Source organism: Pirellulales bacterium (assembly GCA_035546535.1).
Taxonomy (GTDB): Bacteria; Planctomycetota; Planctomycetia; order Pirellulales; family JACPPG01; genus JACPPG01.
Genome location: DASZWQ010000050.1, coordinates 1 through 57,671 on the forward strand (window position 1 = coordinate 1; position 57,671 = coordinate 57,671).

Annotated in this window: 51 protein-coding genes (1 of these 51 running past the window's edge); 28 read left to right on the forward strand and 23 right to left on the reverse strand. The window is 63.8% G+C overall.

Annotated features, from left to right (window positions below):
- On the reverse strand, positions 1 to 1,511 hold a 1,511-nt coding region (locus VHD36_05925; GenBank protein HVU86837.1), incomplete at its 3' end, for a formylmethanofuran dehydrogenase subunit A.
- 215 nt (positions 1,512 to 1,726) lie between these two features.
- Between VHD36_05925 and VHD36_05930 the strand changes: the two genes are divergently transcribed.
- Entirely contained in the window at positions 1,727 to 2,230 is a 504-nt protein-coding gene (locus tag VHD36_05930; protein ID HVU86838.1) for a DinB family protein, read from the forward strand.
- Between the two features lie 14 nt (positions 2,231 to 2,244).
- Here the strand turns inward: VHD36_05930 and VHD36_05935 are convergent, their stop codons facing one another.
- The 7 genes from VHD36_05935 to VHD36_05965 form a co-directional block, all read right to left on the reverse strand.
- Positions 2,245 to 3,480: a hypothetical protein gene (locus VHD36_05935; protein HVU86839.1), complete on the reverse strand. Its 1,236-nt coding sequence runs from the start codon at positions 3,478 to 3,480 to the stop codon at positions 2,245 to 2,247.
- A 3-nt stretch (positions 3,481 to 3,483) separates the two neighbouring features.
- Positions 3,484 to 4,629, reverse strand: coding sequence for a hypothetical protein (locus VHD36_05940; protein ID HVU86840.1), 1,146 nt, complete (start codon positions 4,627 to 4,629; stop codon positions 3,484 to 3,486).
- Positions 4,630 to 4,633: 4 nt separating this feature from the next.
- Positions 4,634 to 5,155 (reverse strand): sigma-70 family RNA polymerase sigma factor, encoded by a 522-nt coding sequence (locus VHD36_05945; protein HVU86841.1) that lies wholly within the window; start codon positions 5,153 to 5,155, stop codon positions 4,634 to 4,636.
- 224 nt (positions 5,156 to 5,379) lie between these two features.
- A complete protein-coding gene (locus VHD36_05950) occupies positions 5,380 to 6,681 on the reverse strand; it encodes an iron chelate uptake ABC transporter family permease subunit (GenBank protein HVU86842.1) in 1,302 nt (433 codons plus the stop codon).
- Complete coding sequence (locus VHD36_05955) at positions 6,674 to 8,101, reverse strand: iron chelate uptake ABC transporter family permease subunit (GenBank protein ID HVU86843.1); 1,428 nt, start codon at positions 8,099 to 8,101, stop codon at positions 6,674 to 6,676. The genes VHD36_05950 and VHD36_05955 overlap by 8 nt, the downstream gene beginning before the upstream one ends.
- Positions 8,098 to 8,937 carry a metal ABC transporter ATP-binding protein gene (locus VHD36_05960; protein HVU86844.1) on the reverse strand — a complete coding sequence of 280 codons (840 nt, stop codon included), beginning with the start codon at positions 8,935 to 8,937 and terminating at the stop codon, positions 8,098 to 8,100. The genes VHD36_05955 and VHD36_05960 overlap by 4 nt, the downstream gene beginning before the upstream one ends.
- Positions 8,934 to 10,094 (reverse strand): zinc ABC transporter substrate-binding protein, encoded by a 1,161-nt coding sequence (locus tag VHD36_05965; protein HVU86845.1) that lies wholly within the window; start codon positions 10,092 to 10,094, stop codon positions 8,934 to 8,936. The genes VHD36_05960 and VHD36_05965 overlap by 4 nt, the downstream gene beginning before the upstream one ends.
- Positions 10,095 to 10,223: 129 nt before the next feature.
- Here VHD36_05965 and VHD36_05970 point away from each other — a divergent pair, with 129 nt between their 5' ends.
- The 8 genes from VHD36_05970 (at position 10,224) to VHD36_06005 (ending at position 20,951) form a co-directional block, all read left to right on the forward strand.
- On the forward strand, positions 10,224 to 10,790 hold the full coding sequence (locus VHD36_05970; protein ID HVU86846.1) for an N-acetyltransferase: 567 nt from the start codon (positions 10,224 to 10,226) through the stop codon (positions 10,788 to 10,790).
- Between the two features lie 226 nt (positions 10,791 to 11,016).
- Positions 11,017 to 12,261 carry a pitrilysin family protein gene (locus VHD36_05975; protein HVU86847.1) on the forward strand — a complete coding sequence of 415 codons (1,245 nt, stop codon included), beginning with the start codon at positions 11,017 to 11,019 and terminating at the stop codon, positions 12,259 to 12,261.
- Positions 12,248 to 13,486, forward strand: coding sequence for a pitrilysin family protein (locus tag VHD36_05980; protein HVU86848.1), 1,239 nt, complete (start codon positions 12,248 to 12,250; stop codon positions 13,484 to 13,486). Before VHD36_05975 ends, VHD36_05980 begins: the two co-directional genes overlap by 14 nt.
- A gap of 48 nt (positions 13,487 to 13,534) precedes the next feature.
- Entirely contained in the window at positions 13,535 to 14,467 is a 933-nt protein-coding gene (locus tag VHD36_05985) for a glucosamine-6-phosphate isomerase (protein HVU86849.1), read from the forward strand.
- 25 nt (positions 14,468 to 14,492) lie between these two features.
- A complete protein-coding gene (locus VHD36_05990; protein ID HVU86850.1) occupies positions 14,493 to 15,281 on the forward strand; it encodes an SDR family oxidoreductase in 789 nt (262 codons plus the stop codon).
- Between the two features lie 93 nt (positions 15,282 to 15,374).
- Positions 15,375 to 16,151, forward strand: a complete 777-nt coding sequence (locus tag VHD36_05995; GenBank protein ID HVU86851.1) for a PIG-L deacetylase family protein — start codon at positions 15,375 to 15,377, stop codon at positions 16,149 to 16,151.
- 414 nt (positions 16,152 to 16,565) lie between these two features.
- Positions 16,566 to 19,445 carry a DUF1553 domain-containing protein gene (locus tag VHD36_06000; GenBank protein ID HVU86852.1) on the forward strand — a complete coding sequence of 960 codons (2,880 nt, stop codon included), beginning with the start codon at positions 16,566 to 16,568 and terminating at the stop codon, positions 19,443 to 19,445.
- 99 nt (positions 19,446 to 19,544) lie between these two features.
- Positions 19,545 to 20,951 (forward strand): DUF1501 domain-containing protein, encoded by a 1,407-nt coding sequence (locus VHD36_06005; protein HVU86853.1) that lies wholly within the window; start codon positions 19,545 to 19,547, stop codon positions 20,949 to 20,951.
- A gap of 109 nt (positions 20,952 to 21,060) precedes the next feature.
- Here the strand turns inward: VHD36_06005 and VHD36_06010 are convergent, their stop codons facing one another.
- Complete coding sequence (locus tag VHD36_06010) at positions 21,061 to 21,324, reverse strand: hypothetical protein (GenBank protein HVU86854.1); 264 nt, start codon at positions 21,322 to 21,324, stop codon at positions 21,061 to 21,063.
- A gap of 856 nt (positions 21,325 to 22,180) precedes the next feature.
- Here VHD36_06010 and VHD36_06015 point away from each other — a divergent pair.
- Positions 22,181 to 22,993, forward strand: coding sequence for a PEP-CTERM sorting domain-containing protein (locus VHD36_06015; GenBank protein HVU86855.1), 813 nt, complete (start codon positions 22,181 to 22,183; stop codon positions 22,991 to 22,993).
- A gap of 328 nt (positions 22,994 to 23,321) precedes the next feature.
- A complete protein-coding gene (locus VHD36_06020) occupies positions 23,322 to 23,648 on the forward strand; it encodes a hypothetical protein (protein ID HVU86856.1) in 327 nt (108 codons plus the stop codon).
- A gap of 75 nt (positions 23,649 to 23,723) precedes the next feature.
- On the opposite strand, the gene VHD36_06025 is transcribed toward VHD36_06020, so the two are convergent.
- From VHD36_06025 to VHD36_06055, 7 genes are all read right to left on the reverse strand, one after another.
- Entirely contained in the window at positions 23,724 to 24,278 is a 555-nt protein-coding gene (locus VHD36_06025) for a hypothetical protein (GenBank protein HVU86857.1), read from the reverse strand.
- A gap of 384 nt (positions 24,279 to 24,662) precedes the next feature.
- Positions 24,663 to 26,615 (reverse strand): cytochrome b N-terminal domain-containing protein, encoded by a 1,953-nt coding sequence (locus tag VHD36_06030; protein HVU86858.1) that lies wholly within the window; start codon positions 26,613 to 26,615, stop codon positions 24,663 to 24,665.
- A complete protein-coding gene (locus VHD36_06035; GenBank protein HVU86859.1) occupies positions 26,612 to 27,184 on the reverse strand; it encodes a ubiquinol-cytochrome c reductase iron-sulfur subunit in 573 nt (190 codons plus the stop codon). The genes VHD36_06030 and VHD36_06035 overlap by 4 nt, the downstream gene beginning before the upstream one ends.
- Positions 27,185 to 27,391: 207 nt before the next feature.
- Complete coding sequence (locus VHD36_06040) at positions 27,392 to 28,375, reverse strand: DHH family phosphoesterase (protein HVU86860.1); 984 nt, start codon at positions 28,373 to 28,375, stop codon at positions 27,392 to 27,394.
- Positions 28,376 to 28,431: 56 nt separating this feature from the next.
- The gene (locus VHD36_06045; protein ID HVU86861.1) at positions 28,432 to 29,364 is read right to left on the reverse strand and encodes a bifunctional riboflavin kinase/FAD synthetase; all 933 of its coding nucleotides are present in this window, start codon (positions 29,362 to 29,364) and stop codon (positions 28,432 to 28,434) included.
- Positions 29,365 to 29,482: 118 nt separating this feature from the next.
- Positions 29,483 to 30,319, reverse strand: coding sequence for a Cof-type HAD-IIB family hydrolase (locus VHD36_06050; protein HVU86862.1), 837 nt, complete (start codon positions 30,317 to 30,319; stop codon positions 29,483 to 29,485).
- Positions 30,320 to 30,360: 41 nt separating this feature from the next.
- A complete protein-coding gene (locus tag VHD36_06055; protein HVU86863.1) occupies positions 30,361 to 32,238 on the reverse strand; it encodes a TIGR03960 family B12-binding radical SAM protein in 1,878 nt (625 codons plus the stop codon).
- Positions 32,239 to 32,401: 163 nt separating this feature from the next.
- On the opposite strand from VHD36_06055, the gene VHD36_06060 reads away from it, so the two are divergent.
- On the forward strand, positions 32,402 to 33,640 hold the full coding sequence (locus VHD36_06060) for a protein-L-isoaspartate(D-aspartate) O-methyltransferase (protein HVU86864.1): 1,239 nt from the start codon (positions 32,402 to 32,404) through the stop codon (positions 33,638 to 33,640).
- A 22-nt stretch (positions 33,641 to 33,662) separates the two neighbouring features.
- On the opposite strand, the gene VHD36_06065 is transcribed toward VHD36_06060, so the two are convergent.
- Complete coding sequence (locus VHD36_06065) at positions 33,663 to 34,892, reverse strand: FtsW/RodA/SpoVE family cell cycle protein (GenBank protein HVU86865.1); 1,230 nt, start codon at positions 34,890 to 34,892, stop codon at positions 33,663 to 33,665.
- Between the two features lie 242 nt (positions 34,893 to 35,134).
- Here VHD36_06065 and VHD36_06070 point away from each other — a divergent pair, with 242 nt between their 5' ends.
- The 9 genes from VHD36_06070 to VHD36_06110 all read left to right on the forward strand — a co-directional run bounded on the left by VHD36_06070 (position 35,135) and on the right by VHD36_06110 (position 45,318).
- Complete coding sequence (locus VHD36_06070; protein ID HVU86866.1) at positions 35,135 to 36,166, forward strand: TIGR03000 domain-containing protein; 1,032 nt, start codon at positions 35,135 to 35,137, stop codon at positions 36,164 to 36,166.
- A 267-nt stretch (positions 36,167 to 36,433) separates the two neighbouring features.
- Positions 36,434 to 37,060, forward strand: a complete 627-nt coding sequence (locus VHD36_06075; protein HVU86867.1) for a hypothetical protein — start codon at positions 36,434 to 36,436, stop codon at positions 37,058 to 37,060.
- The gene (locus VHD36_06080; protein HVU86868.1) at positions 37,057 to 38,097 is read left to right on the forward strand and encodes an HTTM domain-containing protein; all 1,041 of its coding nucleotides are present in this window, start codon (positions 37,057 to 37,059) and stop codon (positions 38,095 to 38,097) included. Before VHD36_06075 ends, VHD36_06080 begins: the two co-directional genes overlap by 4 nt.
- 245 nt (positions 38,098 to 38,342) lie before the next feature.
- Complete coding sequence (locus VHD36_06085; GenBank protein ID HVU86869.1) at positions 38,343 to 39,377, forward strand: aspartate-semialdehyde dehydrogenase; 1,035 nt, start codon at positions 38,343 to 38,345, stop codon at positions 39,375 to 39,377.
- Between the two features lie 56 nt (positions 39,378 to 39,433).
- Positions 39,434 to 40,204: a tRNA pseudouridine(38-40) synthase TruA gene (truA, locus tag VHD36_06090; protein HVU86870.1), complete on the forward strand. Its 771-nt coding sequence runs from the start codon at positions 39,434 to 39,436 to the stop codon at positions 40,202 to 40,204.
- Between the two features lie 152 nt (positions 40,205 to 40,356).
- Positions 40,357 to 41,535: a glycosyltransferase family 4 protein gene (locus VHD36_06095; GenBank protein HVU86871.1), complete on the forward strand. Its 1,179-nt coding sequence runs from the start codon at positions 40,357 to 40,359 to the stop codon at positions 41,533 to 41,535.
- A gap of 146 nt (positions 41,536 to 41,681) precedes the next feature.
- Positions 41,682 to 42,563, forward strand: coding sequence for a serine/threonine-protein kinase (locus tag VHD36_06100; GenBank protein HVU86872.1), 882 nt, complete (start codon positions 41,682 to 41,684; stop codon positions 42,561 to 42,563).
- 172 nt (positions 42,564 to 42,735) lie between these two features.
- The gene (locus VHD36_06105) at positions 42,736 to 43,740 is read left to right on the forward strand and encodes an acetyl-CoA carboxylase carboxyltransferase subunit alpha (GenBank protein ID HVU86873.1); all 1,005 of its coding nucleotides are present in this window, start codon (positions 42,736 to 42,738) and stop codon (positions 43,738 to 43,740) included.
- Between the two features lie 876 nt (positions 43,741 to 44,616).
- A complete protein-coding gene (locus tag VHD36_06110) occupies positions 44,617 to 45,318 on the forward strand; it encodes a metal-dependent hydrolase (protein HVU86874.1) in 702 nt (233 codons plus the stop codon).
- A 128-nt stretch (positions 45,319 to 45,446) separates the two neighbouring features.
- Here VHD36_06110 and dtd read toward each other — a convergent pair whose 3' ends face one another.
- Positions 45,447 to 45,887, reverse strand: coding sequence for a D-aminoacyl-tRNA deacylase (gene dtd, locus VHD36_06115; GenBank protein ID HVU86875.1), 441 nt, complete (start codon positions 45,885 to 45,887; stop codon positions 45,447 to 45,449).
- Between the two features lie 297 nt (positions 45,888 to 46,184).
- Here dtd and VHD36_06120 point away from each other — a divergent pair, with 297 nt between their 5' ends.
- Positions 46,185 to 47,162, forward strand: a complete 978-nt coding sequence (locus VHD36_06120; GenBank protein ID HVU86876.1) for a ZIP family metal transporter — start codon at positions 46,185 to 46,187, stop codon at positions 47,160 to 47,162.
- A 77-nt stretch (positions 47,163 to 47,239) separates the two neighbouring features.
- Here VHD36_06120 and VHD36_06125 read toward each other — a convergent pair whose 3' ends face one another.
- From VHD36_06125 to VHD36_06135, 3 genes are all read right to left on the reverse strand, one after another.
- Entirely contained in the window at positions 47,240 to 47,803 is a 564-nt protein-coding gene (locus tag VHD36_06125; GenBank protein ID HVU86877.1) for a hypothetical protein, read from the reverse strand.
- Positions 47,804 to 47,924: 121 nt separating this feature from the next.
- A complete protein-coding gene (locus VHD36_06130; GenBank protein HVU86878.1) occupies positions 47,925 to 48,758 on the reverse strand; it encodes an ABC transporter ATP-binding protein in 834 nt (277 codons plus the stop codon).
- Positions 48,715 to 49,413: an energy-coupling factor transporter transmembrane component T gene (locus tag VHD36_06135; protein HVU86879.1), complete on the reverse strand. Its 699-nt coding sequence runs from the start codon at positions 49,411 to 49,413 to the stop codon at positions 48,715 to 48,717. Before VHD36_06135 ends, VHD36_06130 begins: the two co-directional genes overlap by 44 nt.
- Positions 49,414 to 49,567: 154 nt before the next feature.
- On the opposite strand from VHD36_06135, the gene pdxA reads away from it, so the two are divergent.
- Entirely contained in the window at positions 49,568 to 50,620 is a 1,053-nt protein-coding gene (pdxA, locus tag VHD36_06140) for a 4-hydroxythreonine-4-phosphate dehydrogenase PdxA (protein ID HVU86880.1), read from the forward strand.
- Positions 50,621 to 50,687: 67 nt separating this feature from the next.
- The gene (locus tag VHD36_06145) at positions 50,688 to 51,356 is read left to right on the forward strand and encodes a histidine phosphatase family protein (GenBank protein HVU86881.1); all 669 of its coding nucleotides are present in this window, start codon (positions 50,688 to 50,690) and stop codon (positions 51,354 to 51,356) included.
- A 158-nt stretch (positions 51,357 to 51,514) separates the two neighbouring features.
- Here VHD36_06145 and VHD36_06150 read toward each other — a convergent pair whose 3' ends face one another.
- Positions 51,515 to 52,477 carry a hypothetical protein gene (locus tag VHD36_06150; protein ID HVU86882.1) on the reverse strand — a complete coding sequence of 321 codons (963 nt, stop codon included), beginning with the start codon at positions 52,475 to 52,477 and terminating at the stop codon, positions 51,515 to 51,517.
- Positions 52,478 to 52,759: 282 nt separating this feature from the next.
- On the opposite strand from VHD36_06150, the gene VHD36_06155 reads away from it, so the two are divergent.
- The 4 genes from VHD36_06155 to VHD36_06170 all read left to right on the forward strand — a co-directional run bounded on the left by VHD36_06155 (position 52,760) and on the right by VHD36_06170 (position 57,481).
- Positions 52,760 to 53,887 (forward strand): hypothetical protein, encoded by a 1,128-nt coding sequence (locus VHD36_06155; GenBank protein ID HVU86883.1) that lies wholly within the window; start codon positions 52,760 to 52,762, stop codon positions 53,885 to 53,887.
- Between the two features lie 176 nt (positions 53,888 to 54,063).
- A complete protein-coding gene (locus VHD36_06160; protein HVU86884.1) occupies positions 54,064 to 54,879 on the forward strand; it encodes a hypothetical protein in 816 nt (271 codons plus the stop codon).
- Positions 54,876 to 56,069 (forward strand): hypothetical protein, encoded by a 1,194-nt coding sequence (locus tag VHD36_06165; protein HVU86885.1) that lies wholly within the window; start codon positions 54,876 to 54,878, stop codon positions 56,067 to 56,069. Before VHD36_06160 ends, VHD36_06165 begins: the two co-directional genes overlap by 4 nt.
- Before the next feature lie 308 nt (positions 56,070 to 56,377).
- Entirely contained in the window at positions 56,378 to 57,481 is a 1,104-nt protein-coding gene (locus VHD36_06170; protein ID HVU86886.1) for an aminotransferase class I/II-fold pyridoxal phosphate-dependent enzyme, read from the forward strand.
- Between the two features lie 132 nt (positions 57,482 to 57,613).
- Here VHD36_06170 and clpX read toward each other — a convergent pair whose 3' ends face one another.
- Positions 57,614 to 57,671 carry the end of an ATP-dependent Clp protease ATP-binding subunit ClpX gene (gene clpX, locus VHD36_06175; protein HVU86887.1) on the reverse strand. Its footprint extends 1,232 nt past the window's final position, so 58 of the gene's 1,290 nt are visible here — the last part of the coding sequence; its start codon lies off the right edge, out of view; the stop codon is at positions 57,614 to 57,616.

Below are 57,671 nucleotides of genomic sequence, written 5' to 3' on the forward strand. Positions count from 1 at the left end.
TTGCCTTCGACCGGATCGCGCACGTCCCCCTCTTCGACCACGACGCGACCGGCGTGGATCACGTAGCGCGGCAGTTCGAACATCGTTTCGCGGTTGTCGTCGGGCGTGTAGATCGTGACATCGGCGTCGGCCCCCACGCCCAGGTGCCCCTTGTTGGTAAGGCCGAGAATCCGTGCCGGGCCGGCCCGCGTGATGATGCAGATTTCGCTTAGCGTGTACTCGCGATCGAGGTCCGCCAGCACGGTGCGCTCGCGCACGCTCGGGTGTGCCTGGCGGATCATGTCGCCCCGGTAGGTGCGGTCCATCAGCAACCGGATGATCTGCGGATAAGCGAGGAACGACGCGCCGTTGGGATGATCGGTGCTCATCACCACGCGCCACGGATCGTCGACCAGCAGGTACCATTCCAGGCCGATCGCCCATTGCAGGGCGTTGATCAGGCTCTTGTTCTTGTATTCGATCGGCGCGATGCCGCAGCCGGCCTCCATCTCGGTATCACTGCTGAACCACTTCGACTTGTACACCTTGCTCAGGAAGTAGCCCAGCGGCCCGTCGCCGGTCATGCTCGTGGTCTTGCCGAACAAAACCTGTCCGACGTCGATCGTCAGGTTGCTGTGCTGGTTCACGTAGTCGGCGAGCTGCACGACTTTCGAATTGAAAGTGTTCTCGTCCCCTTCGCCGCCGCCGTAGCTGTGGAACTGGATATGCGTCATGTGGCCGCGATGCCCTTCCAAGAGGCGCATCGTTTCCAGCGTGGTGGTCCAGTTGCCCGGCAGCCCCAGGTTGTTGGCATGAATGTGGACCGGATGCGGCAGGCGCAATTCGTCGACGGCCTGGGCGACGGTCTGCACGATTTGCCGCGGCGTGACGTCGTAGGGCGCAACGACATCGTCGAGCGCGCTCACATTGCCCGAGGCACGGCTCTTCCAGACTTCGACGCCGCCGGGGTTCACCAGCTTCGCGGCGTATCCCTTGGCCGACGACAAGAGCCAGGCGATGAATGCCTTGGCGCGTTCGTGCTCGCCCCGCTGGATGGCGCGCATGATGTAGTGATTGTTCCCCATCAAGACGTAGAAGCCCTTGTCCAAACAGGGCGTGTCGGCAAATTCTTCGTGCGCGTGCCGGGCCGAGAGGGCGGGGATCGCGGCGTCGAACGCCGTGGTGTAGCCGAGCACCGCGTACTTGTAGCCCGTGGCAAACGTGCTCGGCACGCTCCCCATCGTGCCGCTGCGGGTAAGCGCTGTGCGGCGCACCGGCTCGGCCGTGCGTTTCTCCTCGGGCCGCAGCTTGCGGGCCATGTTCACCTTCGGCCCGGCAATGTGGCAGTGCATGTCGATGCCGCCCGGCATCACGACCAGCCCACGTGCGTCGATCACGCGCGCGGGCCGGACCGCGGGATCGGTCGGCGCGGCCACGATGCGCCCATTGTCGATCCACAGGTCGCGGACCTGGCCGTCGATCTTGTTGGCGGGGTCATAAACCGTGCCGCCCGAGATTTTTAAGAGTGACATGCAGGAATTCGGTTACATTCGATGCGCTGGGCCGGCGAACCATCGATCCGCTGCCGCGTCCAGGCGTTCCGTCACCTTCGCCCGCTCGGATCGATTGGTCAAGGGGAGTGGCAGGAAGGGGCGCGCGAACCGGCGACCGTGAAGCCGCGTCTTTCCGCGCAAGCGCCAACACGGCGCGAGATTCGTCCGGCCAGAAACTTGCGAGGACTACTTATATGTCAGCACGCGATATCGCCTGGGGAGAAATCGACGCGGCACGCCGCTATTCGCTCGGGCTTTTGGAAAGCGTTCACGAGCGCGACTGGTTCCGGCAGCCGACCGAAGGCATCACGCACATTGCCTGGCAGATGGGGCACCTGGCCGCGGCCCAGTATTCGTTGTGCCTGCTGCGACTGCGTGGCGCCCAGGATACCGACGCACAGATTCTGCCCCCGAAGTTCACCGAACTTTTCTTGCGCGGCACGGCACCTGTTCCCGACCCGGCGAAATACCCGGCGCCGGCCGAAATCCTGGAAACGCTGGGCCGAGTCCAGGCGGCCGTCGAAACAGAACTGGCACGACATGCGGACGCCGACCTTGAACAACCGCAACGCGGCAAACCGCATCCGCTCTTTACGACAACACTCGGCGGACTCTTCTGGTGCGCCCGGCACGAAATGCTGCACGCCGGCCAGGTGGGTCTGCTCAAGCGACTGCTCGGCTACGCCCCCAAATGGTAATCCGGGTTTGACGGCTAGCGCCGCCGCTCGGCCGCGCGCGGCTCCTCGTTGTCGGCCGTGATCTCGAGGATCAAGTACAACTGCTGGTCCCCTTCGGCCATGCCGACGTCGAGGCTCATTCCGCCCACGAGCACGAGTTTGCCCAATGGCAAGTTCAAGCTGGTGGCCAATTGCTGGGCCCCCGATTGAATGCGATCGATCTGCACCGCCGGGTCTTTCGTGTCGTTCGGCCCGGTCAGCTTGATGGCATCCGTTTTTTCGTCCGATTGCGTGACGGCGCTGTGCAGGTCCACGAGCACCATGTCCTGGTCGGGCAGAATCAGCGGCGTCAATTGCAAGAGGGCACCGAAATGCGGCGTCAGGATCGTGGCCTGGTAGCCCGGGCTCGTACCGACGACCGGAATGGCGCCTTGCACCTTGGTGTCCAAGCGACCCGAAATCACGTGAACCGTCTGGCCATTGATGCACGTGACACGGCCGCTGGCATGCCGCGCCCCGGGCGGCAGCGCTGTCAGCCGTTCGCGCGAGATTTCACCGCCGCGAGATACTTGCTTATCGGCTGCACCGGTGAGCGCGGCCAGTTGCTCGCCGTTCACAAGCACCCAGTGCGCTTCGACCGACACCTGGCGCAGGGTGCCGATCTCGCGCCGCAAATCCTTGAAGAACGTTTCGATCTTGGCGTGTACCGGCAGCGTCTGGCTGATGGCGAGCGCTCCGCCGATGGGCGAAATCGAGCCCGAGCCGCCTTGTTCGTCCCAACTCTCAGGATCGATCAGGCTGGTGATGGTGTTCATCAACGGGCCCCAGGAAATACGCTGCGAGATCGACGGGCGCGGTGGCGTACCGCCCAGTCCGCCTCCCAACCCACCGACCTGGCCGAGAATGTGATCGGGGACGCGAAACATCCCGCCCCCCATGCCGCCGCCCCCTCCGCCTCCGGCCGCGGGGGCAGCCCCGCCGCCCCCCCCCATGCCACCCATGCCGCCGCCCATTCCTCCCATGCCACCGCGGAAGCCTGTTGGGTTGACGCCGGGTGCTGATTTGCCCATGCCCGGCAAAAAGGTCCCTTCGTACGGGTAGTTGGGCACCGGCACGACCAGGTCGATGACGCGATAAACTTTCACGACCAGCGGCAGCTCTTCGTCATTGTCTTCGTCGGCAGCCGCGGCTTGCTGCGAGAGGGCCGCGAGAATCGCTGCGGTGATCGTCAATAAAGCCAGCCAGGTCTTCCTTCGTGTAAAGCGCGTCATAGCTCACCTCGTATGTGCGTTGGTTACGTGTTGCAGTTCGAATTCGGCGGCGCGAACGCTCGCCATCAGGTAAAGATCCCCACGAGCCTCTTGCAGGACGGCGGCCGCCTGGGCCGAGGGATTCAGAAGTAGCGCGACAAGGGCTGGTTGCCGCTGCCCTGCGTCTCCCAGTGCGGCGGCAAGCGCCGCGATGACTTCGGGATTGGTCGAGTTCGCTAGCGCCAGCGCCGCGGCGTTCCGCACCTCAGCTTGCGGCGAGCGTAGAAACGCGAGCAGTGCAGCGCTGGGTTGCGGCCCGACGGTTTCGAGCGCCGCCAGCGCCTCGGCTCGACTCTGCGGCAGCGCGACAAACGTCAGGAACGCGCCGACCGACTCTTCGGTTCCACGGACAAGCAGCTCCCTTAAAAGCCGGCGCCGCAGCTCGCGGTGCGGTTGCCGCACGAGCATATCGACGATGTTGGCGACTTCCCCGGTCCGCACGACCGACTCAACGGCTTTGCCTGCGGGCGATGCAGCTAGCGCCACGGCTTGTGATCGGCGCGCAAGCGCCGCCGTACGGGCCACCAATTGTTCGCCCCGGCGCCGGGCGGCCGTCCGAAACTGCTCGTAATAACGAAAGCCGGAGACGATCAGATTGCCGGCGCGCTGGGCGATTGAATCCGCAGAGAGTGGCAGATTCGCAAGCGGCCCGTTCGACGACTTGTCAGCGGCGATATGAGCCGCCGACGCGCGTTTGCTCTTCGCCGCAACCTTTCGCGGCCGCACATGTCCCTCGGCATAGCTGGCCAGAATCACGCGCTCGTACAGCGTGGGATCGCGCACCAGGGGCGCCGCCGAAGGTTCCTTTCTCTCCTGTTTGACCACCGCCGGCGGCTTAGGGCGCACGACGGCAATTTCCGGAGCCACGGTTGCGGTCATCGAGCCGCGTTCGGTACGCCACAGAGCCGTCACTCCCGCGATTGCGAGCACGGCCGCCGCCACCGCCGCGCCGGCAAGGACGAACTGCCGACGCCGGCGAGCGCGACTCAAGCCACGCCAGTGGTCGCGCAGTCGGGCCAACTGCTCGGGGGCAGGCTCGGGCCAGCGGGCCTCGGCCAGCAGCCGATCGAGCGCCGCGTCCTGCTTGTCGTGAGAGTGACGTTCGTTCATCGGATCACTTTTCGGCAAAGCCCAGGTAAGCAGCGAGCCGGCTCCGCAGCCGCGCCCGCGCCGCCGACAAGGTTGCGTGAACGTTCTGCTCGGTGATGTCGAGCAGCCCGGCGGTTTCCACGATCGACAATCCTTCGAAGGCCGTAAGCACCATCACTTCGCGCTGCCGTAGCGGCAGCCGGGAAACTTCGGCCGCCACGCGATCGGCCAACTCGTTCGTTGCCGCGGCGGTCGGCGGGCTCACGGACCGGGGGTCGGGTGTTTCCTCGGCCTCGTCGATCGAGGCGATCGAGAACGTTCGGTTGCTGCGTAGTCGATCGCGAAACACGTTGATCAACACTCGATAGAACCAGGTGCGAAACGTCGCGCTACCGCGAAAGGTCTGCCAGCTGCGCGCGATACGGAGCAAGGCGTCCTGCACGAGATCTTCGGCCGCGTCGCGGTCTCCGGTCATCCGTGTGGCGAACCGCAAGGCTGCCGGCAGATGCTCGAGGACCAGTCGATCAAGCTCAGCGAAGTCCGCCACGAGTCGCCTCTGGTTGCTCCCTCGTGCCTTTGCGGAACTCGTCTACCATTTAGACGCAGAAACGGTCCCCACTCTCAAAGGCAAAAGCCAGAATAGTCGGAAAATATGCCGCCGGGCCGGGGACGGCGGCGATTTCGCAGTCGCAAGGACGAAGGCCGAAGCCTGGCCCCAGGGTGCAAGGGAGAGCCGAGGCCGCCATGGGGATAAATCCCGCGGACTTACCTTCACCCGCCGGGGATTTCGCGGCCGTGCGGGTCCTTCTGAGCATCGCTCAGGTCGGCCACGATCTGCTCTTGCAGCCGACTGTCGATAAAATGTTCCATTCGTTCGGCCGGGTCGTGGACGTGATCGGCCGCCAGTCCCAAATGCTCGACCAGATACGCTTCCCAGAGGCGGTGCGAGCGGACGAGCTCCGCGGCCCGGCGGCGGCCCTGATCGGTCAGTTGCAAGCCTACGGCCGAGCGCTGCAATTCGCCGCGCCGCAACAGCGACCACAGCCCGACGTTGGCCAGTACCCCGGCGCCCACGGCCTGCGTCGCTTCGCGCGGGCCCAGCCGGCGCTCGATGCGCAATTCTTCGAGGCGATAGAGCATGGCCAGCAAATCTTCGCGCACGATGCGGAGCGAAATCTGGGCGTTGCGCAGCATGGCGCTCAGGATGCCATAGCGCGGCGACACGAGCGCCGCCAAAGCGTAGCAGGCGCCGGCCACTACCGCCATGGGACCCGCGGCGGCAACGTTCCAGGCCACCGACAAGGCGTACCCCAGCACGGCCGCCACGACTCCGACGAGGGCGGCCAACAGCATCATGTTCCGCAACCGGTCGGTCAACAGCTGCGCCGTGGCGCCGGGAACGATCAACATGGCGATCACCAGGATCGAACCAACCTGCTCGAACGAAGCCACGGTCGTCAGCGCGACAAGCGCCATCAGCAAGTAAAACAGCCGATCGGCATTGATCCCCATCGTCGTCGCAAGCGCCGGGTCGAAGGCGCTGATTTTCAGCTCCTTCCATAAGGCGATGATCACGGCAACGTTCAATAACAAAACAGGAAGGATCGATACCAGCGCCCGCGGCACGTCGTAACCCCACAAGGGAACGGTGTAAAACTCCACCAAGTCGATCTGGCCGTACAGCACGCAATCGGGATCGAGATCGACGCCTTGCCCATAGCGCTTGATGAGGATCACGCCCAGGGCGAACAAGGAAGTGAAAACGACGCCGATCGAAGCATCGGCCGACACGCCCCCTTGGCGATGAATGGTCTGGGTCAAAAATGTCGTCAGCAGCCCGACGGCCAGGGCGCCGGCGAACATGAAGACGATGTTCATGCTGCCCGCCGCAACGAAGGCCACGACCAGTCCCGGCAGCACGGCATGCGACAGGGCATCGCCCAATAGGCTCATGCGCCGCAGCACCAGGTAACAGCCCAACAGGGCGCAAGCCACGTTGGTCATCGTGGCAATGCCGATCACGAGAATCGCGTCCTGCACGCCGGCGTCGAGCGAGTAGAACCAGCTAGCCACGGGTCGCCTCCCTGCCGGCGGCGCCGGGGTCGGCCGCGGCCGGTATCTCGTGAGGCGAATGCGGCACCACCGTTTCCGACGGTGGCAATTGACCGGCCGCCGCGAGCTGGGCTTCGAGCCGGGCGACAATCTCGGGCGTGAGGAAATGCTCGATCGAGTCCGCGTCGCGGTCGACGTGATCGGGCGCGATATCGGCGCCCGAGATCAGATAGAGCTCCCACAGGCGGTGCGTCCGCACGAGTTGCTCGGCGCTGACCAGACCCGCGGCCGTAAATCGCGCTCCTGCGGGTGTTACTTCTGCCAGACCCGCACGCGCCGCCCAGCGGGCCAGCCGGCGCACATTCGTCGCGGTCCAACTGCGATCGTCAACCAATTGCTGCCAAGCGACCGTCGTCCGTTCAGGCAATTGCGGCTCGGCAAGTTCGTAGAGCGACCGCAAAAGATTTTCGCGCTCGATGCGCCGCCGCACGCTCCATATTCTCACAACGCGGGCAATCACACCCCGCTGTGGGGCGAAGAGCATCGAAATGAAAAACAAAAATGTGCCGCAAAGCACGATCACCGGCCCGGTCGGCAGATTGCGCGTATTGTGACCAAAGGCTAACGGGTCGAAACCCAATACTTCTTCGATCGTGCCGGCCGAGATCATCGTTCCAAGAATGCCTGAGCCCGCGCCGATCAGGCCAGCGATCACCAGCATCGTGCCCAAGCGGTTCGTCCAGAAGCGCGCGGCGGCGCCAGGGATAATGAGCATCGCCGCCATCAGCACCACGCCCACGCTCGGCAGTCCCACGACGGTCACCAGCGCCAGCGTTCCCATCATCGTCATATCGATGGCCAGTGTCGGCCAACCCTGCGCGCGGGCAAAGCCTGGGTCGAAGCTGAAGACCTGGAACTCTTTGTAGAGCAATGTGACCAGCACCAGGCAGGCCCCGGCCACGATGGCGATGAAGCGCACATCCTCGCGCGTCATGCCGGCCGCCTGGCCATAGATGTAAGTTTGCAGTCCTGCTTTGCTGCTGGCCGTCGGTAGATTTTGAATAAGACTCGCGAGCACGACGCCCGCGCCGAAGAACGTGCTGAGCACGATGCCGATCGCGGCATCTTCCTTGGTGCGCGTGTAGCGGCACAACAGCGTGACGCAGGCAACGCCGGCCAGCCCGGTCACGAAGGCGCCGGCGAGCATGGCGGTAAATTGCCAGCCGCCGGCAATGGCTTCTGCCCCAAACCATCGCGCGGCGAGCGGCCGATAGCCGAGCACCAGGAACGCCAGGCACAAGCCCGGCAGCGCCGCGTGGGCCATCAAATCGCCGACGAGCGCGCGACGGCGGAGCACTGCGAAGCTGCCGACGATCGCGGCCACGGCGCCCAAGAGCGACGTGCCGAGCATCACCAGCAGAGTATTCGAGAGCGCGATCACCGCGGCCCTTCTCCCAGCCGCACGGCCTCGGCAACCTCGTCGAGAATGGTCAGGCGGCCACCGTACGTCTGCTGCAGGTTTTGTTTCGTAAAGGTCGTCGCCGTGGGTCCGGCCGCGACGAGCCGCAGGTTCAGCAGAATCACGAAGTCGAAATAGTTGCGCACCGTTTGCAACTCGTGATGCACGACGAACACCGTCTTGCCGCTGTTGCGCAGTGATTGCAGCAGGGCCACGATGGCTTGCTCGGTCGCCGCATCGACGCCGGCAAACGGCTCGTCCATGAAATAAATCTGCGCATCTTGCGCAAGCGCCCGCGCCAGAAAGATTCGCTGCTGTTGCCCGCCGGAGAGTTGCTGAATCTGGCGATGGGCAAATTCGGCCATGCCGACCTTTTCCAGGCATGCCGTGGCGAGGGAGCGCTCGGCCGCGCCCGGTCGGCGGAACCAGCCCAGCCGGCCGTAGGTTCCCATCATCACCACGTCGAGCGCGGTGACGGGAAAATCCCAATCCACCGTCTCGCGCTGCGGCACATAGCCGACCAGGTGGCGCTGCTCGGCGTACGGCCGGCCGTAGATCTGCACCTTGCCGCTGGCCAACGGAATGAGTCCCAACACCGCCTTGATGAAAGTGCTTTTGCCGGCCCCGTTGGGCCCGATGATGCCGATCAAGTGTCCCTCGGGCGCGACCAGGTCGATATCCCACAGCACCGGCTTGCGGTGGTAGGCCACGGTCATGTCGTGGACCTCGAGGGGCGGCGCCGCCGAGCGTGGTCGTTCGGCGGCAGGCGTATCTTCTGCAGGCGCCGCGGTCGGCTTGTCGTCGGCCATTCGTTTCATCGCAGCGCCCCCACGATCTGCTCGACGTTGTAATCGATCATGCCGACGTAGGTCGCCGCCGGCGAGTCGGCGGGGCCCAATGCGTCGGAATAGAGTTCGCCGCCCAGGCGCAGCTCGTGCCCCGCGGCCTCGCAACCTTGAATCAGGCTGCGGATGTTCTTCGAAGGCACGCTCGTTTCGATGAAGACGGCTTTCACGTGTCGAGCCACCAGCAAGCGGACCAGGTCGTTGATAGCTCCCAGATCGGCTTCGTCGGCCGTGCTGATTCCTTGCAGTCCGTGAACCTCAATGTCGTACGCTCGGCCGAAGTATCCGAACGCATCGTGCGCCGTGACCAGCACGCGTTGCTCGACAGGAATCTCGGCGATGCGGTTGCGCGTGGCAGCGTCGAGCGCGCGCAGCTCGGCGATGTAAGTGTCGGCCTGGCGGCGATAATCCTCGGCGTGGCCGGGATCAACCTCGATCAATTTCCGCGCGGCGTAGTCGGCGCAGTCGGCCCACAAGCCCACGTCGAACCACACGTGGGGATCGTAGTTGGCGGCGAACTCCGGGGCTTGCCGCAAGCGGTCGGGCGAATGCGCGCGAATCTCGTCGGTAACGGCGAACGTCGGCTTACGCTCGGCCAATCGCTCGAGCACGTCCGCCAGACGTCCCTCGAGGTGGAGACCGTTATAGAAAATCGCCTTCGCGCTCTTCAGCAGTCGGATGTCGCCGGGCGTAGCCTTATACAAATGCGGATCGACGCCCGGCCCCATGAGCGCTCGCACCTCGACGTGCTGGCCACCGATATGTTCGAGCATGTCGCCGACCTGCCCGGTCGTACAGACAATTCGAATACGATCGGTAGGTGCGACGATTTCCCCCACCCCCTCACAGCCGACGGCGAAGATCGGCAAGAGCCAAAGCACGAACTGAGCCAGGCCTTGGGGACATCGGGTTAGTGCGGAGATTGTCGTCATAGGCAGGGGCGGTCTTTTCCGCTCGGAAATTATGCGTTGTTGCAGGCAATTATTCAATGCCAAGAAATTATGTTTTTGATTGCTCAAAATCCGACCTGCCGTAGTGCAGGCGGAACTTGCGGCAGCGCCCAAGGCCGGCGATCGTGAGTTTCCGTCGCAAGGCATGGGCTGATCGGCAATGCTTGCCCAGGCCTCCATCAATCGCGCCTGCAACGACTTGCGAGAATTTGACCGGTCCCGAATCGAGGGATACGATTGCCAGTGCGGGCAGTTGCTGGCCACTGGTGAGGGTCTTGCCGTAGGAAGGGCACGTCGGGGGCTTGCCGCATGTTAGGTCTCACGTATTTCAAGCGTTACCGCATGGAGATCGACCTCGACCAGGGTCTCCCTGCGCCCGAGGTCCCCCTGGGATACCGCCTGGTACCGTGGCGATCCGACTTGCAATCGGCCCATGCCGAGGCCAAGTACCTCAGCTTTCGCAACGGCATCGATGCCAACGTCTTTCCGTGCCTCGGCGAGCATGAGGGGTGCCAGCGCCTGATGCGGGAAATCAGTCTGAAGGACGGTTTCTTGCCTGGCGCCACCTGGTTGGCCGCCACCGACGGCTTTGATCAGCCACTCGAGTATTGCGGCACCATCCAGGGGATTCGCGACCGCTCGGGGCTGGGAGCGATTCAGAATCTGGGCACCACGCCGGAGCATCGCGGCCAAGGTTTGGGCCGGGCCCTGATGCTGGCGGCCCTGGCGGGTTTCCGGGCGGCCGGCTTGCGGCGCGCCTATTTGGAAGTAACCGCCCAGAACGATAGTGCCATTCGCTTGTATCGCCACATCGGCTTTCACAAGGCGCGCACGGTATATAAGGCCGTCGAAAGCGCGTCGCCCGCGCTGCGCTAAGCCGGCGGCTGTTCTTCGCGATTGTCGTCTCTACGATTGAACATCGCGCACACTAGCGCGACTTGTGCATCGTGCCGCGGGTCCTGCCACGTCGGTTGCCATCCTGCACAAGCGCGGCTAGGCTCTATCGTTCTTATATGGTCGGATGCCCTACGGAGTGGGGACGCCGCCGGCCGATTGCAGCATCGCCCCCGTCGCAAAGCGTCGCCCCTGGGAGAAATGTCGCGTGAGCGACCCGATTCTTACACATTCGTTCAAAAATGGCCTGGTCCTGCTGGGCGAGCCGATGGAGGGGGTCGAGTCGGCTGCCTTCACCATTCGCGTCCCCGCCGGTACCGCCTACGAACCGGAATCGCTGGCCGGGCTGAGCACGCTGTCCTGCGAGCTTGCCTTGCGCGGCGCCGGGGAACGTGACAGCCGGCAGTTCGTCACCGATCTCGACAACCTGGGAATCGAGCGCGACGCCAATGTTTCCGACGCGCACACCAGCTTCAGCGGCGCGACGCTCGCGCGCAATTTGTTTCCAGCGCTGACGATCTACGCCGACGTTTTGCGCCGCCCGAGATTGCCGGCCGATCAGTTGTCGGCGGCTCGGGCTGTGGTACTGCACGAGTTGAGCGGCATCGAGGACGATCCGGCGCAGAAAGTCATTCTCGAGTTGCGCCGCCGCCACTTTCCCTCGCCTTGGGGGCGCCCCAGCCAAGGGCGCGAGGAATCGGTCAAAGCCGTCACGCTCGACGATGTACGTCGATATGTGGCCGGCAGCTTCCGCCCGAACGGCGCGATCGTGAGCGTGGCCGGAAACTTCGATTGGAACGCGGTCCGCGACCTGGTCGCGAAGCTCTACGAAGACTGGGCGCCCCAGCCGGCCAGCGAACCGACGTTGGGTAAGCCGGGCAAGCGCTGGGAACACATCGAGCAAGAGTCCAATCAAACGCAGATCGGTATCGCCTACAGCAGCGTGCCCTATCGCGATCCTGATTATTTTCAGGCCTGGGGTTCGGTCGGCGTGCTGTCGGGAGGAATGAGCTGCCGGCTGTTTACCGAGGTGCGCGAGAAGCGCGGGCTGTGCTACAGCGTCTACGCCTCGCATCAAACGTTGCGTGATCGCGCCGCCGTGCTGTGCTACGCGGGCACGAGTTCGGAGCGGGCCCAGGAAACGCTGGATGTCACGCTCGGCGAACTGGTGCGATTGAGCAAGGGGATCGAAAGCGAAGAACTCGGCCGCTTGAAGGCGCGCATCAAGAGCGGCCTGGTGATGCAGCAGGAATCGACTTCCGCCCGCAGCGCCGCGATTGCCCGCGATTGGTACTACCTGGGGCGCGTGCGGACGCTGGACGAGGTGGCGGCGCTCGTGGACGGGCTGTCGCGCGAAAGCATCAACGCCTTCCTGGCCGAACATCCACCCCGGGATTTCACGATTGTCACGCTGGGACCAAAGCCCTTGGAGGTGCCCGTTGGAATTTCGTGAGCATGTGCTGCCCAATGGCCTGGAGGTGGTGGCGGAATGCAATCCGCGGGCGCATTCGATGGCGTTGGGCTTCTTCGTGAAGACCGGCGCGCGCGACGAATCGAGCGCCGTGGCGGGGGTCAGTCATTTTCTCGAGCACATGCTGTTCAAAGGGACGGCGCGCCGCACGGCCGACGATGTAAACCGTGAATTCGACGAAATGGGGGCGCACTACAACGCCTTCACCAGCGAAGAAAAAACCGTTTACTACGCCGCCGTTTTGCCCGAGTACCAGGCGCAGGCACTGGACTTGCTCGCCGACATCATGCGGCCGGCCTTGCGCGAAGCCGACTTCACGACCGAAAAACAGGTGATCCTGGAAGAAATCCAGATGTATCAGGATCAGCCTCCTTTCGGCATGGACGACCGCTGCAAAGCGATCCATTTCGGCAACCATCCTCTGGGACATAGCGTGCTGGGGACGCTGGAAAGCGTCGGCCAACTGCCGGTGGACGCGATGCGCGAGTACTTCAAGCGCCGCTACTGCCCGACAAACATTGCGCTCGTGGCGTCGGGGCAGGTCGATTTCGACGCTCTGGTCAAGCTGGCTGAGCAACACTGCGGTGCCTGGGAGAGGGCGGACGCCGAGCGGAAGATCGAGCCCGCTAGCGCACGTTGCGCTTTCGAGTGCGTGGTCAAAGACGGTGTGACGCAGCAATACGCCATCCAATTGGCCAATGGCCCCAGCGCTACGCAGAACGAGCGCTTCGCCGCCAAGCTGCTGGCCACGATCCTGGGCGACGACTCGGGCAGCCGGCTGTTTTGGGCGCTGGTCGACCCTGGGCTGGCCGAGCACGCCAGCATCGGCCATTACGATTATCTCGGCACCGGAATGTTCATGACCTATCTCAGCTGCGATCCGGAGGCCGCGGCGAGCAACTTGCAGAAAGTGCTCGATATTTATCGCGCCGTTGAATCGCAGGGAATCACCGATCAAGAGCTCGATCAGGCCAAGAGCAAGATCAACTCGCGCGTCGTTCTGAGCAGCGAACGGCCGCGCGGACGACTGTTCAACGTCGGCGCCAACTGGGTGCATCGCCGCGAATATCGGTCGGTGAAAGACGACCTGGCCGCCGTCGACGCCGTCACTCCGGCCGACATCGCGGCCGTGCTGAAGCAATATCCGCTCACCAAAAGCACCACCGTCACCGTAGGCCCCGCCGCCAATGTCGCGCAGCCCAAGTAGCGCGAGAACGACGAATCCGATGGCGGCCAACGATTGCAGGAAGGCAACATGCCGGCACGCCCGTTGAGCAAGATCAGTCCTGACTGGTGGGACTATACGACGCTCGATCGCGAGATCCTGGATGACGCCGCGCGCCTCACACCCGAAGACATGCTGGCGCTCGCGCGGCCCGGCTTTGACGTGCGCTTTTATGACACGCTGGAAGATTTTTACCTGGCCGAGGCGCTGGAATACATCACCAGTTGGCGGGCGGCCACGCCGGAATCGCCGGCGGGCATTTGCGGACCGATCGGTCCCACGGAGCAGTTGCCGCTGGTCGCCCGGCTGGTGAACGAGCTCGAGCTGAACTTGCGCCACGCCCATTTCTGGGGCATGGACGAATGGGTCGTCGACGGCCGCGCGGCGTCGCTCGAATTTCCGCTCTCGTTCGCCCGGGCTGATCTCGAGTTGTGCTTCAATCGCATTCGGCCTGACTTGCGGATGCCGTCGGCCAATATTCATTTTCCCAACGAGAACCTGGCGGCCTACGTGGCCAGTTATTCGCAAGCGCGCTGCCTGGTGATGCAGGGAGGGCAGGGGGAAGTCAAGCATTGGGCGTTCAATGACCCGCCGCGCCGCGTGGCTCCCTATCACGATCAGCCCCCCGCGCCCGAAGAATACCGACGCCTTTCGACGCGCGTGGTCGAACTGCATCCGATGACGATTATTCAAAACGCCCGCACCTCGGGCGGCGGTGTGGTAACCAACGTGCCGACGCACGCGATCACGGTCGGTCCGGCCGAGACGTGGCGTGCCGAAAAGGTTTCGATCTGGCACGCCGGCTGCCATGACAATCCGTTCGGACAGCGGCTGACGACCTTGATGATTTCGAAGCGATTGCCCGACGCCGCGGTGCCCATGTCGCTGTTGGCCGACCATCCGCAGGTGCAGTTCAATTTCTACCGCCCTGGCATCGGCACCTGCGATGCCGAAATGCATTGACACTTCCGCGTTAAGGGGCCGACCCATGAACGTGTCGGGCAAAGTCGCGATTGTCACCGGGGCAGGGGGGAGCGGTTCCGGGCGCGCGTACGCTCGCCGGCTGGCCCGCGAAGGTGCGTCGGTTGTCGTGTGCGACGTCGATGAGGCGGGCGGGCGCGAGACGGTTCGCCTGATCGAATCCGACGGAGGTCGCGCGTTGTTTTGCCGCGCCGATATTGGTCGCCGTGACGAGGTGCGCGAGCTCGTCGACTTTACGGTTCGAGAATTCGGCGGCGTGGATATCTTGATCAACAATGCGTCGCCGGCATACCATCCGAATGAACCGCTGGACTGGTGGTTCGAGCCGGTCGAGATCGACCTGTTGGGCGCCATGGCCGCGATGAAATTCGCTATTCCCGCCATGCGCAAGCGCGGCGGCGGAGCGATCGTCAACATCGGCTCGACGTCGGCCGTGGGTCACGGCCGAAAGCATGCCAAATCGCCCGCCTATGACGTGGCCAAGGCAGGGCTTGCGCGTTTGACGACCACGCTGGCCTGGCTGCGGGAAACGGACAACATCCGTGTCAATTGCCTGGTGCCCGATTGGATCGCCGTGCCCGAGGTGCTGGAGTATTGGAACGCGCTCACGCCTGACGAGCGCCGCGCGCAGGACGTGCCCGAGGTTTTAACGACGCTCGACGAAGTGGCCGACGCCATGCTGGAACTGGTGACGAACGAAACGCTGGCCGGGCGAATCATGATCTGGTGGAGCGGCCAACCGCGGCAACTGATCGCGGCCGATGATCGAGGCTATGCTGCGGTCGAGGATTTCTAGACTCCATAACTTCCACGCCTTGTGTTTTCTCCTCTCCCTGCTCTTCGTGTCCCCGTGGTGCATACCTCTTACTAACGTGCCAACAAGCTCGCCATGCCTCCACGTGTTTTTGCGATCGCCGCGCATCCGGATGACATCGAGTTCGTGATGGCCGGCACCCTTTTGCAGTTGCGCGAAGCCGGCTACGAGCTGCACTACATGAACGTCGCCAACGGTTGTTGCGGGTCGAGCGTGACCGACGCCGCGACGACGGCCCGCATCCGCCGCGACGAGGCGCGCGCGGCCTGCCGGCTGCTCGGCGCGACGTTTCACGAAAGCCTGACGAACGATTTGGAGATCTTCTACGATCGGCCGACGCTCGCCCGCCTGGCGGCGATCGTACGCGAAGTGGCGCCCGAGATCGTGCTGACGCATTCACCGAGCGACTACATGGAGGACCACACCAACACGTGCCGGCTGGCCGTGACGGCGGCCTTTGCCCGCGGCATGCCGAATTTCGCAGTTGCTCCACCGACCGCGGCTATCGAACAGCCGGTGACGGTTTATCACGCACAGCCGCACGGCAATTGCGATGCGCTCGGGCAGCCGGTGCGGCCCGGCATCTTTGTCGATATCGGTGCGCAGCTCGAAACCAAGGCCGCGCTCTTGGCCGCACATGCGAGCCAGAAGCAATGGCTCGACGAAAGCCAAGGGCTGGATTCGTACATCGTCTCGATGCGCGATCTGTGCCGTGAAGTCGGCCGCATGTCAGGCCGCTTCGAATACGCCGAAGGTTGGCGGCGGCATAGCCATCTAGGTTTCTGCGCAGCCGATGCCGATCCGCTGGTGAAGGCGCTTAAGCCGGAGCGGGTGGCCCTCGCGCGACGGTAGTTCGGCGATGGGGCCTGTGCTACGCCAGGAGAACTGCAAAGTCGGTAGCCGGGGTTGTGACCCCGGAAGCGGCACGTGAAATCCAGGCCTCACAGAGGCCGGCTACAGAAGATACGCGCGCAGAATCTCAACTTTGCAGGTCTCTGTGTGCTTCGCCCGAAACTTTGACACGTCCCCCCGCAAGGCATTAAAATCCAGGCATGCGTTTTTAGGCCGCCGGTTCGCCGGCCGGTGGCCGCTTGAGTGCAACGGACAAGGCTTGGTGCGCTGAGCACACGAAGTTTTGTCCGTCCGGCCCTCAAAAGCGCCCCACCTGCGACCGGCCCCCGCCCGAAGAGGATGTTCTTCCGCCTGCCACACCTGAAGCGGAAGAAACGCCATCGAGCCTGAAAGTCTGACAAGGAACGGACGTTCATGCGGCTTGCCCGCGCGCTTACTCTTGCTCTTCTCGTGATCGCGCTAGCGACCGCGGTGTTGCGCGCCGAAGAAGCCGCCGTGAACGCGGCGAATCCGACGCCCAGTGCGGCCGATGCCGAGCGGTTCTTCGAGACCGAAGTCCGCCCGATGCTCGTGGCCCGCTGCCTGGAATGCCACGGCCCCGACAAGCAAGAAGCCGGCCTGCGGCTCGACTCGCGCGAGGCGCTGCTTAAGGGGAGCGATGCCGCGGTGGTGGTTGTGCCGGGCGAGCCGGACAAGAGCCCCTTGATTCACGCGGTGCGCTACGAAGGCAACGTGCAGATGCCGCCGGCCGGCAAACTGGCTGACCATGAACTGGCCATGCTCACCACCTGGGTGAAGCTGGGCGTTCCCTGGGGCGCCGCAGCGCCGGCGGCCACGGCCGAGACGATGCAAGAGCGCACCGTCCGCGCGAAGGCAACGCATTGGGCTTACCAACCGATTGCGCATCCCGAAGTTCCTTCGGCGAACGATCCGGCATGGAACAATAACCCGATCGATCGCTTTGTTTTTGCCGAGCTTGCACGGCAGGGGCTAGCCCCCTCTCCCACGGCCGATCGCCGTACACTGCTGCGCCGCCTGTCGTTCGATCTGACCGGTCTGCCGCCGACGGTCGCCGAGGTCGAAGAGTTCGTCAACGACACCGCGCCGGACGCCGTGGCCAAGGTCGTCGATCGGTTGCTCGCTTCGCCGGCGTACGGCCAGCGCTGGGGCCGGCATTGGCTCGATCTGGCCCGCTATTCCGACACCAAGGGCTATGTCTTCACCGAAGATCGCCGCTATCCGTACGCGTACACGTATCGCGACTACGTGATCCGCGCGCTGAACGAGGATCGCCCGTACGATCAGTTCCTCATGCAGCAACTGGCGGCCGACCAATTGAACGTCGCCGATCGTCGCGACCTGGCCGCGATGGGCTTTTTGACCGTCGGCCGACGATTCAGCAACAATACGCACGACATCATCGACGACCGGATCGACGTCGTGACGCGCGGCCTGATGGGCTTGACCGTCACTTGTGCGCGCTGCCACGACCACAAGTACGATCCGGTGCCGACCGACGACTATTACTCGCTGTACGGCGTGATGGCCAGCAGCATCGAGCCCGGCGAGCCCCCATTGATCGGCGACCCGCAAGATGGCGAGGCGTATCAAAAGTTCGTCACCGAGCTGGCCAATCGTGAAAAGGCTCTGAATGATTTTCGCGACACGAAATATCGCGGGCTGCTCGACGACCTGCGCGCCCGCGTCAAGGACTACCTGTGCCAGGTCGTGATGGACACGATGAAGGATTCGCTGCCCGACGACGCGGACCTTTCTTTCAATCCCGACGAGTTGCGCCCGGCCGTGGTGCGGCGCTGGAAACAGTATCTGGAGCGCACGGCGCGCGACCCGGAGCCGATCTTCGGCCTGTGGCACGAATTCGCGGCTGTTCCGCGCGACATGTTCGACGAGCGGGCTCGCGCAATCGTCGAACGCTTGCGAGGCGGCGACGATGCGGCGCGGCCGGTGAACCGCCTGGTGCGCGAAGAGTTCGTCAAACGACCGCCGCCCGATTCGATGCTCGACGTCGCCCGGACGTATGGCGACGTGCTGGCCGAAGTGGAAAAGCAGTGGCGCGCGGCGCAAACGCCGGCTGTGGCGGCATCGGGCGACGCGTCCAAGCCGCCCGAGCGTTTGCCGGATGACGCGGCCGAGCAGTTGCGACAGACGCTCTACGCGCACGGCGCGCCTGCCGCGGTTCCGGCCGACGAAGCACGCCGCGTGTTCGATCGAGCGACGCAAAACGAATTGAACAAGCTGCGCAAGAGCGTCGACGAGCTGAAGATCAACTCGCCGGCCGCCCCGCCCCGGGCGATGGTGCTCAACGAGCAGCCGACACCGCACAATCCGCATGTCTTTTTGCGCGGCGACCCGGCCCACCCCGACCGTGAAGTACCGCGCCGCTTCGTGCAGTTCCTGGCGGCCGAGCCGGGGAAGCCGTTTGCCCAGGGGGGCGGTCGGTTGGAAATGGCCCAGGCCATCACGAGCGCCGACAACCCGCTGACGGCGCGGGTGATGGTCAATCGTGTATGGATGCACCATTTCGGTAGCGCGCTGGTCCGTACGCCCGGCGATTTCGGGTTACGAAGCGAGCCGCCGACGCATCCGCAACTGCTCGACTATTTGGCCCGCTGGTTTATCGACGAAGGGTGGTCCCTGAAGCGACTGCACCGCTTGATCGTGCTGTCGAACACGTACGCGCAGTCGAGCGACGATCGGCCGGAATGTCGTGCGGTTGATCCAGAGAATCGCTGGCTGTGGCGCGCCAACCGGCGCCGGCTGGACTTCGAGGCCATGCGCGATTCGCTTCTCGCCGCGGCCGGCCGGCTGGATACCGCGCTCGACGGACGATCGATCGACATTTGGGCGCAGCCCTACAGCACACGTCGCTCGGTGTATGCCTTTGTCGATCGCCAGGACCTGCCAGGCATCTTCCGGATGTTTGATTTCGCCAGCCCCGACGTGAGCACGCCGCAGCGTCCCACGACTACGGTGCCGCAACAGGCGCTGTTCGGCATGAACGCGCCGTTTGTGTTGGAACAAGCGCGACACCTGGCGGCTCGCCCCGAGGTGGCGGCGGCAACCGACCCGGCCGCGAAGGTGCAGGCGCTTTATCAAGCGGCACTGGGGCGATGGGCCGAAGCGGACGAGGTGCAATTGGGCGTCCAGTTTTTGGCGCACGTACAACCGGCCGCGACGGCGGGCGCCCCGGTCGATCAGGCGGCGCGACTCTCGCCCTGGGAACAGTACGCCCAGGCGCTGCTTTTGTCGAACGAGTTCATGTTTGTGGATTGAGGGACGGGGATGTCGCACGCGCAAGATAACCGCCGACAGGATAGGCGAAACGATCGTACCGCGATCGCCGCCGGCCAATCCGCATTGTCGCGCCGCGAGATGCTTCGCCGCTCGGGGCTGGGGCTGGGCATGCTGGGCCTGGCTGGATTGTTGGACCCGGCGTCCACGAGTGCGGCCACCGCGGAGCCGAACACCGGCCTGGCCAGTCCGATGGCCGTTCGTGCGCCGCACTTCGCCGCCAAGGCGAAGCACGTCATCCACATTTTCGCCAACGGCGGCCCTTCGCACGTCGATACGTTCGATCCCAAGCCGTCGCTGGCCAGGCATGCCGGCCAGATGTTGCCGATGGAGAACCTGCGGACCGAGCGCAAGACCGGCGCCGCGTTCCCCTCGCCGTTCAAATTCGCGAAGTATGGTCAAAGCGGGATCGAAGTCAGCGAGCTGTTTTCGCACGTGGCCGAACACGTCGACGATATGGCGATCATTCGCTCGATGCACGCCGACGTGCCGAATCACGAGCCATCGCTGATGCTGATGAACTGCGGCGAATCGCGGCTCACGCGCCCCAGCTTCGGATCGTGGACCACGTATGGCCTGGGCACCGAAAACCAGAATCTGCCCGGCTTCATTGCCATGTGCCCCGGCGGATATCCGATCAAGGACGCCGAGAACTGGCAATCGGCCTTCTTGCCTGGTGCCTTCCAGGGGACGTACATCAACACCCAGCACACCGAGCTGGAGAAGCTGGTCGAGAACGTACGTAACACGGCGATCTCGCGCGAAGACCAGCGCCGCCAGCTCGACCTGGTTCAGGAGTTGAACCGCCGCCACCTGGCCCGCCGCGCCGGCGACGAAGCGCTCGAATCGCGGATTCATTCGCTCGAGCTGGCCTACCGCATGCAGGTCGAAGCGGCTGACGCCTTCGACGTGACGCGCGAGCCGCAGCACATTCTCGAAGCGTACGGCGAAGGCGTGCAGGCCCGACAACTGCTGATTGCCCGCCGGCTGGTCGAGCGCGGCGTGCGCTTCGTGCAATGCTGGCACGGAGCCGGCCAGCCCTGGGATAACCACGACGATATCGAGGTCAACCACCGCAAGCTCGCCGGCCAGTGCGACCAGGCGATCGGAGCGCTATTGCGCGATCTGAAGCAGCGCGGGCTGCTCGGCGAGACGCTGGTCGTGTGGGGTGGCGAATTCGGCCGCACGCCCACCGTCGAATTGCCGCAGGCTGGCGCCAATGCAGGCAAGATCAATGGTCGCGACCATAACCATTACGGCTTCACGATGTGGCTCGCCGGCGGTGGCGTGAAAGGCGGGCAGGTGTACGGCGCCACGGACGAATTCGGCTTTCAAGCCGTCGAAAACAAGGTACACGTGCACGACCTGCACGCGACGCTCTTGCACCTGTTGGGATTCGACCACAAGCGGCTGACCTACCGCTACGCCGGCCGCGACTTCCGTCTCACGGACGTACACGGCCAGGTCGTCAACGCCCTGATCGCGTAAGCCAGGAAACTGCAAAGTCTGTGGCCGGGGTCTAGGATTCCCGGAAGCGGTACGGTGAAATCCCGGCCTCACAGAGGCCGGCCACAGAAGGTCCCTCGCCAAGCGCACGCTACTTGCGCTTGTATTCCTTGTACGAGAGCGACTTGTTTTCGTCCCGATCCAGATTCTTGAAGTCGCGCCGGGCTCGCTCTTTGGCTTCGCCCGTTTTCTTGCCGACATACTCCTGTTCGGACAACCTCTTGTCGCTATTGCGGTCGAGCCGGGAGAATTCCTCGTCGTACTGCGTTTTCGTCCTGGCCTGCGCTTCCACGGCAGAACCAATGCCGACCAGCAGCATCGACAGGACCAGGATCCAAGAGAGCACAGACTTCATGATCGTGTTGTCCTCGTTGTTTCGGCATGATCGCCGGGCCATGGCTGGGTTGCTTCCAGACTAACAAGGGCCACACGCCGACACAAATCGCATGGCGCGGTTATTCCTATTTTATGCCGTATTAGGCCGGGCAGTCATCGTTTGGTCCCCTCTCGCCACGTCATGATTCCGCAGACCCCGGCGCACGCGAACATGAAACCGAAGATGAGACCAAGGGGCCAGTGTACGCTCGCGACACAAGCAGCACTTCCGGCAAACGCGAGGACGCCGAGCACGAAGGACGCCTTGGCCGCCCGAGGAGAAGGGATTTGCCGACACTGCTGCTTTTTTAAATCAAAGTGTGTCATTAGGGTGAAGCGGGTTGATCTTGGATTCTCCGAATCGAACGCATTAAGGATACCGGGACGAATCGGTCTGTCGAATTTCCGACGCTAAAACCACTGGGGATTATCGGCGCCCCCGTGAATCGACGGCAATCCATCGCCGGCGCAACTGGCCCGTGAGCCACTGAAGGTCCGGGCGCGGCCCAATCCGCCCGAGGGCGCTCATGGATTTCTAGCGCGGTTTTTATCCGCCGCACACGAGCCGCTAACGTTCGCTGGCTACGATCCGGCCAAGTTAAGTGGCCCGTGCCCTCTGAAGCTGCACGCCAATGATCCGTAGCACGGACACCTAGGTGTCCGAACTTCTAACGCCCCTGTCGGCCGTTGTCGGCATTTAGTTGCAGGGAGTCTCGCGTTTTACGGATTCGACTGTTGCGCTGGTTCTTCGCGCGTTCGTGCGGCGACTCCGTCCACCCGTCCGCGCGGTTTTCGCATGTTTACGACTCTTTCGGACTCTCACCTGGAGAAAGCAAATGAAACGAACTGTGGAATTCAAAGCCGTGTTGGTCGCCCTGGTCGCTGTCTGCGTTTTGGCAGGGCGGGCCGCTGCTTCGACCATTTCGGATATCCCCGGCGGTGCCGCTGCCAGCGCCCCCTTTACCCTGAATAACGTGGAAGTCGTCGGCATCCTCGACTACAGCACCTCGTTCAACAACGCCACCATCATCCTGCGGGACGGAACCGGTTCGATCATCGATTTCCGCGTCCCCTTCGCTGTCTACAACCCCACGCTGGGCGACGTCATCAACCTGACGGCGAACAACACTCCCTTTCAGGACGGTCCTGAGCTGGCCGGCAGCTCGATGACCGGGGTCAGCCTTGTCTCGCAGGGCAATCCTCTCAATATCCCCGTCGTGACGATTCCGCAGGTCAACGCCGCATCGGGCACCACGGGCAGCTTGACGTCGACAGGCGAGGCGGTGGTGACGCTGCATAACGTTCACTTCGCGGCCGGAACGCCCGCGACGCTCGCGCAAAACACCAGCTACACGCTGACCGATGGTACGAATACGGCGATCTTGTTTGCCAACAAGAGCTACGGCAACGTGGGCGCCACGCCGTCGACCACCAACGGCCTGGCCCAGCTCAACGCTTTGGGGGGTGGCAACGCGCCGGCCCTGGATATCACCGGCTACGTCAGCAACTTCTTCGGCACATCGGAGTTCTATCCGCTTTCCGCCACCCCCTCGGTGCCCGAGCCGGCGACGTTTGCACTGGCGGGCTTCGGACTGGCGGCGCTGCTGGTCGCGGGCCGCAAGCGCTTGATCGATCGCAATCGCCAGTAATTCCGGCTGCCTGCCAGCGCGAGAGCGCTCGATTTTCACCGAGGCGCAATGAGAGTCGCGAAGGGCCCTGTCGCCGTAATCACGGCGGCGGGGTCGCTTCGTTTCGTGGATGGCCCCCCGCTCCTTAACCTCGATCGCGCGTCAATTGCTGGCAGCAAGCGCCGGGGCTTGAATGCCGATATCCACCGCGCAAACCACCTTCTTCGCCGGCTCGCTTACGCAAAGGTAATGATGCACGGTGAAACATTCCCGGCGCTTTTTCGCTGACAGACGTATAAGATCTGAGTGGAGCGGCAAATCCTCACCTTAAGAAGGGGAAGGTTCGATCATGTGTCGATCTCTGGTTCGTTCTGTAGCAGCCGCTCTCATGGTCACGGCTTCGGTCGTTGGTCAGGCTTTTGCCGATGGCCCGACGGCGAGCGCTTCCGCACCACAACCGACAACGGTTCAGCGTCCTACGACGACGCCGGTTGCTGCCCGTGCGGTGAATCGCGCCCCGCGACGCGGACGCACGAACTACCGCTACTCCAACAATAACAACACGGGCCGAACCGGACGTCGCTGGAGTTACAACTACAGCGGTGTCGGCTTTCCGCGCATGGAAGGCGGATTGACCGCAGCGGCCAACCGCACGACTTGGGGCCGCAATCCCTAGTCGTAGCGCGCGGTTAGTTCTGGAGCTTGCTAAACGGCTAATGAGGGCTTTGACGGTGCCGGTGCGCGCCTTCCCTTAGCCGCACGGCAGATTCAGCCGGTGCGAGAGCAAATCGAGTCGCGATTTCAACTCGGCCATAAGTTGCCGCTCGTCACCCGGCGGCGGCACCTCATCGGCCGTGGTGGGTGCGAGTTCCGCGGCCAGCGCTTCGAGATCGACCAACCGCTTTTGGAAGCGATAGAGCTTGCTGGCCGTTTCGCGCTTTCCCTTCCACGCCAGGTCCAACTGCATCATCATTCCCAACAACAGTGCGACCTGGCCCAGCAGGGTGATCGGCAGGCCGGTGCTCTGCCAGGCGGAGCGTCCAAGAAATACGCCCGCACACAACAGGACGATTCCCGTGGCCAGCGCAGCGGCCCCCGTGGCGACGATCAGCCAGGCGGCGCGCGAGCGTCCCCGGCGAGCGGCGGTCGCCGGATCGCCGACCGGCGGCGCTGTCGATGGTTCGACCTGGTCATGCGCGGGAGCGCCGGCCGATTCGGCCACTTCGGTCGAGAAGCGGGCCCCCGACAGGATGCGATCGACGTGACGAAGCTGCTCTTCCAGCTCCCACGTGTCAAACGTGGACAAAGGCGCGCGGATCGTCACCGTGGGGGCATCGCAAACAAAGGCGGATGTCTCTCGTCGCGGCTCATCGCGCCGGCTGGCATGCGATACCGTGACCCGCGCCGCGCGAGAACGGGCAAGCGCGGTCGGCCCCTGCAAGCCGCGTGCGCCATGCGCCACCGTCGCGCCGCACCGCACGCAGCGCGGCTCGTCATCGGCCCCTTCGCAAACGGCCGGAACCTCTTGTCGGCAGCTTTTACACCACACGGCACAACCACCACGCGTCAGGAATCACGGCACCGCGCCGCTAGTCATTGCGTCGGCCACGAGCCGCGCGAGACTTTACCTGCCGTGTAGGTTGTAGCGATTGCGCGGACCGCAAAGCGCGAGATGGGTGTTAAGCAAGCGCTATTCGGCCGAAGCGGTCGCGCTTTCGGACGCATCGGCCGCGCCCGCCGCCGGCACGAACCATTCGCCGCGCAACCAATCGGCGAGGAGCGACAATTCCTCGGCCGTCAAGCGATGCTGCGTAGGATCGTCCCCCGCGGCAAATTCCGGCATGCGGTCGTTCTTGTCGCCGTAGAAGCGCTCGTGCCCGGGGTTGCTGATCATACCGATCAACCATTCGCGCGAACCAAAGCCGGTCAGGTCGGGCGCGGCGCCCAGATCGCCCGCGTCGTGGAAATGATGGCAGTTCGTGCAACCCGCGGTTTCCTTGATCAGCGCGGCGCCGGCCGTGATCGTGGCGGCGTCCTTGGCGTCGACCGTGGCTTGCGCGGGCAGCTTTGACTCGGCCGAAAGCGCGACGACGACGTCGTGCCGCTGGGTGTCGGAGAGCGCTTTGAACTCATCCCCCTGCACGAAGCCGACCATGTCGCCTTCCTTGTGCGCGGTATGGCCGAAATACCGATCCGAGGCAATCTTGTCCGGGTCCAAAAGGCCCGCGATCCAAGCGCGGCTGGCGAAGCCGAACAGGTCCGGCGCGGTAGATTTCTCGATTTGCTGGCTCTCACGCGCCGGATCAACATGCGTGTGACAGGCGGCACAATGCTGTTCGAATAGCTCCGGCCCGCGCGTCTTCGCGTCGCTGCGCAACAAGGAGAGCGCGCCGGTCGGCGGAATCTCGAGCCCGCGCGCCAGTTCCACGGCGCGGCGCGAGGCGGCTTCGGCGTGCTCGACCGCCTCGAGATAATCGCGTGACAAAGTCCAGCGCTCGTGCGCCTTCTCGTTGTCCGGACTTGGCTCGGCGATCCACCGCGACTGCCGGTCCGCCCACATGGCCTGGCCGGTCAAGATCGTGACGCCGATCAGCAAGCAAAGAAGCAGCCCAACATTGAAGCGATGCCCCAGCTTCCAGCGACCGAGAAAGGGCATCAAGAACAACAGCCCCATGACGGCGCCGGGGATAATGATGCCGCCGATCAGCTCGCCGGTTTCGGGATTCGATTCGAACAGCTTCAAAAACTGAAACAGGAACAAGAAATACCATTCCGGGCGCGCAGCGGAATAGGGCGTGGCACCATCGGCAGGCGCTCCCAGCTCGGCGCCCAACACGTCGCCGGCCTTATCCGAAACGAGCAAGTTGGCGATGCCCTGTTCACTGCCCAAGCCCGGCAAGATCGTGAGGAACAACACGACCGCCAGCACCGCCAGGCAAGCCACGGCGTCTTTCAACACCTGGTCAGGCCAGAAGCTGCCGTGCTCCCCCTTCAGCGGTTGCTTGGCGTGCAAGCCGTGGCGGCGGAAGAGCGCGACGTGCAGGACCAGAAATCCAACGAGCGCCCCCGGCAGTACGCCGGCGTGCAAAGCGAAGAAGCGCGTCAGCGTGTGATGACCATATTCCGGACCGCCGACGATGAGCCGCTGCAGTTGCTCACCCACGCCGGGCACGATGCTGGCGATATTCGTGGCCACGATCGTGGCCCAGTAGCCCTTCTGATCCCACGGCAGCAAGTAGCCGGTCAGCGACAAGCCGAGCACGATCTGCATCAGCATCAGGCCGAGCCAGAAGTTCACTTCGCGCGGCGCGCGATAGGCCCCGTCGATGACGACCTGCATCAGGTGCAGCGCCAACAAGACCACCATGGCCTGGGCCATGAAGTGATGGATGCCGCGCAGCAGCCAGCCGCCTTGCATTTCGTGCTGGATGTAATAAACGCTTTCCCAAGCCGTCTGGCTGCTGGGCGCGTACGACATCCACAGAAACACGCCCGTGATCGCTTGCACGGTGAAGGCAAAGACCAGCGTGCTTCCCCACACGTAGCGCCAGCGCGCGCCGCCGGGCACGTGCTCGTACAGGGCCGCGTGCAGAAGATCGGCGATGCCCGTGCGATGATCGAGCCATTTTACAAGAGCTTTCATGCCTTGGGGTCCTTCGCCGTGCGGCCCGTGAAGAAGTTCTCGAATTTCACCCACACCGCCGTGCCCGACCCGTCGTCGCGCACTTCACACTCGAGCGTGTCCAACCCGCGCGGGCTGGGGCCGGAGAGCACCTTGCCCTCCAGGTCGAAGGCGCTCGTATGGCAAGGGCATTGGAAAATGTCGCGCGGGGCGTCGAACGAAACCGAACAGCCCAGGTGCGGGCAGATGACGTTAAAGGCTTCGACCTTGTCCTGGCCGCTTTCGCGCCGCAGATACACCGCGCCGATCGGGGCAGGGGGGTGTTTCGTCCAAGCATCGCGCCGATCGGCCACCACCGGAAAGCGGCGCGGCTTGCCATCGGCCGGCAATGCGTCGAGCCGCGCGACCCGCAAGAACTGACCGTTACCTCCTTTGCGCCGCAACGGATCGGCAAGCACGGCGAGGCCCGCCAAAAACGGGCAAACCACGAGCAGCCCACCAATCACGACCGCGCTGAACTTGGCGAAGAATCCCCGCCGGTCATCCGCCGGGGGCGCGGAGGGCAGGGGAGGGGAGGGGGATGCGGACATGGCGAAACTCCTTACGTCGCGGCCGATTCCAACGAATGCATTTCCTTACGCAATCGAACGACTTCATGGCGGCCCGACCCCGGCACCAGCACACGAGCCCCAGGGCTCGAGCGGGCGCGGGTTCGACGGCAACAATACGGCAAACGACGAATCAATTTGTGGGAACGAGATCGAGGCGGGAATCGTTGGCGGGGCGAACGCCCAGGATTATCGCATCGCCGCGCGCACGGCGTCAAGCACGCGTGGCTCGGCCGTGGCCAACGGTCCCGGCACCATCGCGCCAGCCGCGGCTTTGTGCCCGCCGCCGCCGAAGGTCTCGGCCATCCGGCTGCAATCGAGCCCCGCGCGGCTACGAAAGCTGACTTTCACGCGGCCATCCTGCTGCTCGACGAAAATCACCGCGACCTCGGTCCCGGCGATGACGAGCGTCATGTTCACGACATCCTCGGTATCGGCCGGCGCGGCGCCCGTGGCCTCGAAGTCTTCGCGCGTCACGGACGTAAACACCAGGCGTCCGTTGAGCTCGGTCTGTGTGCGCGCCAAAATCCGCCCGCGCAGTTGCACGCGCGCCAGCGTGTCCTGCTCGTAGATGGTGTTGTAAATCGCGTCGGGCCGGGCCCCGGCATCGACGAGCGCCCCCGCGAAGCGGAACGTATCGCCCGTGGTCGAGGCAAAGCGCAGCCAGCCGGTGTCGGTGGCGATCGCCGCGAAGAGTGGCCTGGCGATCTCGGGGGTCAGTTGAACGCCCAGCTCGCGGGCGGCCTCTTGCACCAGGCGGCCGGTCGCCTCGGCCTGCGTGTTGCGAAACACCTCGGCGCCGAGATCGTCGCTGCTGATGTGATGATCGAGGATGACTTTCTTGGCCTTCGTGGCGCGGATGACGTCCCCCATCTCGCCCAGCTGCGCCCAGGCGCTTGTATCGAGCACCATCAGGCAGTCGTAATCCATGAGCTCCGCGAGCGTCACGTCGCGCCCCAGAACCTGAATGCGATTCTGGGGATCGATAAACGCCAGGTTGGCGGGCGTGGCCTGCGCGTTGACGATGCGCGCCTCTTTGCCGAGCGCGGCGAGCACTTGCGCCATTCCCAGCTCGCTGCCCAAAGCGTCGCAATCGGGACGCAAGTGGCTGGTCAGGATGAAACGCTGATGCGCCTGCACCAGTTCGACAAATCGACGCCAGTCAATCGACATTGCGCAATCAACCACTCGCGGTGTGGGACCAAAAATCCATCATAACCCGCGATCGATCAACTGCGATACGCGGTCGCCATTTGTCGCGCCTGGACGACGTCGCGGCGCAGCTGTGCCTGCAACTCGTCGACATTGGCAAACGGATGAATGTCCCTTAGCCGGCCCAGGAAGTCAACCTCCAGGGGCTGGCCGTAAAGCGTTCCTGCGAAGTCGATCAGGTGTACTTCGAGCTTGAGGGCTTGCTCGCCGAAGGTCGGGTTCGGGCCGACGTTGATCGCCGCCGGCCAGGAACTTCCGCCGTGCCATGCCAGCCCTGCGTAGACACCCAAGCCGGGAAGTAACGTGTCGACGGCGGCGAGGTTGGCCGTCGGGAAACCAATCTTGCTACCCCGTGCGGCGCCGTGGGTGACCATGCCGCGCAGTCGATAAGGGGCCGTCAGCAGGTCGCGAGCCGCGTCAACCTGACCGGCGCTCAGCAGGCGCCTCACGCGCGAACTGGAAACGATTTCCCCGTCGATGACGACCGGCGGAACGATTTCCAGCTGCATCGCAGCGGCCGTGGTCAATTGCCGTAACACGTCGATCGTGCCACTGCGATTGCGACCAAAATAAAAATTCGGTCCCTCGACCATGGCCCGCGCGTCGAGCGCGCCGCGGACGATCTGATCAAAAAACTGCTGCGCATCGAGCGCCAGCAGGGCCTCGTCGGTGGGATAGGCAATAATGGCGTCGACGCCCAGGCTGGCTAATAGCTCCGCCTTGTGATCGGTCCAGGTCAACGGCGGCGGGGCTTCGGCTGGGCGCAACAGCCGCACCGGATGCGGATCGAATGTGAAAACCACCGCCGGGCCGTTTACGTCCCGCGCCTTGGCCAGCAGCCGTTCCACGATCCGCGCGTGGCCGCGATGAACGCCATCGAAATTGCCGATCGCGATCGCGCCCGAGCGCAACTCGGAGGGAAGCGTGGCCAGATCGCGAAAGAGCTTCACAGTCGCCAGAGCAGGGGAGGGCAGGGGGGTTCAAGACGCGCCAGGCCCATTATGGCTAGGGGGCGTCCGGCCGGTCAAACCGCGAAGGCCGGATCCGCAAGCGTTGCCGTGCAGTGGTTCATTCCAGAATCCACTCCACAACCTGGGCCAATCCGTCGCTATTATTGCAAGGGGCAATGCGGTCGGCCGCGGCTTTGACTTCCTCCTGGGCGTTTCCCATAGCGACCCCCAGACCGGCCGCGCGAATCATCGGAATGTCGTTGACGTCGTCGCCGACGGCGCAGATTTCGTCATCCGCGATTTGCCAATCGCGGGCCAGCCGCTCGATGCCACTCCACTTCGTCGCGCCGGCCGGAGCAATCTCGCACATGTAGCCGACATAGCGCGGGCTGCGCAACACATGCACGTATAGATCTTGCGGATAGCGAGCTTCCAGCTGCGCGGCGAGCGCGAGCATCTCGGACCGCGTCCCCATGGCGAAACCGGAAAAAATGCCTTCCGGCGGATTTTCGACCAGCGTCGGACACAAACGCTGACAATCAGGATTCATCCGAAAGAATTCGGCCAGCTCCGGCTTCGCGCCTTCGATGCTGCGGCAATACATGTCGAAGCCTTGCCCATACGTATCGGCGTATAGCACCGGCTCGTACCCGGCCGCGGCAACGAGTTGCAGCGAACCTTCGAGCACGCCCGGCGCGAACGCGGCACGATAGAGCGTGCGATGATCGAGCGGGTCCTTGATGAGCGCCCCCGAGGCCGTGACGAGCGGAACGTCGAGCTTCAAGGGTTCGACCAGCGGCAGCGCACGGCTGTAGCGCCGGCCCGTGGCCAGCACCACACGAATGCCGGCCCGCACGGCGCGGGCGAGTGCCTCGCGCGTCGCGTCGGTCAGTTGATCCTGGCTGTTGACCAGCGTCCCGTCGATATCAATGGCCAGCAAGCGGTAACGAGACATGCAATTCGAGCAGGGGAGGGCAGGTAGGTAAAGTTCTTTCGTCACACCGCGTCGGCCATCGAGGCCAGCTGCAACACGGAACGCGCTTGCTCCTTTTCGAGATACGTCCGTCCCTTGCGGACGTTGATGTGATCCCAGGGCAATCGCGCATCGAGCGGCTCGGTGTGGTGCAGCACGGTGGGAACGTCGATGCCGGCGTCCGCAAAAGCCTGCCACCAGCGGGCCGCGTCGAAATGCTCGCCCCAACTATCAAGCCGCGCTCCGCGCTGCCAGGCGAGCAAGATCGCGGCTCCGACCCGCCGGTCACCCCGGCTCAAGACCCCTTCGACGAGCGAGTCTTCGATCGGATGGCACTTGATGTCGACGGCACGGATGCGCCGCTTCTTCATCAGGTAGCCGCGCGCCCACCGCAAATACTCGCGCGACTGCATCCCATTCCACTGGTAAGGCGTATGCGGCTTGGGAACGAAGTTCGACACGCTGGCCGTGACTTTCGCGTAATGACCAAGTTCCTCCTTGCCGATGCGCGAGATCGTCTCGGCCATTTCGACAATGCCGTCCAGGTCGACCGGGCGCTCGCCGGGCAATCCGCACATGAAATACAGCTTCACGTGCCGCCAGCCGTGACGAAAAGCCTCGCGGCAGCCGACGTACAGATCCTCGTTCGTGATCTTCTTGCGAATCTGCTCGCGCATGTCGTCGCGGGCGACCTCGGGCGCCAAAGTCAGCCCACGACGATCGCTCGACAACAGGGCCGCCACGCCGCGCAATTGCTCGTTGACGCGCAAACTGGGCAAAGCCAGCTTCACCCCCAGCGGCTGAAACGTCTCGTGCATCCGCTCGAGCAACTCGCCGAACCACGGGTAGTCGCTCGAAGAGAGCGACAAGAGCGAAATCTCGCTGAAGCCCGTGTTTTGATAGGCGGCCAGCGCCGCGGCCACGATCGTTTCCACGCGCCGTACGCGTAGCGGCCGCTTGATTACCGTGCTCTGGCAGAAGCGACACTGCCAGGGGCAGCCGCGCATGATCTCGATCGCAATGCGGTCGTGAACGCATTCCACGACCGGCACGATCGGCGCCAACGGCAGCGGAAACCCATCGAAATCATCGATCACCGACGGTTCGATCGTCTGGGGCACCAACGCATGCGTGGGGCGCGTCGCGACCAGGTGACCGGCATCATCATATTCGGCTTCGTACCAGCGCGGCACGTACGCAAACGGGAGCCGCGCGGCCAATTGCAATAGCGCGCGCTCCCGCTGATCGCGGCCGGCCATGCCGGATCGAGTCCCCTCGTCGGCCCTCATCGCTTCGCGGATGTCGAGCCAGGCGTCGCACAGCCGCGGCAAGCTCGGCTCGCCATCGCCAATGACGAACACATCGATGAAATCGGCGAGCGGTTCCGGGTTCTGCGCACAGGGGCCGCCCGCGATCACGAGTGGATCGTCGAGCGTGCGGGCTTCGCCGGAAAGCGGTATGCCCCCCAGGTCGAGCATCGTGAGCACGTTGGTATACGACAGCTCGTATTGCAGCGTGAAGCCGAGGACGTCGAATTCCGAGAGCGGCGTGAAAGTCTCCAGGCTGTAGAGGGGCAGGGGAGCGGCGCGCAGCTCGCGCTCCATGTCGCCCCAGGGCGTGAAGACCCGTTCGCAGGACCAATCCTCGCGAGCGTTCATCAGCGTATACAGCACCTGCAGGCCGTGATGGCTCATGCCGATGGTGTACGTATCGGGAAAGGCGAGACAGAGCGTGCCGCGCACCTGGTCGTGGCGCTTGCGGACCGAATTCAGCTCGCCGCCCAGATATTGCGCCGGCCGCTGCACCCGTGGCAGCAGTTGTTCGACCGATCTCTTCAGCCGCTCGTTGAGCATGGAATCGAAAGCGACGGGAACGACCGCCTGCCATAAGTCAGGGACCACCGGGCAGAAGCGCCCTCGGGCAATCTATCCCGTGGCGCCGTCGGCGACAACACAAGCGGCGTAGACAATTGGCCCGCGGCCGGAGAGGATAGGGTTAGAGGGGTTCGAGGTTCCTGCGCCGCCGCGTACCAGCCCCGCGCTTGTCATCCACATCATGCGATATATGCGAACGTTGCCCTACCAGATCGCTAGCGTCGTGTTGCTGGGCCTTACTTTCCTTGGCACTCGCGCGGTCACCGCGCAAACGCCGGGCGAGTTCCAGCAAGCCCGCGAGCGCATGGTCGACGAAGACATCGTAGCGCCCGGAATCACCAACCGAGGCGTCATCGACTCGATGCGAAAAACGCCGCGGCACGAGTTCGTCCCGTCGGGCGAGCGGCAAAACTCGTATTACGACATGGCGCTGCCAATCGGGGCGGGACAGACGATCTCGCCTCCCTTTATCGTGGCCTACATGACCGAGCAGCTCGATCCGCAGCCAACCGACAAGGTGCTCGAGATCGGCACCGGCAGCGGCTTTCAGGCCGCCATTCTTTCGCCCCTGGTCGACAAGGTGTACTCGATCGAGATCGTCGACACCTTGGGCAAGCGCGCCGCGGCAACGCTCAAGCGCCTGAAATACACGAACGTCACGACCAAGATCGGCGACGGCTACCAGGGCTGGCCCGAACATGCGCCGTTCGACAAGATCATCGTCACCTGTTCGCCCGAGAATGTGCCGAAGCCCTTGATCGAGCAACTCAAGGAAGGGGGCCGTATGATCGTGCCGCTAGGGCAGCGCTACCAGCAGGTGCTGTACATGTTCCGCAAGGAGAACGGCGAGCTGGTTTCCGAAGCTTTGCGACCGACGCTCTTCGTCCCCATGACCGGCACGGCCGAAGACCAGCGCAAGGTACTGCCCGACCCGCTGCACCCGTCGATCATCAACGGCAGTTTCGAAGAAACGAACCAGGCGGAAGACGCGCCGATCGGCTGGCACTACTTGCGGTTCGGCGAATTAACCGGCGGCGCGCCCGAAGGAAAACGGGCACTGACCTTTACCAACGACGTGCCGGGACGCGGCTGCCAGGCGCTGCAGGCTTTTCCGGTCGACGGACGCAAGGTCGATCAGCTCGACGTTTCCGCCTGGGTGAAGGTCAAAGATGCCGAACCCGGCCAGAATCCCGATCAATTGCCGATGATGGCCATCACGTTTTACGACACGAAACGCGCGATGGTCGGGCAGCGCGGACTGGGGCCGTGGCGCGGTACCGCCAACTGGAAGCACGAGGAAGGGCGCGTCCGCGTGCCGAGTAACGCCCGCGAAGCCATCGTCCGCATCGGCCTCTTGGGCGGAGTGGGCGAAGTGTCGTTCGACGACGTGCAAATTCGCGGCGTGCTCAAGGGAGAGAAAGCGAAATAGCGCCGACTGCAAATCGTTTTCTCTAACGAGCCGCGCCGCGTTGGACGAAGCGGAACGGCATCGTCCCTACTTCAAAGCCGGGACGCAGCGAGATATTTACGAGCAGCCCCAGCGCCACGCCGTGGGTGAGCAAGCCCGACCCGCCGTAACTCAAAAGCGGCAGTGACAATCCCGTGACCGGCAAAAGGCCGACGGTCATGGCCGTGTTGATAAACGCCTCGACGCCGAAGAGCGTACCAATGCCGATGGCAGTCAATCGGCCGAATGGTTCGCGGGTGCGCGCGGCAATCGACATCGCGGCCAGCACGATGCCAAATTCCAACAACAGCGCCGCGAGCGCACCACTCCAGCCCAGGCGCTCGACCAGCACGACGAAAATGAAGTCCGTGTGATCTTCGGGCAATTGATAGACGGCGCGATCAAGGACAAAGTCGCCCGCCCACAGGCTGCCGCGTTTTCCGCCGAGCGCGAGCATCTGCTTCGACTGGTGCAGATGATAGCCGTCGTCGCTGGGCGCTTGCTCGGGGCCGGTCTGTTCGAACAAGGCGGTGACCCGCGACCGCTGCTCGCCGCTCATCTGCGACCACAAGACCGGCAGCATCGCTACCCCGCATAACGCAAGAGCAGCCAGGTGTGTCTTGCGAGCTCCGGCGGCGTACAACATCGCAAACAATAGGGGAAAAAAGACCAGGGCGGTTCCCAGGTCGGGCTCGCGAAGGATCAAAACGACCGGCACCAGCGTGAGGGCCAGCGGCGCAACCAGGCCGCGAAAATGCCGGTAATTCTCGGCGCGCATCAGGTAGCGGGCGAGCGCTAACACGAAGACCAGCTTCGAGATCTCCGACGGTTGAAAGCCGATCGACCCCAGCCGAATCCAACGTTGTGCCCCGTGCGAGGCTGGAAAGAAATAGACCGCGATCAACAGCACCAGCGTCGTGCCAAAAAGCGGATAGGCATAGTCGCGCAACACACGGTAGCCAGGCAGCGCGGCCAGCCACACCGCCGCGCCCGCGAGCAACGAGCATAAAACCTGGTGGCGCAGCAAGCGCCCTTCGCCATCGGCCAATTCTTCACTGCGCGCAATTCCGCACCAACCGACGAGCAAGAGCGCGCCGGCCGCCAGCAGCAAACCCCAGGGCAATCGTTGTGGCCAGGCGCGAGGGAGCATCGTGCAAAAGAGATCGTGCCAGGAATGGTGCCACGTTTCTTGATTCACCGCGAGCGAGCGGATTGTAGGACGTGTATCGAACATGAAGCCAGGGCATCCGCTGCGCCCCTTTGCGACGACAGTGACCGCCTATGCTACCAACGCAGGCATAGCTTGCGCTTTCTATCGATTATGCACAGCTTGCGTCCCTTACATTTTTCCAGGCTTTTCCATTCTCGATGATCGAAAAAAACTACGCATGTTGCTTGAATTGCATGCTAGGGTTGGTATGTTCGTGGGGGAAACTGAGTCTACAGGTCTCCGTTATCCAAGGGAGCAAACAAGTTATGTTCTTCGGCAACGTAAAGAAATTGGCGCTGGGCGTGGTTGTCGCCGGCGTAGCCTGGTCGATGACTGCGCCGGAAGCTGACGCGTTCTGGCATCATCGTCGCTGGGGCTCGTCCGGTGGTTCGTGGGGCTCGTCGGGCAGCTACGGCGGCTGGTATTCCAGCGGTGGCTCGTCGAGCTCGTCGGGCTGCTGGGGCGGCTACTACTACGGTTCGTGGGGTTCGTCGGGTGGCTCGTCGTCGAGCTCGAGCGGCGGCTGGTATTCCAGCGGCGGCAGTTGGGGTTCGAGCGGCGGTAGCAGCAGCAGCGGCGGATCGAGCGGCGGATACGGTGGTTACACCACGGTTCGCGACGTGCCGGCTGGCACGCCCGTCACCCCGGCTCCGCAGACGACGCCGACGGAACCGCCGACCTTGGACCAGAATGCCCCGATGCCCGCCACCGAAGCTCCTCAGACGGGCATCGGCAACGGCAGTGCGGCCGTCCTGAGCGTACATGTCCCGACCGACGCCAAGGTCTACGTCAACGGCATGTTGACCCGTAGCACCGGCAGCGACCGTCGTTACGTGTCGAACGGCCTGCGTCCGGGCTATAACTACACCTACGAAGTGCGGGCCATCACCGAGCGCAACGGCCAGCCGGTCGAAGAGCGCAAGGTCGTCCAGTTGCAAGCTGGTCAATCGGCCGACGTGAACTTCCCGCTCCAAGGCCAGGACAACGCCGACGAGCGGACGGCCACCAAGCCGGTCATCAAGACCACGCTGAAGCTGAATGTTCCGGCCGACGCCAAGGTCTTCCTGTCGGGCAACGAGTCGAAGAGCACCGGCGCGAGCCGTGAGTTCGTCACCACGAAGCTCGGCGAGGGCCAGAGCTGGGACAACTACACCGTGCGTGTCGAGCTCGAGCGCAACGGCCAGAAGCTCTCGAAGGTCGAGCGGATCACGCTCAATGCCGGCGAGTCGCGTGAGCTGACCGTTGACCTCGACGCCGCCCAGGTTGCCCAGGCCTCGACGGGCTCGGACATCCAGTAGTCACTACGATTAAGTTTGCCGAAGACGCCGGCCCTGCGGCCGGGAGAAATCGGACCAAACAATCGACGCAACAATCAGCCCTCGCACGGGATACGTTCCCGTGCGAGGGTTTGTCGTTTGACGGGGGCGTAGCGTGCGGCGTCGAATCGCTGCTTGCACAGTCGAAGCGGCTCCGATATCGGAAGAGAAGCATCGGACCGTCTGCGCCGCCGACGACAGGCGGGCGGCCGCTCGGAAAAGCCACCTACTGCAGACCACGGAAATCGGATGGCCACCGTCGTAATGAATTCCGAACCGCCGGAGCAACCGGCGGCGACTGCCGGTAAACCGTGGAGCCTGTGGGCGAAGCTGGCCGTCAGCGCTCTTCTCGTCTGGCACCTGACGGCGGTGCTCGTCGGCCCCTTCATGCGACCGCCGACCGTATTGGGTGAGGTCGCTCTGCCGATTTTCGGTCCCTATCTGGGTGCTGCCTATATGGGGCACAGCTACAAGTTCTTCGCTCCCGACCCCGGTCCAAGCCACCTCGTGCGGTACGACCTGGAATTCGCCGACGATTCGCATCGCACCGGAGTGTTTCCCAATCTCGACGAGGAGTGGCCACGACTGTTCTATCACCGCCACTTCATGCTCAGTGAGTTCGTTAACCTCGCCCCGCCGGATCCGAATATCCCTCCCACGACCGAGTGGGCGCAGCTTCCGCTGGCGTCTGGGCAACAGCAATACGCCCGCAGCTACGCCGACCACTTGCTGGCGAAGTACGACGCGCGCCGGGTCACGCTGTGGTTGCAGGAGCACTTGATACCCGAGCCCGAGCAAGTGGCTAAAGGAATGACGCTCAAGGATCCCAGCCTGTACCGCGAACGAAAACTGGGCAGCTACGTGAGGATGCCATGATCCGGGCGGTAACGAATTATCTGCGCGATCTCGCGGTGTGGCTGGTCGAAGGGTGGAACCGCTTCTGGTTCACGCCCAGCGATCCGGCAACGCTGTCGTTGATTCGTATGCTGGCCGGCGGCATGCTGCTGTATACGCACCTGGTGTGGTCGATCGGGCTCGAGGATTTCTTTTTGCCCGACGGCTGGATCTCGGCCGAGGCGGCCAGCATTTCGCAGTTGCACCCGTGTACGTGGAGCTACTTCTGGTGGATCCAAGATTCAACCACGCTGTGGGTCGTCCACATCGCGGCACTCGTTGCTTTTGCGATGCTGACGATTGGGCTCTTCAGCCGCGTGTCCGCGGTCGTTTCGTTTCTGGCCGCCGTGTCGTACGTCAATCGCGTGCCGGGTGCTCAGTTCGGGCTTGATCAGATCAACGTGATGCTCGTGACCTACTTAATGCTCGGTCCATGCGGCGCGCGTTATTCGGTCGATCGCTGGCTGGCCGATCGCGAGAGGGCCGAAGCTCCGCCCGTGCCCCCCATGGTTTCGGCGAACCTGGCGATTCGATTGATCCAACTGCACATGTGCGTAATCTACTTTTTCGCCGGCCTCTCGAAACTGCAGGGCGATCACTGGTGGCGCGGCGACGCCTTCTGGGGCGCCGTGGCGAATCTGGAATACCAGTCCTGGGACCTGATCTGGCTGGCCAACTGGCCGGTCCTGGTGGCGCTGCTGACAAGCATCACGGTCTACTGGGAATTGTCGTTTTGCGTGCTGGTGTGGGTGCCCAAGCTGCGACCACTTATCCTGGCCTTGGCCGTTCCGCTACACATGGGAATCGCGCTGGGCATGGGCATGATTACTTTTGGTTTGGTCATGCTGTTCGGCTGCCTGTCGTTCGTTTCGCCGAGCCTGGTGCGGAAGCTGATCGAGCGCGACAAAAGTGAGCAGGGCAGGGGGGGAGCGACCAAAACCGCCGCGCCGCAGCCCCCGGCCCGAGGACAACAACAGCGGCGACGTCCGCCGGCAGCCCGCGCCTCGAAACTCGCCTGAGAGAATACTGGTCCTTGGCCGCGGGGCGGGGCAGGGGGGCAAAGCGTTCGAAAATGCTGCCGGAAATGCCAGAACCTGGCAGCACCTTCCGTTGTCTGCACGAGCGGGCTTATACTGGCACGAACTAGCCACCGACCAGGATTTCCGGCCGACCGCATCCTTTGCCGCCCGGCCGACGCAACCTCGATGGTCATCCGAGACGCATACGGCGTCACGACAGCTTTCATTTTCCGGGGAGATTTTTCGTGTTCGATGTCGTAGCAATTGTCGGCGCCACGGGAGCCGTGGGCAGGATCATTCGCGAGCTGCTGGAGGAGCGGAATTTCCCGCTCGAGCGGATCAAGTTTCTCGCCTCGAAGCGATCGGCCGGTGCGAAGATCATGTTCCGCGGCCAGGAACACACGGTCGAAGAGCTGACGCCCGATTCGTTTGTCGGCGTCGATCTGGCCATCGGCAGCACGCCGGACGAGACGGCCCGCGATTTCGCTCCCTGGGCGGTCGAGCGCGGCACGGTCGTGGTCGACGAAAGCGGTTACTGGCGCATGGATCCCAAGGTGCCGCTGGTAATTCCTGAAGTGAATCCGGCCGACGCCTTCAAGCACCGGGGAATCATCGCCAGCCCCAATTGCTCGACCACGCAGTTGGTCGTGGCGCTCAAGCCGTTGCACGACGCAGCCAAGGTGCGCCGCGTGGTCGTCAGCACCTACCAGGCGACGAGCGGGGCGGGGGTGGCCGGGCAGCGTGACCTCGAAAATGGCACTCGCAAGAAGTTGAACAACGAGACGCACGCGAACGAGACATTCGCGCACGATATCGCCTTCAACCTGATTCCGCAGATCGGCTCGCAAAAGCACGCGGGCTACACCTCGGAAGAGATGAAGATGGTGTACGAGACGCGGAAGATCCTCGGCGACGAATCGATTCAGGTCTGTCCGACCTGCGTTCGCGTGCCGGTCAGCAACTGCCACAGCGAAAGCATTCTGGTCGAAACCGAGCGACCGCTAAGCGTCGAGGAAGCGCGCGAGCTGTTTGCCGCGGCGCCGGGGATCGTCGTCGTCGACGACTTGCCCGCCAAGCAATATCCGATGCCGCTGACATGCGATGGCCGTGACGAGGTGTTCATCGGCCGCATCCGTCAGGATATCAGCGGCAGCGGCGGCATCGCTTTCTGGTGCGTCAGCGACAACCTGCGCAAAGGCGCGGCCACGAACGCCGTGCAAATTGCCGAGCTCTTGGCCAACGCGCGCACAGCACAAGGTGCGGCCCAGGCGGCAAGGTAGGGGAGGGCAGGGGGGCGCAGCGCGGCAGAGCACGGCGCCGCGACCGTCTGTTGGCCATGCGCACCTTCAAGCTCACCCTGGCCTACGACGGCACCGCCTACGCCGGCTGGCAGTTGCAGCCCGGCAAGCCGACTATTCAGGCCGCCTTGGAAACCGCGCTGCACAAGGTCACGGGCGAGACGATCCGCGCCGCGGCCAGCGGCCGTACCGATGCCGGCGTTCACGCGCTCGGCCAGGTCGTGAGCTTTCACAGCAGCACGGCGCTTTCGTGCGAGACGCTGTGCAATGCGCTCAACGCCGAGCTGCCGCGCGACATCGCGGCCCTCGCGGTGCGACCGGCCGCCGATGGCTTTCACGCGCGCCGTGACTGCATCCGCAAGCGATACCGTTATTTGATTCATGACGGGCCAGTGGCCGACGTTTTTCGTCGCCGCGTTGCCTGGCAATACAGGCAGCCGCTCGATGCCGGCCGGATGTCGCGCGCGGCACAAGCGTTCGTCGGCACGCACGATTTTCGCAGTTTCGAGTCGCGCTGGCCGCAGCGCTCGTCGAGTGTCCGCACGATTTACGAAGCGACCGTCGAGCGGGGCAGGGGGGAGCGAACGCATCTGCTGGCGTGCGAATTCTCAGGCAACGGGTTTTTGTACAACATGGTCCGCGCGATGGTGGGCACGCTGGTCGAAGTAGGGCGCGGCGTAAGGCCCGAGGGCTGGCCGGCCGAGGTAATCGCGGCCGGCGCCCGCAGCGCTGCGGGCATGACCGCGCCCGCGCACGGATTGTTTCTGGTGCGCGTTGATTACCCATCCGCGGAAGGTCCGACAGAGTAGACTAAACGTGATGCGGCGGTCTTTGTGCCACTGACAATTTCCCTGCCAGCGCTGACGCGAAATTCCGCACTGGTCGACGAGCCACCAGGGACACCCACTGCATAGGTCTACGCAGCGTATTACGCTTTCTCGGTCAATCCTGTAAATACCCCATGCGCGTCGCGCACATCATTACCCGGCTGATCCTCGGCGGCGCGCAGGAAAACACACTTCTGAACTGCGAGGATTTGATCCGCGACTACGGCGACGACGTGCTGCTCGTGACCGGACCGCCGCTGGGCCCCGAGGGGAGCCTGCTCGATCGGGCCCGGTCCAACGGGGTGCCCGTCGAGATCATCGATTCCCTGCGTCGATCGATCCACCCGACCCGCGATTGGCGCGCCTATGCCGCCCTGAAGAACGTGCTACGTCGCTTTCACCCCGAAGTGGTGCATACCCACAGCGCGAAGGGAGGCATGCTGGGACGGATGGCCGCTGCGGCGACGGGTGTTCCGGTGATCGTACACACGGTACACGGCGCGCCGTTTCACGCTTATCAATCAGCGACGGCGCGGCAATTCTTTCGCGCCTGCGAACAGTTCGCCGCGCGCCGCTCGACGGCTCTCATTAGCGTGGCCGACGCCATGACGGATCAACTCGTGGGCGCGGGCGTGGCGCCACGCGACAAATTCACCACCATTTACAGCGGTATGGAAGTCGAGCCGTTCTTGCGCGCCAATGAACATCGCGACACGTTGCGTGCTGAATTAGGGTACAAGCCCGAGCACGTGGTAATCGGCAAGATCGCGCGGCTGTTTCATCTCAAGGGGCATGAATATGTAATCGCCGCGGCGCGCGAGATCGTCGTACGGCATCCGCAGGCCCGGCTCCTGTTCGTGGGCGACGGCATCCTGCGCGGGCAGCTTGAACGGCAGGTGGCAGAAGCCGGGCTGGCCGGTCACGTGCGCTTCGTCGGCCTCATACCACCAACACACATCGCCGATTATCTCGGCGCCATGGACGTTGTCGTTCATGCCAGCTTGCGCGAAGGACTGGCGCGCGTCCTGCCGCAAGCATTGATCGCGGGCAAGCCGGTCGTGAGCTACGACGTCGACGGAGCGCGCGAAGTGGTGCTACCGCGCATCACGGGCTACCTGATTCCGCCGTGTACGGTCGAACCGATGACCGCGGCGATCGAAGAACTGATCGCGAAACCGGATTTGCGTGAGACGTTCGGGCTCGAAGGGCGACGCCGTTTCGCGGAGCAATTCCGTCACCAGAATATGACCCGCCAGATTCGCGCGTTGTACGAGCGTTTGCTCGCCGAGCGGTCGGCGGAGCATTCTTCGTGATCACTCCTCGTCCCGATCGAGCGATTTGTCGCCGCCGGACGGTCGGACTAAAATTGAACCGATGGCTCGCGCCGACCGGCGGCGCGCCGTTGGCCATTTCTCGCTAACGCCCCAGAAGGGGCGCCGGTAGGAGTAGCACCGCGATCGTGGCACTGGCAAGTCAAGGAAACGTCGGTCCTTACCGTCTGCTGAACATCGTCAAGACAGGCCAGACCAGCCAGGTATGGGCGGTCATGGACGACCGTGACAAGCGGCGACTGGCGATCAAGCTACTGCTCTCCGACTATCGCAAGGACCGGGAGCATCTTGGCTACCTCAAGCAGGAAGCCGTGGTCGGCAAGACGCTCGACCATCCGCGCGTCATCAAGGTCTTCGAGTACGCCACGGATCACGGCCTTCCGTACCTGGTGATGGAGTACTTTCCCGCGCCGAACATGAAGGAAATCATCCTGCAGGTGCGGCAACAAGTGGCCTTCATGATGCCGCGGATTATCGACGGCGCGGCCGAAGGCCTGGCGTATTTCAATCAGCAAGGCTGGATTCACCGCGACATCAAGCCAGACAACTTCCTGATCATTCAAAACGGCGAAGTGAAGCTGATCGACTTTGCGCTCGCGCAGCGCAAGAAGGGGGTACTCGCCAGGCTGTTTGGACGCGGCAAAGTGCAAGGGACGCGCAGCTACATGTCGCCCGAGCAGATCCGCGGCGAGCCTTTGGACGAGCGGGCCGACATCTACAGTTTTGGCTGCACGATCTTTCACCTGGTGGCCGGCCGGGCACCTTATACGGGCGCGAATTCCAACGAATTGCTCAACAAGCACCTGCGCGCCGCGGTCCCCGTGCTCGAGGCGTTCGATCGCAACATAACATCGGAGTTCGGCGCGCTCATCCGCTCGACGATGGCCAAGGATCCGAAAGGGCGGCCCGACTCGATGGCAAAGTTTCTCAGCGAATTCCGCGGTATTTCGATGTTCAAGCGCATGCCCGACCCACCAGCCAGCGCTCCGGCCGAGGAAAACGCGTCTTAACCGATTCACCGATTCGGTGTAATGTACGGTGCGTTCGGCCCTTGCGGGATTGGCCGGCCGGTGGGTCTTTGGCAGGCCTAAGGCAACGGCTTGTCGTCGCGACGCGTGTCAGGGCAGGGGAGGGGGCGCGCGTCAGCAGCAGGCGAGCAAACAAACGCTTCGAGTTTTCATCATGGCAATACCACTGCAGCAGTTGGCCTTCGAGCAGCCGATCTACGATCTCGAAGCCCGGCTGGCCAAGCTGGAAAGCACGGCCGACGACAGCCTGGCCACGCGCGACGAAATTCGTCGGCTGCGGCGCGAGCGCACCGACCTGATGAAAAAGATCTACAGCCAGCTCGAGCCCTGGCAGATCGTGCAAGTGGCGCGGCATCCGCAGCGGCCGATGACGACCGATTACATCGAGCTGGTGTTCGACGATTTCGTCGAGCTGCACGGCGATCGCTCGTTCGGCGACGACCGGGCCATTCGCACCGGCATGGCCAAGCTCGACGAATACAAGGTCATGGTGATCGGCCACCAAAAAGGCAAAGACCTGAAGGAACGGATCGCCTGCAATTACGGCTGCGCCCATCCCGAGGGCTATCGCAAAGCCATCGCAAAGATGAAATTCGCCGCCAAGTTCGGGCTGCCGATCATCACGCTGATCGACACGCCGGGGGCTTATCCTGGCATCGGCGCCGAGGAGCGCGGCCAGGCCCAGGTGATCGCTGATGCGATTTTCGAAATGTCGCGTCTGTCGTGCCCCGTGATCTCGGTCGTCATTGGCGAAGGCGGGTCCGGCGGCGCGATCGGCATCGGGGTCGGCGACAAGATCGCGATCCTCGAGTTTGCCTACTACTCGGTGATCAGCCCCGAAGGATGCGCCGGCATCCTCTGGAAGGACGCCGCTTACTCCAAACAAGCAGCCCAGGCCCTGCGGCTGACGTCGAAAGACCTGCTCCGCTTGGGCGCCGTCGACGACGTGATCGAAGAACCGATCGGCGGCGCCCACCGGGACCACCACCAGATCGCCGGCCGGCTGAAACTGTACCTGGTGAAGGCCCTGCGCGAGCTGATCCAAAAATCCCCCGAGCAGATCATCGAAGGCCGGTATGAGAAATACCGGCGGATGGGGATGTATCTCGAGCACCGCGGGGATCCGGCCCCTGCCGGAATCTTTCATCAACCGGCCTGACCGCCCTGCCGATGGGCGGCGAAAATCCCTTTTGCCCGGCGGCGCCGAAATTCAGATTTTTTCGCTCACGGAATTCCGCTGCCGGGTTTTAGCGCAGCGCGATCGGATTATTTTTGGCGGGCGATTTTTTCGCGCCTCGCCACCGCCTCGTTAGACACGCGCCGAGGTCGATCCATGAGTCCGAACTCATTCCCAGGTGCCCAAAGTGGTCAGCGATGATTTCTCGATTTCTGACCCGCCGAGGGCGGCAGGAGCCCCAGTTTCGGCCGATAGCCCAACGTCCGATAATGTTTCTTATGTTCGGTTGTTGATGCTGGATTTCCCGGGAAATCGTGGGTTCTGCGCTTCGCCGCCCCTTCCACGCGCCCTTCGATTTGGACGTCGGATGCCCAGGCTCGGTGGCTTGTCAGCAAATCCATGAGATCGATTTTGGACTATGAAAAAAACCGCCACCGGCCCCCTGCCGCGGCACCGGTAACTGGTCAGAAATTGACGGTCGAAATTCATCGCGGCGATGAACGCGAGAGCACGGCGCGAGCAGGGTTGATCCGTCGTCTGCCAACGATCTGCGCACCCAAAAAAGCGGCGCCGCGGCAGGGGGCTGACTCGCTCGATGAAGCCACGTGCGACTCAAAACGCCAACAAGGCCACGGGGTGCGTGCCCGTCACAATCGCGCCAACCCCACCTCGAGAGGAATCGCCGCGTGCTGGGCCAGCTTCGTGATGCCGCTACCGGACAAACGGGCGCTTCCGTCACGACGCTAGCAGGTCGACACGGAAAGTCGCCCTTTGCGCGGCTTCGCTTCTTCGCTAGAGTTCCGCCTCGCTTGGCCCAAACTCCGCGCGGCCGTGACGCTCCAAGGAGGGATGCAGGACATGCCCGGCTTCAAGATTCATATCTCGGCGAGCACGACCCTCGGTATTGCCTACGGCGGCACCGCCTTCGCCGTGTATCACCAGCCGCTGGAAACCAGCGTCCTGGCGGCAGGGCTGTGCGCGGTTTCCGGCATGTTTCCCGATTTCGATAGCGGACCAGGCCGCCCGCTACGCGAGAGCGTGACCTTTGGCGCCGCGGTCGTGCCGATGCTGTTGATCGACCGCTTCAAGCACATGGGCATGTCGAACGACGCCATGGTGCTCACCGGCGGATTGATCTACTTGGCGATCCGCTTTGGCGTGGCTTGGATATTGCGCCATTACAGCGTGCATCGCGGCATGTTCCACAGCTTGCCCACGGCCCTCATATTCAGCGAGCTGGCATTCCTGCTTTGTTCCTCGGGCGGGCTACCGGTGCGTTTCTTCGAAGCCGGCGCCGTGATGTTGGGTTTCCTCTCGCACCTGATCCTCGACGAGATATGGAGTATCGAGTGGAAAGGATTGCGCCCGCATCTTAAGTACACGTTCGGCACGGCGTTCAAGTTCTGGGGACCGTGCATGTGGTCCAACGCCCTGACGTACGTGCTGATGCTGGCCACGACCGTCGTGGTGTTCAACGACCCGATCTGGTCGAACGAGTCTGCCGCCGCGCAAGAAGCGCACGAGATCGCGTCCTCCTTGATGCAGCATCTCAATCGCTAGCGACAACAGAGGGGCAGGGTGCGCGTCCCTTGGCACATAGCCCATGCTCCCCTGCCCTCCCCTACCCTCTTGGCATCGTCGCCGTCTTGTTTCGACGCGTGCTGGCACGACGATGCCGCTCCGCGTAATCACCGGCTCTCAACAAGCAGCGTCACCGGACCGTCGTTCGTCAGGGTCACGTCCATGTGCTGGCGGAACTTTCCGGTCGCCACCGTAATGCCCTGCTCGCGCACGCGCGCGACGAAGGCTTCGTACAAGCGTTCGGCGACCTCCGGCGGCGCAGCGCCCGTGAAGCTGGGCCGGCGACCGTGACTGCAATCGCCCAAGAGCGTGAATTGGCTGACGACGAGCATCGCGCCGCCGACGTCGGCCAGCGCCAGGTTCATCTTTCCCGCCGTGTCGTTGAACACCCGCAGCCCGACAATCTTGTCGGCCAGCGCGCGTACGTCACTCTGGTCATCGCCGGCGGCCACTCCTAAGAGCACCAGCAGGCCGGCAGAAATCTGGCCCACGACCTCTCCGGCCACGACGACCTCGGCGGACGAAACTCGTTGCACACAGGCACGCATGGCGCTCGTTCGCTTTCTGGCTGGCGGGGGTTTGTCGAATTCCGAAAAAGGGCACTTCTGGCCGCGTTTGCCGGCGCTAACGGGTGTGTGCCACGATAAAACACGCCACGGCGCCCGGCAACCGCACCGAGGGTAAGTGGTTGCTGCTAACTCGCGCGCCGCGAACTCCCTCTCCCGAAGGGAGACGGAAAGCTTTTGCTCGGCCAATACATCACACGCTAAACGCCCACTACCGCGTCGCGGCGCGGCTTGCCGAAGTTGGCCCGCAGTGCCATACTCGGCGTTTGCGCCTTGTTCATGGCGAGCCCGCAGGAGAATACGTTGCCGCAGACCGCGCTACTGACGATTTATTGCTTGCTGATCGCCGGGGCCGCGCTTCTTGGTGGCTGGCTGCCGATGTTGTTGCGCTTGACGCACACCGGCATGCAACTGGCCATGAGCTTCATCGGCGGCGTGATGCTGGGCGTCGGCATTTTGCACCTGCTGCCACACGCTTATTTCGAGTTGCACGATATCTATCCCTGTGTGTGGTGGATGCTGGGCGGCTTTTTGACGATGTTCTTCATCGAACGCGTCTTTCATTTCCATCATCATGACGCGCCCGACGGTTCTGCGCGCGCTGGCGGCGATGAAATCGAGCACGACCACGATCACACTACCGATCATGCCCACGCGCATCATCACGGGCACGCTCATGCGCCCGGCCGGTCACAGAATCGGGCCTGGCAAGGCGCTCTGGTGGGTCTCGCCTTGCACAGCGCGGCCGATGGCATGGCGCTGGCCGCCAGTGTCGCGGCCGAAACCGAGCACGAGGGTCCGGGCCCCGTCTTCGCAGGCCTCGCGGTATTTCTCGTGATCTGGTTGCACATTCCCTTCGACTCGCTGGCGCTGAGCACGCTGATGACCGTCAGCCATGCAACGGGTCGCGCGCGGCACGTGGCGAATTTTCTCTTTGCACTCGCGGTGCCGCTGGGCGCGGTGCTGTTTCTGTTCGGCGCCCAGCATGCTCTCGGCCCGGACCAGCCGATCCTGGGCGCGGCGCTGGCTTTCTCGGCGGGCACGTTCCTGTGCATCGCCACGAGCGATCTGTTGCCCGAGTTGCAATTTCACGCGCACGATCGCGTGAAGCTCTCGGCGGCGCTGCTGCTTGGGTTGGCGCTCGCCGCCGGAATGGTGATCGTGGAATCATCCACACACGATCATGGTCATGAACCCGAACACGATCATGGACCGGCCGTCGAGCATATCGACCATCACGAGCACGTCCACGAGTAAGGGGCGTGGGTGCGGTTCGCGGCGCGGCGATTGATCCGGCCAGTACGCCGTGTCGTTAGGCCGGTAGGCCGTGCGATCTATGCGGGCAGACCGCGTTCGGCGCGGATGCGTCCGACTTCGCTCATCACGTCGGTGATGACGGCGTGGTTGGCCACGATGTTGTGGTATTGTGCGAACGACGCCCAGGCGATGAAGCAGATACCCAAGACCGCGCTCATGAAGTGCACGTTGGTCCAGGTCAGCCCCGGCGGCGGCGTACCGCGAAACGTGCCGGCCGGGTCACCGGCGCCGCCGAGGGCCACGATACCCACGACGATCAACATATTGGCCACGCACAGGGGAAAAGTGCGTCGTTTGATGGCGTTTGAGCGCGCGACGAACGTCGGAGGCAATTGATAAGTCTCGGCAACTTCCTTGCACCAGCGGCTGGTGCCGACGAAATAGGTCACCACGATGCTGTTGACCAGCACCACCGCGAGCGCCGCAGCAACGCCGGAAAGCCGATGGACAGTGGCCCACCGCTGACCGGCCGAATCTTGCACATCGCGAATGTCGTACCCGCGCAGCGACAGCCCGAGTAACAATGTCGCCACGACAAACGTGACGGCAAAAGCAGCCAGCACCCGAAAGATCTTATTCAACGCCGCGAAACTCCCCAGTTGTGACGTGCAAAGGGCTCATTTTAATCGAAAGAGCTGCCCTGCACGACCGGGCTGCCATGACGCGTTTTGCTAGCCTGCGGCGTCCGCAAGAAGGCACCCTTCACGCGCGTTCCCGCAACCGCGGCGGCAGTTCCAGTCCGTGCGCCTCGAGCAATGCCTCGTCGCGCAGGATTTCCGCTGTCGGCCCATCGGCACAAACGCGCCCTTCGTCGAGCAGGATCACGCGTGGACAAATATCGAGAATCATTTCCAGGTCGTGGCTGGCGATCAGCTTGGCGCAGCTCAGCTCGCCGAGCAAGCGCATCAACTGTCGCCGGGCGCGCGGATCGAGGTTCGCCGTTGGCTCGTCCAGCGCGAGCAACTTCGGCTCGCAGGCGATGATCCCCGCCAGGCAGGCGCGCTTCCGTTCCCCCATGCTCAAATGGTGCGGCACGCGATCGGCGAGCGCGGAAAGGCCTACCACGGCGAGCGCTTCGTCCACGCGGCGGCGTACTTCCTCGGCCGCCAATCCCAGATTCAAGGGGCCGAACGCCACATCCTCGCGCACGGTGGTGCCGAACAACTGATCGTCGGGATCCTGAAACAAGAGCCCCACCGCGCGGCGGATTTGCGGTAGGTGCGCGTGATTCACGTCCAGACCCTCGATACGCACGGCCGCGGGCGCATGGTGGTGTGCCGCGCCATTGCGATGGTGATGGTGCCCATCGCGCAGGCGATCGGGTAAGAGCCCATTCAAATGCCAGAGCAACGTCGATTTGCCGGCTCCGTTTGGCCCGACAAGTGCAACACACTCGCCCGCATCCAGCGCGAAGCTGACGCGCGACAGGGCCAGCAGACCGTCGGGATAGCGATAATCGAGATCGACGACTTCGACGAGCGGCATGGGCAGTTCAGGCTTCTTCTTCCAGCATGCGGATTTCGCCGTCAAAGCCACGAGCGATCATCGCGGCGTGGACGCGCTCGGCGCGGTCGCTGGCGCGTACGAGCAACATTCCCACCGCCCGCGAGCCGTTGCGAACCGTCACGGGCGACAGCCGTCGTGGACAATTGAATGTGCGTGCGTACTGCGCGCGGCGCATACGTTCCAACTCGTGCGACAAGACGAAGACGAAGCGATGCATCGAGGCGAGCACGGCGACCATCAGCTTCGGCGCGCCGCACTGCCGCATGGCCTGCAACAGCCGCTCGAAAGAAGTCGTGTAAGCCAGACACAGAATCACCGTGAACGACAGCAATCCTTTGGTAAGAACGCCCGCCATGACCGGCCCCCCTGCCCTGCCCTGTGCCAGCGGGATCGACAGCGCGACTAGTGTCAGCGGCACGGCAAAGACGAGCAGCCGCGCGAGCAGGTAGCGTGCCGGGATACGCGCGAGTAACACCAGGCAAACAACGACGACGACGGCCGCGGCATGAATTGCGCTCAGCGGAACCCCCGGCGCGACCGACCACATCCACGGTTGCGCCACGCTGATCACGATCAAGAGCGCCATGGCGCCCAGCAACTTCGCGCGCGCCGAAACACGATGCAGCGGGCTCTGCGCGCCGCCCCCTTGATCCAGAGTGTCGTGTTCGATGCGATCGGGCAACATGGCGATTCGGGAGCGTGCGGGAGGGGCGCTCGTGAAGCAACGAAAGCTGCGGCCTCCACTTGTCCCGCTTATCGTACCACGCCAAGCTGCCTTTCGCGCGAGCGGAAGGGCGAACGCGTACCTTCTTGCCCTGGCCCGGGCCGAGTAGAATCGCATGATGCGCGCGAGCAAGCCACTTGTTGCACTGACCATGGGCGATCCGGCCGGCATCGGGCCGGAGGTGATTGCCGGCATCTGGTCAGTCCCCCAAATCCACGAATGGTGCCAACCGGTGGTCGTGGGCAGTCCGGCGGTGCTGGAACGCGCCTGCAAGCTCGTGGCCCGCAATGTCAAAGTGGTCGAGGTTCGCGCGCCCGACGAGGTCGCTGCCACGCCGGCCCTGGCGCCCTGCCTGGCGGCGTGCGCTACTGACGCCGCGAGCGTGCCGGCCGGCAAGGTCGACGCGCGCGGCGGCCAGGCAGCTTACGACGCTCTGATCGCCGCAGCGAAGATGGCACTCGCGGGCGAGATCGACGCGATCGTCACCGCTCCTTTGAGCAAGGCCGCGCTGTGGCAGGCCGGGCATCATTATCCGGGCCACACCGAATTGCTGGCCGAACTGTGCGGCGTCAACGATTTCGCGATGATGCTCTACTTGGGTCCCGACGAGCAGGTGCGCGGCCCGCACGGCTTGGGAGTGATCCATGTGACGTTGCACACGGCGCTACGCGATGCGATCGCGGCGCTCGACGAAGAGGCGATCCTCGCCAAGATCGAGCTGGCGCACGCTTCGATGCGCCCGCTGACCGGCGGCCCGCCGCGATTGGGTGTCTGCGCCTTGAACCCCCACGCGGGCGAAGAAGGATTGTTCGGCGATGAAGAGACACGGCTGATTGCACCGGCGGTCGCGCGAGCGCGCGGTCTCGGCATCGACGCGGCGGGCCCCTACCCTGCCGATACGCTCATGGCTCGCGCGCGCGATGGAGAGTTCGACGCCGTCGTCGCCATGTACCACGACCAGGGGCACATTGCGTTGAAGCTGTTGGGGATGCACCGGGCGGTAAACGTCACGCTGGGACTCCCCATCGTGCGCACGAGTGTCGCGCACGGCACGGCTTTCGACATCGCCTGGCAAGGCCGGGCGCGCACCAGCAGCATGACCGAGGCCGTACGCGTCGCCTGCCAGTTGGCGCGCTATCGATCGATACAAGCTTCGCCACTCAAGTAACACCAACCTACGCGCTACGCTTCGCCGCAATGACGGATTTCCTTTCCCATCGGACACCGAAAACCTGATGACAACGCCTGCCGCGGAATCGCGCCCCCCCTCCCCTGCCCCGGACTCTTGCTACGCCTACTTAATCCGTCATGGGGCGACGGCAGCCAGCGCCGCGCATCCGGTGATCATGCAAGGGCGGACGATGGACTCGCCTTTGTCGGAAATTGGCCACCGGCAGGCCGCGGATGTCGGTCGTTTCCTGGCGGATCGGCGCGTCGACGCCGTTTACGCGAGCCCCATGGTTCGTGCGCAGCAGACGGCTGCCGCCGCCGGCAAAGCCCACGGCCTCAGCCCTGTCGCGGTCGAGTCTCTGATCGAAGCGGACCTGGGCCGCTGGGAAGGTTTGAGCTGGGACGAAATCAAACAGCGCGAGCCCGAAGAGTACGAGCGGTTCGTTTCGCGTCCTGACGTACACGGGTATGGTGGCGGGGAAAGCATCGCCGACGTTCGCCAGCGCGCGCTACCGGCGCTGGAGCAGGTAATGCAGCAGCACCTGGGCGGGATCGTGGCGATCGTCACGCACCGCATCGTGATCCGGGCTTGCGTCGCTTATTTGATCGGCATGCCATTGGCCGAAGCGCGACGGCTATCCCCCTCGACGTGCGGAATATCGCTGTTGCGCTATCGGCGTGGCGAGATTGAAGTGACGACCTTCAATGCGCTGTTCCACTTGAGCACGTGGTAGCGCGCAAACTCGCGCGGTGGGTGCCATGCTTTTCGCCGCAGGCGATAAGCATGCCTTCCGTAAGCGGCTATCGGGAACGGTGCCGCAAAACCCTCGCTGGCGCTTCGGGCTAAAATCGCGCTCGCCGTATTCGACGCCTTTGGCGTCTTTGGCGAACGCTAGCGCTTGATGACGCGCCGCAAGTAGGCCTCGGTATCGTCGATCGGAATCGTGTTGCCGCCGGGATTCGTGAACTGGCCCGCGTCGATCGGCGCGTTGAAGTGTACGTCGACCAGTTTCATCCGCGCAAGCAATCGATCGCTGTCGCGGCGTTTCCCTGGGGCCGCCGCGCGCAGATAGTCGACCTGGTAGGGAAACAGGTCATCGCGACCGATGTAGATCTCGATCTGGTTCGGCAAATACACAGGTAGGGCGGCAGGCTCAGGGGGCGTGGCCGCCTCGCCGGCAGACTCTTCGCCCGCCATCAGCCGCGCGAGCGCCTCTGGCTTCCACACGCCCAGCACGACATAGGTCGGGGTCACCCCTAGTTTTTCGCTGCGCATCGATTGAAACTCGAACGACCGATTCAAACTGTCGAGCAGTACCGACAAGCCACCGAGGGCCAGGACGTCGATCCCGGCGCGAAACCCCGATTGCTGCATCGCCGCCAACGCCCGCGGCAAGTCGACCCGACCCAGGCGCGACTGCTTGATCGTGGTCTGCAGGGTCCAAACGCCCGCGCCGTCGCTCACCTGCTGCAAGCTGCACACCTTTTCGCCCAGCTTGAGCTTCAGTTCCAAGCGCATCTTCCGTGTGTCGGCGGGCCCTTGCAGGTATTGGCCGAGCGCCGTGAGCGACTCGCCAAACAGTTCGGAGTGCAAGTTGATCTTGGCCGAGACCGAGTCGTGGCTGGCCAACTGGCGGGCCGCCTGTCCGATGATCTCGTCAGCGCGCGGAGCAGGAACCAGATTCTCACGGTGCGAGGGGGGAAGCGCGGCGCCGGTCGCAGCCGGAGCATCACCACGGGCGGCAGCATTGCCAGCAGCATCACCGTGGCGATGCCGGGCCAGAAAAACCCCGGCGGCGACTGCGCCCACAATGCCCAATACGATCGCCGGCAGAATGGGCAATCTGTGCTTCATTGTGGGGTTTTAACGGATTTGCCAAAGAAACCGGTTATGCAAGGCCGACCATATCACTCAGAGGTGCGTTGCGCAAGCGGTGTAGCCGTCGCGGCAGAGTCCGTCGGCGATTCTTTCGCCGGCGCCGGATCTGCCTGGCGCTGTTACCCGCGAGGCGACGCATTGTAAGCGGGGCCGCTGCGCGCGGTCCACGTCAAAACCGTCGAACAACGGGCTGCCGCGCCGGCCGAGAATGCCGCGTGCGCGCCGCTCGCGTCGCTGAGTTTTCCAAGGGGGGAAACGATGAAGTATCAAATGGTAGTTTTTGGCTTGATTCTGGCGGCCGGCGGTTGCGCCGTACCGCTGGGTCATAACTTGCCGCCGGCCGAGCAGATCATGCATCCCGGCCCCGGCGTCGATGGCCCTGGGCCAGGCGTGATGATTCCCGGCGGCGGAGCCGTGATGCCGTTCCCTGGTGCGACTTCGCAGATCGCATTCATCGGGCCCGACGGCATGCAAGTGACTTGGGACATTAGCGGCCCCGGCGCCTTCGATGCCGAACCGCTGGTCGTGCCCGGCCGCTACAACTTCCCCCAAGGCGCGATCTTTCGGCTGAAGCTGACGTCGATCCCCGGTCGCCCGGGCGTCGAGTTGTATCCGACCTTGGAAGTGGCTCCGACCTTGCCGCGTACCGACGCGTACCTCGCGCACAACGCGATTCCGTTCCAGTTGACGGATGAGGACTTCGACCAGGTGCTCAGCGGCAACTTCGTCACCAAGGTGATCTATCTGCCGGATGCCGAGTTCCAGGAACTGGCGCTGGCTGGTGTAGAAACCCTGGTCAGCACGCGACTCGATCCGGGCGTCGACCCGATCGTCGAAGCGGATCGCCGCGGCTCGATCCTGTCGATCATCCGCATCGGTAACAAGGACCTGCAAATCGCCGGCGGAGGAGACGCCTACGCCGCGGGCGGCGGAATACCCTTCGGTGTCGGTCCTGACGGTGCACCTTGCGGCATGTGCGGCCCGGGTGGCATGGGTGCCGGACCGGGAAGCCAGAATCCGCCTGAGCTGGTTTCGGGCATGACGGCGCCGCAATACGGCTTGCCGTACTCGGGCACTCCGATCGGTTTGCCGGGCCCGCCGCACATTCCGTTCGGCGTGCCGGCCGGCTTGCAGAAGCACGTGATGAAGAACCACACGTTCATGGATATTCCGGGTCCGGTCGCGAAGATGAAGATCGACGTGAAGCAGAAGCCGGGCCTCACGTATCCGAAACCTGTCAGCCACGTCCATATCACCGAAGAGGTGAAACCCGGACCGGCTCTGTATAGCCATCCGCTGTCGACGAAGATGCAGCTGATCGGCTCGGGCCCGATTCCTCCGCCGCCGGCCCCCGTGGCATGCGACGCGGAATGTGCCAGCCCGTGACGTGAATGAGTGAAGTCGAAAGCCGCTTCCTCTCCCCGCGCGGGGAGAGGAAGCGACAAAGGAAAGAAGTCGTTTGTTCGATGTCATCCACGAGATCCACGGCTATGGTCAATCAACTCCGCAGCTCGGACGTTCCGCACAGATCGGGCCGAGAGAGGGTTGCTTGCATGGCAGCGATGAGTGTCGTTCTGAGTCTGGTCGCAAGTACGCAACTCGCCGCGCAGAATCAGAACGTGCACTATCGCTACCAAGGCAACGAGCCTCCGGGAGCGATTGGCAGTTGGCAACTCCTGCGGGGAGGACCATTGCCTGGATATTTCCAGCCGGTTGAGATCAAGGCTCCCCAGGGGGCCTTGATCTCGCTGGCCGTGGACGGAAGCTTCTTACCCTCGGTTCCCACGCCGGTTCGCGTCGGCATGCTGATCGCGCCGGTCTATCGCTTGCGGGTCACGCGGATTCCGCAGCACGAAGGGCAGGAAATCTATCCGACGATCGAGGTCATCGATCGGCTGTATCCACCGGTGGGTCAAGTGATGCGGTTTGCCGTGCCGATCGAGATCACGCAAGAGGACCTCGAATTGGCGCTAGAAGGCAACTACGTGACGCGGGTGATCTATCTCGAAGACCCCGAGCACGTGCTACCGGCTTGTCCCGGCGGCTGTTGCAAGGAACAAGCCTGGTTCGACGCCGGACCAGGATCGAACCCCGTGGAAATGGCCGACCGCCTGGGGCGCCCGATGGCGATTCTGCGCTTGGGCGGACGCGTGCCGGATAGCCGCACGGGGCCCGATTCGCAGTTCCTGGGACATTGTCCTCCGTTTATTCCGCTGCCCGGTTGCCTGCCGCTTTTGAAGCCGATGGGCGAACCGGTGCCGGCCTCTCCGCCCGCGGGCGCCGAGAAGACGGAAGCTCTGCCGCGCACGGCATCAAGCAAAACAAGCAAGAACTCGCAGATCCGTTTCGCCGCGGCGAACCAAGAACCACAGAAATGACGAGCGGCAACCGGCAATTCGTTGGCGGCGCAAGTGCGGCGCGCGTTCGCATGGCGAGCGTGGCCATGCTGTCGCTGGCCCTCTGTTCGTGCCGGGCGCCCTTGCATCCGTCGGGCCTGGCGCCGGCGGCGGCGACGCCCCCCTGCCCTGCCGGCGAAGAATGCATGCCGGCGGTGGCCCAAGTCGCTCCGGTCATGGCGCCGATGATGCCGGGATTCGCCCCGACTCCCCTCCCCTACGAAGTACAGGGTTCGTGGGCTCCGCCCGGGATCGCGCTTCCGTGGCCCGAGGATGAGTATGTCCGCGACGGCGGTGACGACGGGCCGCCGGTGCTCGTGTCGCCTGATTGGCAGGTCTACAACCTGGAGATGGAAGACACCGTCGCGCATTACGACACGGAGGACGGCCGGACGCTGGTCGAACCCTCGAACAAGGTCAACGTTTACGCGCCGTGCTTCGGCGCCGTGCGTACCGTGACGCGCCTGGCGGGCAACGAACAAACCCAGCCACCGCTGGGCGTCGACACCCCGATACGCATCGCGCGGAACGACGAAACCCTAATTCCTGCCTCGAGCTTGCAACGTGTGCAGGCCGAGCGGCAGGCAGGCATGCGCGTGCCGAGCCTGGCGCGCACCTATCAGGGCGAAGGCGTATTGGGCCAGGCCCAGATCATCACCGCCTTCCAGGACGCGTTCCTGCCGTACGAAAACTTCACCGTCTTGCGGACGGGCGAGTTCGCCAACAACGAGAAGGCGCGGCTGGCGACGGCCGCGCAGGCGGCGATCACCTGGACTGCCGATCAAGGCGCGCAGGTCGTAATCGACAACCGCGCGGCACAGGTGGTCGAAGGCGATCGTCGGGCCCAGGCCACGTACATGGTCGAAGACTTCAAGAAGCCGAAGTTGCGCGTGATCAAGGTGGCTTCGACCCAAACCGCTTGCTGCGGCGAGCCGGTCGACTTCACGGTACGCTTCGACAATGTCGGCACCCAAGTGCTGGGCAACGTCGTGATCCTCGACAATCTCTCGCCGCGGCTGGAATACGTGCCCGACAGTGCCCAATCGAGCCTGGAAGCGGCCTTCAGCGTCGAGCCGAACTCGGGCAATTCCCTGGTGCTGCGTTGGGAAATCGACAAGCCGATCCAACCCGGCGACGGCGGCGTGGTGCGTTTCCGCTGCGTGGTGCGGTAGCGGGACGCAGTCAACGCGACGTCTCCTCGGATTGCTCTAATCGCACGGCATCCATGATTTGTGGTGCAGGCGTCTCACCTGCCTCCTCCACGCTCCGCTTATCAAAGCAGTCGGATATGGCCGGATTCTGAACGCTCGCCTGGTCCAGGCGAGCAGGAGTGCAGCCGAGACGGCCGCACCACAAAAGAGCCTGGTTGCATGGCCCGGCGATCCTCGCCCCCTGCGGACCTGATGCCCTCGCTGCGTTATGATGTCGAGGTCGTTCGGTCCCCCTCCCCTGCCCTGCCCCGCGAGCTTGATGGCCACCCATGCACGGATCGTGGATTGCGCAGCGTATGCGAGCGCTCGATAGCTCGGGTATACGCAAGATATTCGACCTGGCTGCGCAGATGAAAAGCCCGGTCAACCTGTCGATCGGCCAGCCCGATTTCGACGTGCCCGAGCCGATTCGCCAGGCCGCCGTCGAAGCCATCGGCTCGCGCAAGAATGGCTATTCACCGACGCAAGGCATCGGCGCGCTCGTCGAGAAGCTGCAAGCTCGCGTTAGCGCTCAATACGGCCATGCCGATCGCAAGACTTTGGTGACCAGCGGCACCAGCGGCGGGCTGGTGCTGGCTCTGCAAGTGCTCGTGAATCCCGGCGACGAAGTGATCGTTTTCGATCCCTACTTCGTCAGCTATCCGGCGCTTGTGGAACTTGCCGGCGGGCGCCCCGTGCTGGTCGATACTTACCCGACGTTCCGCATCGATTTCGACAAGTTGCGGGCGGCGATCACACCGCGGACGAAGGCCATTATTTTCGCCAGCCCGGCCAACCCCACGGGCGTCACGGCCACCGAAGCCGACGTGCGCGCACTCGCCGCGCTGGCGGCCGAGCGCGATATCGCGCTGATCAGCGACGAAATCTACGAGCGGTTCTGCTACGACGCGCCGTTCGTTTCGCCGGCGCGCTACAACGATCGCACGATCGTCGTCGACGGGTTCAGCAAGACCTACGCCATGACCGGCTGGCGGCTGGGCTTTGCGCATGGGCCGGCCGAGATCATTCAAGAGATGGGCAAACTGCAGCAATACACGTTCGTGTGCGCGCCGCAGCCGGTGCAATGGGCCGGCATCGCGGCCCTGGACGTCGACATGACGCCGCACATCGCCGACTATCGCCGCAAGCGCGACCGGCTCGTGGCCGGCTTGGCGGGCAAGTACGAAGTCGTGACTCCCGGCGGCGCCTTCTACGCCTTCCCGCGCGTGCCGCAAGGCACGGCGAGCGACTTCGTCGAACGAGCCATCGCCCGCGAGCTATTGATCATCCCGGGTAAGATTTTCAGCCGGGCCGATACTCATTTCCGCATCTCTTACGCGGCCAGCAACGAGACGATCGACCGCGGCGTGGAGATTCTTCGATCGATAGCGTGAAGAGTACGCCATTGCATGCACGCGAGTGAAAAAAAACGAGCCCGGTGACGGCCGTAGCCAGCACACCGGGCTCGTGAAATAGCGCGATTGACTTAACCCCCACGGCCAGCAAGCTGGGAGTGGGCTTGAACGTCAGGCGCTTTTGTGTTTGGGCTCGGGCATCGGGAACAGCCGCTCGCGGCCGGCCACG

What these genes read in the sequence shown, in the direction of transcription:
- VHD36_06120 (HVU86876.1), top strand. Translation starts at nt 46,185, where the DNA reads ATGGCGAGCCCGCAGGAGAATACGTTGCCGCAGACCGCGCTACTGACG.
- VHD36_05935 (HVU86839.1), bottom strand. Translation starts at nt 3,480, where the DNA reads ATGACGCGCTTTACACGAAGGAAGACCTGGCTGGCTTTATTGACGATC.
- VHD36_06105 (HVU86873.1), top strand. Translation starts at nt 42,736, where the DNA reads ATGGCAATACCACTGCAGCAGTTGGCCTTCGAGCAGCCGATCTACGAT.
- VHD36_06060 (HVU86864.1), top strand. Translation starts at nt 32,402, where the DNA reads ATGCGAACGTTGCCCTACCAGATCGCTAGCGTCGTGTTGCTGGGCCTT.
- VHD36_06110 (HVU86874.1), top strand. Translation starts at nt 44,617, where the DNA reads ATGCCCGGCTTCAAGATTCATATCTCGGCGAGCACGACCCTCGGTATT.
- VHD36_06035 (HVU86859.1), bottom strand. Translation starts at nt 27,184, where the DNA reads ATGTCCGCATCCCCCTCCCCTCCCCTGCCCTCCGCGCCCCCGGCGGAT.
- VHD36_06030 (HVU86858.1), bottom strand. Translation starts at nt 26,615, where the DNA reads ATGAAAGCTCTTGTAAAATGGCTCGATCATCGCACGGGCATCGCCGAT.
- VHD36_06020 (HVU86856.1), top strand. Translation starts at nt 23,322, where the DNA reads ATGTGTCGATCTCTGGTTCGTTCTGTAGCAGCCGCTCTCATGGTCACG.
- VHD36_05985 (HVU86849.1), top strand. Translation starts at nt 13,535, where the DNA reads ATGCCGGCACGCCCGTTGAGCAAGATCAGTCCTGACTGGTGGGACTAT.
- VHD36_06005 (HVU86853.1), top strand. Translation starts at nt 19,545, where the DNA reads ATGCTTCGCCGCTCGGGGCTGGGGCTGGGCATGCTGGGCCTGGCTGGA.
- truA (HVU86870.1), top strand. Translation starts at nt 39,434, where the DNA reads ATGCGCACCTTCAAGCTCACCCTGGCCTACGACGGCACCGCCTACGCC.
- VHD36_06170 (HVU86886.1), top strand. Translation starts at nt 56,378, where the DNA reads ATGCACGGATCGTGGATTGCGCAGCGTATGCGAGCGCTCGATAGCTCG.
- dtd (HVU86875.1), bottom strand. Translation starts at nt 45,887, where the DNA reads ATGCGTGCCTGTGTGCAACGAGTTTCGTCCGCCGAGGTCGTCGTGGCC.
- VHD36_06065 (HVU86865.1), bottom strand. Translation starts at nt 34,892, where the DNA reads ATGTTCGATACACGTCCTACAATCCGCTCGCTCGCGGTGAATCAAGAA.
- VHD36_06095 (HVU86871.1), top strand. Translation starts at nt 40,357, where the DNA reads ATGCGCGTCGCGCACATCATTACCCGGCTGATCCTCGGCGGCGCGCAG.
- VHD36_05930 (HVU86838.1), top strand. Translation starts at nt 1,727, where the DNA reads ATGTCAGCACGCGATATCGCCTGGGGAGAAATCGACGCGGCACGCCGC.
- VHD36_06000 (HVU86852.1), top strand. Translation starts at nt 16,566, where the DNA reads ATGCGGCTTGCCCGCGCGCTTACTCTTGCTCTTCTCGTGATCGCGCTA.
- VHD36_05965 (HVU86845.1), bottom strand. Translation starts at nt 10,094, where the DNA reads ATGGAGGCCTGGGCAAGCATTGCCGATCAGCCCATGCCTTGCGACGGA.
- pdxA (HVU86880.1), top strand. Translation starts at nt 49,568, where the DNA reads ATGATGCGCGCGAGCAAGCCACTTGTTGCACTGACCATGGGCGATCCG.
- VHD36_06165 (HVU86885.1), top strand. Translation starts at nt 54,876, where the DNA reads ATGACGAGCGGCAACCGGCAATTCGTTGGCGGCGCAAGTGCGGCGCGC.
- VHD36_05970 (HVU86846.1), top strand. Translation starts at nt 10,224, where the DNA reads ATGTTAGGTCTCACGTATTTCAAGCGTTACCGCATGGAGATCGACCTC.
- VHD36_06050 (HVU86862.1), bottom strand. Translation starts at nt 30,319, where the DNA reads ATGTCTCGTTACCGCTTGCTGGCCATTGATATCGACGGGACGCTGGTC.
- VHD36_06015 (HVU86855.1), top strand. Translation starts at nt 22,181, where the DNA reads ATGAAACGAACTGTGGAATTCAAAGCCGTGTTGGTCGCCCTGGTCGCT.
- VHD36_06070 (HVU86866.1), top strand. Translation starts at nt 35,135, where the DNA reads ATGTTCTTCGGCAACGTAAAGAAATTGGCGCTGGGCGTGGTTGTCGCC.
- VHD36_06010 (HVU86854.1), bottom strand. Translation starts at nt 21,324, where the DNA reads ATGAAGTCTGTGCTCTCTTGGATCCTGGTCCTGTCGATGCTGCTGGTC.
- VHD36_06155 (HVU86883.1), top strand. Translation starts at nt 52,760, where the DNA reads ATGAAGTATCAAATGGTAGTTTTTGGCTTGATTCTGGCGGCCGGCGGT.
- VHD36_05960 (HVU86844.1), bottom strand. Translation starts at nt 8,937, where the DNA reads ATGAAACGAATGGCCGACGACAAGCCGACCGCGGCGCCTGCAGAAGAT.
- VHD36_05990 (HVU86850.1), top strand. Translation starts at nt 14,493, where the DNA reads ATGAACGTGTCGGGCAAAGTCGCGATTGTCACCGGGGCAGGGGGGAGC.
- VHD36_06145 (HVU86881.1), top strand. Translation starts at nt 50,688, where the DNA reads ATGACAACGCCTGCCGCGGAATCGCGCCCCCCCTCCCCTGCCCCGGAC.
- VHD36_06135 (HVU86879.1), bottom strand. Translation starts at nt 49,413, where the DNA reads ATGTTGCCCGATCGCATCGAACACGACACTCTGGATCAAGGGGGCGGC.
- VHD36_05995 (HVU86851.1), top strand. Translation starts at nt 15,375, where the DNA reads ATGCCTCCACGTGTTTTTGCGATCGCCGCGCATCCGGATGACATCGAG.
- VHD36_06150 (HVU86882.1), bottom strand. Translation starts at nt 52,477, where the DNA reads ATGAAGCACAGATTGCCCATTCTGCCGGCGATCGTATTGGGCATTGTG.
- VHD36_06160 (HVU86884.1), top strand. Translation starts at nt 54,064, where the DNA reads ATGAGTGTCGTTCTGAGTCTGGTCGCAAGTACGCAACTCGCCGCGCAG.
- VHD36_05940 (HVU86840.1), bottom strand. Translation starts at nt 4,629, where the DNA reads ATGAACGAACGTCACTCTCACGACAAGCAGGACGCGGCGCTCGATCGG.
- VHD36_06075 (HVU86867.1), top strand. Translation starts at nt 36,434, where the DNA reads ATGGCCACCGTCGTAATGAATTCCGAACCGCCGGAGCAACCGGCGGCG.
- VHD36_06040 (HVU86860.1), bottom strand. Translation starts at nt 28,375, where the DNA reads ATGTCGATTGACTGGCGTCGATTTGTCGAACTGGTGCAGGCGCATCAG.
- VHD36_06080 (HVU86868.1), top strand. Translation starts at nt 37,057, where the DNA reads ATGATCCGGGCGGTAACGAATTATCTGCGCGATCTCGCGGTGTGGCTG.